This window comes from Edaphobacter bradus, from assembly GCF_025685645.1.
In the GTDB taxonomy this organism is placed as follows: Bacteria; Acidobacteriota; Terriglobia; order Terriglobales; family Acidobacteriaceae; genus Edaphobacter; species Edaphobacter bradus.
In genome coordinates this window covers 744,723-802,393 of the sequence record NZ_JAGSYF010000001.1, presented here as the reverse complement: position 1 = coordinate 802,393, position 57,671 = coordinate 744,723, and the positions used below count along the sequence as shown (strand labels likewise).

47 protein-coding genes (2 of these 47 cut by a window edge) are annotated in these 57,671 nt (G+C 60.6%); 20 read left to right on the top strand and 27 right to left on the bottom strand.

Annotated features, from left to right (window positions below):
* Positions 1 to 1,480, bottom strand: the 5' portion of a protein-coding gene (locus tag OHL16_RS03340) for a TolC family protein (protein WP_263365644.1). The gene continues 44 nt to the left of window position 1, outside the view; 1,480 of the gene's 1,524 nt are visible here — the first part of the coding sequence; its start codon is at positions 1,478 to 1,480; its stop codon lies off the left edge, out of view.
* Positions 1,481 to 1,662: 182 nt separating this feature from the next.
* Between OHL16_RS03340 and xylB the strand changes: the two genes are divergently transcribed.
* Together xylB and OHL16_RS03330 are read left to right on the top strand one after the other, a co-directional pair.
* Complete coding sequence (xylB, locus tag OHL16_RS03335; RefSeq protein WP_263365643.1) at positions 1,663 to 3,135, top strand: xylulokinase; 1,473 nt, start codon at positions 1,663 to 1,665, stop codon at positions 3,133 to 3,135.
* Between the two features lie 6 nt (positions 3,136 to 3,141).
* Positions 3,142 to 4,029 (top strand): CPBP family intramembrane glutamic endopeptidase, encoded by an 888-nt coding sequence (locus OHL16_RS03330; protein ID WP_263365642.1) that lies wholly within the window; start codon positions 3,142 to 3,144, stop codon positions 4,027 to 4,029.
* Here the strand turns inward: OHL16_RS03330 and OHL16_RS03325 are convergent.
* On the bottom strand, positions 4,012 to 4,773 hold the full coding sequence (locus tag OHL16_RS03325) for a CPBP family glutamic-type intramembrane protease (protein WP_263365641.1): 762 nt from the start codon (positions 4,771 to 4,773) through the stop codon (positions 4,012 to 4,014). The two genes, OHL16_RS03330 and OHL16_RS03325, sit on opposite strands and share 18 nt — an antisense overlap.
* A gap of 72 nt (positions 4,774 to 4,845) precedes the next feature.
* On the opposite strand from OHL16_RS03325, the gene OHL16_RS03320 reads away from it, so the two are divergent.
* Positions 4,846 to 5,919 (top strand): Gfo/Idh/MocA family oxidoreductase, encoded by a 1,074-nt coding sequence (locus tag OHL16_RS03320; RefSeq protein ID WP_263365640.1) that lies wholly within the window; start codon positions 4,846 to 4,848, stop codon positions 5,917 to 5,919.
* 66 nt (positions 5,920 to 5,985) lie between these two features.
* Here the strand turns inward: OHL16_RS03320 and OHL16_RS03315 are convergent, their stop codons facing one another.
* Positions 5,986 to 6,687 (bottom strand): L-ribulose-5-phosphate 4-epimerase, encoded by a 702-nt coding sequence (locus tag OHL16_RS03315; RefSeq protein WP_317891038.1) that lies wholly within the window; start codon positions 6,685 to 6,687, stop codon positions 5,986 to 5,988.
* 89 nt (positions 6,688 to 6,776) lie between these two features.
* Here OHL16_RS03315 and argJ point away from each other — a divergent pair, with 89 nt between their 5' ends.
* From argJ to OHL16_RS03295, 4 genes are all read left to right on the top strand, one after another.
* The gene (gene argJ, locus OHL16_RS03310; RefSeq protein ID WP_263365638.1) at positions 6,777 to 8,003 is read left to right on the top strand and encodes a bifunctional glutamate N-acetyltransferase/amino-acid acetyltransferase ArgJ; all 1,227 of its coding nucleotides are present in this window, start codon (positions 6,777 to 6,779) and stop codon (positions 8,001 to 8,003) included.
* A gap of 112 nt (positions 8,004 to 8,115) precedes the next feature.
* The gene (aceE, locus tag OHL16_RS03305) at positions 8,116 to 10,782 is read left to right on the top strand and encodes a pyruvate dehydrogenase (acetyl-transferring), homodimeric type (protein WP_263365637.1); all 2,667 of its coding nucleotides are present in this window, start codon (positions 8,116 to 8,118) and stop codon (positions 10,780 to 10,782) included.
* 92 nt (positions 10,783 to 10,874) lie between these two features.
* A complete protein-coding gene (locus OHL16_RS03300) occupies positions 10,875 to 11,756 on the top strand; it encodes a thiamine pyrophosphate-dependent enzyme (RefSeq protein ID WP_263365636.1) in 882 nt (293 codons plus the stop codon).
* Between the two features lie 111 nt (positions 11,757 to 11,867).
* Complete coding sequence (locus OHL16_RS03295) at positions 11,868 to 13,787, top strand: capsule assembly Wzi family protein (RefSeq protein ID WP_317891025.1); 1,920 nt, start codon at positions 11,868 to 11,870, stop codon at positions 13,785 to 13,787.
* 82 nt (positions 13,788 to 13,869) lie between these two features.
* Here the strand turns inward: OHL16_RS03295 and OHL16_RS03290 are convergent, their stop codons facing one another.
* From OHL16_RS03290 to OHL16_RS03270, 5 genes are all read right to left on the bottom strand, one after another.
* Positions 13,870 to 14,775: a dimethylarginine dimethylaminohydrolase family protein gene (locus OHL16_RS03290; protein WP_263365635.1), complete on the bottom strand. Its 906-nt coding sequence runs from the start codon at positions 14,773 to 14,775 to the stop codon at positions 13,870 to 13,872.
* Positions 14,776 to 15,008: 233 nt separating this feature from the next.
* Positions 15,009 to 15,188, bottom strand: coding sequence for an Rcat domain-containing protein (locus OHL16_RS03285; RefSeq protein ID WP_263365634.1), 180 nt, complete (start codon positions 15,186 to 15,188; stop codon positions 15,009 to 15,011).
* A gap of 194 nt (positions 15,189 to 15,382) precedes the next feature.
* The gene (locus tag OHL16_RS03280) at positions 15,383 to 16,570 is read right to left on the bottom strand and encodes a hypothetical protein (RefSeq protein WP_263365633.1); all 1,188 of its coding nucleotides are present in this window, start codon (positions 16,568 to 16,570) and stop codon (positions 15,383 to 15,385) included.
* 150 nt (positions 16,571 to 16,720) lie between these two features.
* The gene (locus tag OHL16_RS03275; protein ID WP_263365632.1) at positions 16,721 to 17,746 is read right to left on the bottom strand and encodes a CPBP family intramembrane glutamic endopeptidase; all 1,026 of its coding nucleotides are present in this window, start codon (positions 17,744 to 17,746) and stop codon (positions 16,721 to 16,723) included.
* A 28-nt stretch (positions 17,747 to 17,774) separates the two neighbouring features.
* Positions 17,775 to 18,632, bottom strand: a complete 858-nt coding sequence (locus OHL16_RS03270; RefSeq protein WP_263365631.1) for an acetyl-CoA carboxylase carboxyltransferase subunit alpha — start codon at positions 18,630 to 18,632, stop codon at positions 17,775 to 17,777.
* Positions 18,633 to 18,811: 179 nt separating this feature from the next.
* Here OHL16_RS03270 and OHL16_RS03265 point away from each other — a divergent pair, with 179 nt between their 5' ends.
* The gene (locus tag OHL16_RS03265) at positions 18,812 to 20,314 is read left to right on the top strand and encodes an aldehyde dehydrogenase family protein (RefSeq protein WP_263365630.1); all 1,503 of its coding nucleotides are present in this window, start codon (positions 18,812 to 18,814) and stop codon (positions 20,312 to 20,314) included.
* Positions 20,315 to 20,363: 49 nt separating this feature from the next.
* On the opposite strand, the gene dnaE is transcribed toward OHL16_RS03265, so the two are convergent.
* Entirely contained in the window at positions 20,364 to 23,900 is a 3,537-nt protein-coding gene (dnaE, locus tag OHL16_RS03260) for a DNA polymerase III subunit alpha (protein ID WP_263365629.1), read from the bottom strand.
* An 85-nt stretch (positions 23,901 to 23,985) separates the two neighbouring features.
* On the opposite strand from dnaE, the gene OHL16_RS03255 reads away from it, so the two are divergent.
* Positions 23,986 to 24,372: a DUF3592 domain-containing protein gene (locus OHL16_RS03255; RefSeq protein ID WP_263365628.1), complete on the top strand. Its 387-nt coding sequence runs from the start codon at positions 23,986 to 23,988 to the stop codon at positions 24,370 to 24,372.
* Here OHL16_RS03255 and OHL16_RS03250 read toward each other — a convergent pair.
* A complete protein-coding gene (locus OHL16_RS03250; RefSeq protein WP_263365627.1) occupies positions 24,369 to 25,406 on the bottom strand; it encodes a M20/M25/M40 family metallo-hydrolase in 1,038 nt (345 codons plus the stop codon). The two genes, OHL16_RS03255 and OHL16_RS03250, sit on opposite strands and share 4 nt — an antisense overlap.
* A gap of 77 nt (positions 25,407 to 25,483) precedes the next feature.
* Here OHL16_RS03250 and OHL16_RS03245 point away from each other — a divergent pair, with 77 nt between their 5' ends.
* Positions 25,484 to 26,170 carry an alpha/beta hydrolase gene (locus OHL16_RS03245; RefSeq protein ID WP_263365626.1) on the top strand — a complete coding sequence of 229 codons (687 nt, stop codon included), beginning with the start codon at positions 25,484 to 25,486 and terminating at the stop codon, positions 26,168 to 26,170.
* A 28-nt stretch (positions 26,171 to 26,198) separates the two neighbouring features.
* Here OHL16_RS03245 and OHL16_RS03240 read toward each other — a convergent pair whose 3' ends face one another.
* Positions 26,199 to 27,068, bottom strand: a complete 870-nt coding sequence (locus OHL16_RS03240) for an alpha/beta fold hydrolase (protein ID WP_263365625.1) — start codon at positions 27,066 to 27,068, stop codon at positions 26,199 to 26,201.
* A gap of 329 nt (positions 27,069 to 27,397) precedes the next feature.
* Between OHL16_RS03240 and OHL16_RS03235 the strand changes: the two genes are divergently transcribed.
* Positions 27,398 to 30,370 carry an ATP-binding protein gene (locus OHL16_RS03235; protein ID WP_263365624.1) on the top strand — a complete coding sequence of 991 codons (2,973 nt, stop codon included), beginning with the start codon at positions 27,398 to 27,400 and terminating at the stop codon, positions 30,368 to 30,370.
* Complete coding sequence (locus tag OHL16_RS03230) at positions 30,363 to 31,811, top strand: sigma-54-dependent transcriptional regulator (protein WP_263365623.1); 1,449 nt, start codon at positions 30,363 to 30,365, stop codon at positions 31,809 to 31,811. Before OHL16_RS03235 ends, OHL16_RS03230 begins: the two co-directional genes overlap by 8 nt.
* A 167-nt stretch (positions 31,812 to 31,978) precedes the next feature.
* Here OHL16_RS03230 and OHL16_RS03225 read toward each other — a convergent pair whose 3' ends face one another.
* From OHL16_RS03225 to OHL16_RS03180, 10 genes are all read right to left on the bottom strand, one after another.
* Positions 31,979 to 33,085, bottom strand: a complete 1,107-nt coding sequence (locus OHL16_RS03225; protein ID WP_263365622.1) for a zinc-dependent dehydrogenase — start codon at positions 33,083 to 33,085, stop codon at positions 31,979 to 31,981.
* Positions 33,048 to 33,779: a phosphorylase family protein gene (locus OHL16_RS03220; RefSeq protein ID WP_263365621.1), complete on the bottom strand. Its 732-nt coding sequence runs from the start codon at positions 33,777 to 33,779 to the stop codon at positions 33,048 to 33,050. Before OHL16_RS03220 ends, OHL16_RS03225 begins: the two co-directional genes overlap by 38 nt.
* The gene (gene hpnA / locus OHL16_RS03215; RefSeq protein WP_263365620.1) at positions 33,776 to 34,792 is read right to left on the bottom strand and encodes a hopanoid-associated sugar epimerase; all 1,017 of its coding nucleotides are present in this window, start codon (positions 34,790 to 34,792) and stop codon (positions 33,776 to 33,778) included. The genes OHL16_RS03220 and hpnA overlap by 4 nt, the downstream gene beginning before the upstream one ends.
* Before the next feature lie 70 nt (positions 34,793 to 34,862).
* Positions 34,863 to 35,309, bottom strand: a complete 447-nt coding sequence (locus OHL16_RS03210) for a hypothetical protein (RefSeq protein WP_263365619.1) — start codon at positions 35,307 to 35,309, stop codon at positions 34,863 to 34,865.
* A gap of 2 nt (positions 35,310 to 35,311) precedes the next feature.
* Positions 35,312 to 36,442, bottom strand: coding sequence for an adenosyl-hopene transferase HpnH (gene hpnH, locus OHL16_RS03205; protein WP_263365618.1), 1,131 nt, complete (start codon positions 36,440 to 36,442; stop codon positions 35,312 to 35,314).
* Positions 36,443 to 36,493: 51 nt separating this feature from the next.
* Positions 36,494 to 38,524: a squalene--hopene cyclase gene (gene shc, locus OHL16_RS03200; RefSeq protein WP_263365617.1), complete on the bottom strand. Its 2,031-nt coding sequence runs from the start codon at positions 38,522 to 38,524 to the stop codon at positions 36,494 to 36,496.
* Positions 38,525 to 38,555: 31 nt separating this feature from the next.
* Complete coding sequence (locus OHL16_RS03195) at positions 38,556 to 39,566, bottom strand: 4-hydroxy-3-methylbut-2-enyl diphosphate reductase (protein ID WP_263365616.1); 1,011 nt, start codon at positions 39,564 to 39,566, stop codon at positions 38,556 to 38,558.
* Between the two features lie 383 nt (positions 39,567 to 39,949).
* Positions 39,950 to 41,641, bottom strand: coding sequence for a DNA repair protein RecN (gene recN / locus OHL16_RS03190; protein WP_263365615.1), 1,692 nt, complete (start codon positions 41,639 to 41,641; stop codon positions 39,950 to 39,952).
* A 55-nt stretch (positions 41,642 to 41,696) separates the two neighbouring features.
* Positions 41,697 to 42,521, bottom strand: a complete 825-nt coding sequence (locus OHL16_RS03185; protein WP_263365614.1) for a hypothetical protein — start codon at positions 42,519 to 42,521, stop codon at positions 41,697 to 41,699.
* Between the two features lie 56 nt (positions 42,522 to 42,577).
* Complete coding sequence (locus tag OHL16_RS03180; protein ID WP_263365613.1) at positions 42,578 to 43,132, bottom strand: hypothetical protein; 555 nt, start codon at positions 43,130 to 43,132, stop codon at positions 42,578 to 42,580.
* A gap of 198 nt (positions 43,133 to 43,330) precedes the next feature.
* On the opposite strand from OHL16_RS03180, the gene OHL16_RS03175 reads away from it, so the two are divergent.
* The 6 genes from OHL16_RS03175 to OHL16_RS03150 all read left to right on the top strand — a co-directional run bounded on the left by OHL16_RS03175 (position 43,331) and on the right by OHL16_RS03150 (position 48,923).
* Positions 43,331 to 44,131 carry a MotA/TolQ/ExbB proton channel family protein gene (locus tag OHL16_RS03175; protein WP_263365612.1) on the top strand — a complete coding sequence of 267 codons (801 nt, stop codon included), beginning with the start codon at positions 43,331 to 43,333 and terminating at the stop codon, positions 44,129 to 44,131.
* Positions 44,132 to 44,133: 2 nt separating this feature from the next.
* Positions 44,134 to 44,550: an ExbD/TolR family protein gene (locus OHL16_RS03170; RefSeq protein ID WP_263365611.1), complete on the top strand. Its 417-nt coding sequence runs from the start codon at positions 44,134 to 44,136 to the stop codon at positions 44,548 to 44,550.
* A 16-nt stretch (positions 44,551 to 44,566) separates the two neighbouring features.
* Complete coding sequence (locus OHL16_RS03165) at positions 44,567 to 45,364, top strand: TonB family protein (RefSeq protein ID WP_263365610.1); 798 nt, start codon at positions 44,567 to 44,569, stop codon at positions 45,362 to 45,364.
* A 118-nt stretch (positions 45,365 to 45,482) separates the two neighbouring features.
* Positions 45,483 to 46,880 (top strand): translocation protein TolB, encoded by a 1,398-nt coding sequence (locus tag OHL16_RS03160; RefSeq protein WP_263365609.1) that lies wholly within the window; start codon positions 45,483 to 45,485, stop codon positions 46,878 to 46,880.
* Between the two features lie 97 nt (positions 46,881 to 46,977).
* Positions 46,978 to 47,739 (top strand): OmpA family protein, encoded by a 762-nt coding sequence (locus OHL16_RS03155; protein ID WP_263365608.1) that lies wholly within the window; start codon positions 46,978 to 46,980, stop codon positions 47,737 to 47,739.
* Positions 47,740 to 47,936: 197 nt separating this feature from the next.
* Positions 47,937 to 48,923: a tetratricopeptide repeat protein gene (locus OHL16_RS03150; RefSeq protein WP_263365607.1), complete on the top strand. Its 987-nt coding sequence runs from the start codon at positions 47,937 to 47,939 to the stop codon at positions 48,921 to 48,923.
* Positions 48,924 to 49,199: 276 nt separating this feature from the next.
* Here the strand turns inward: OHL16_RS03150 and OHL16_RS03145 are convergent, their stop codons facing one another.
* Both OHL16_RS03145 and OHL16_RS03140 read right to left on the bottom strand, forming a co-directional pair.
* Positions 49,200 to 49,589, bottom strand: coding sequence for a hypothetical protein (locus tag OHL16_RS03145; protein WP_263365606.1), 390 nt, complete (start codon positions 49,587 to 49,589; stop codon positions 49,200 to 49,202).
* Positions 49,590 to 50,146: 557 nt separating this feature from the next.
* Positions 50,147 to 51,193: a dihydrodipicolinate synthase family protein gene (locus OHL16_RS03140; protein WP_263365605.1), complete on the bottom strand. Its 1,047-nt coding sequence runs from the start codon at positions 51,191 to 51,193 to the stop codon at positions 50,147 to 50,149.
* A 138-nt stretch (positions 51,194 to 51,331) separates the two neighbouring features.
* Here OHL16_RS03140 and OHL16_RS03135 point away from each other — a divergent pair, with 138 nt between their 5' ends.
* Complete coding sequence (locus OHL16_RS03135; protein ID WP_263365604.1) at positions 51,332 to 51,820, top strand: hypothetical protein; 489 nt, start codon at positions 51,332 to 51,334, stop codon at positions 51,818 to 51,820.
* Here OHL16_RS03135 and carB read toward each other — a convergent pair.
* The 4 genes from carB to OHL16_RS03115 all read right to left on the bottom strand — a co-directional run bounded on the left by carB (position 51,817) and on the right by OHL16_RS03115 (position 57,021).
* Positions 51,817 to 55,101, bottom strand: a complete 3,285-nt coding sequence (carB, locus tag OHL16_RS03130; protein WP_263365603.1) for a carbamoyl-phosphate synthase large subunit — start codon at positions 55,099 to 55,101, stop codon at positions 51,817 to 51,819. The two genes, OHL16_RS03135 and carB, sit on opposite strands and share 4 nt — an antisense overlap.
* A gap of 92 nt (positions 55,102 to 55,193) precedes the next feature.
* Positions 55,194 to 56,330 (bottom strand): glutamine-hydrolyzing carbamoyl-phosphate synthase small subunit, encoded by a 1,137-nt coding sequence (carA, locus tag OHL16_RS03125; protein WP_263365602.1) that lies wholly within the window; start codon positions 56,328 to 56,330, stop codon positions 55,194 to 55,196.
* A gap of 130 nt (positions 56,331 to 56,460) precedes the next feature.
* On the bottom strand, positions 56,461 to 56,586 hold the full coding sequence (locus tag OHL16_RS03120; RefSeq protein WP_263365601.1) for a hypothetical protein: 126 nt from the start codon (positions 56,584 to 56,586) through the stop codon (positions 56,461 to 56,463).
* Positions 56,587 to 56,640: 54 nt separating this feature from the next.
* A complete protein-coding gene (locus tag OHL16_RS03115) occupies positions 56,641 to 57,021 on the bottom strand; it encodes a Rieske (2Fe-2S) protein (RefSeq protein ID WP_263365600.1) in 381 nt (126 codons plus the stop codon).
* 95 nt (positions 57,022 to 57,116) lie between these two features.
* Between OHL16_RS03115 and OHL16_RS03110 the strand changes: the two genes are divergently transcribed.
* Positions 57,117 to 57,671, top strand: the 5' portion of a protein-coding gene (locus OHL16_RS03110) for an alpha/beta hydrolase (protein WP_263365599.1). It continues 363 nt past the right edge of the window; the window shows 555 of its 918 coding nt (coding positions 1-555); it begins with the start codon at positions 57,117 to 57,119; its stop codon lies beyond the right edge, outside the window.

Genomic DNA, 57,671 nt, shown 5'->3' with positions numbered 1-57,671 from the left:
CCAGGGCCCGCGCCAGCGAAAGCTTCGCGACGTTGTGCTGGTACAGCGCGCTGATGTATTGGTCGTTCGCCTGCTCGGTCTGGGACTGTGCCTGCGAGACCGCGAGATTGTCCGAAACACCCGCCTTAAACCTGTCCTGTGCCTCGCTTAAAGCCTCCTGCGCCAGCTCGACATTCGAGTGGGCAGCCTCCACCAGCTTCGCCGCAGACTGAATATCCAGAATGCTGTCGCGAACGTCCTGATTGACCTGCTGGACCTGGTCGGCGAGCCTGGCCCGGGCCTGCTCATACTGCGCAGTTGCTACCTGCTCTTGCCCCTTCGTCTTGGCGACCTGCAGAACGGGAACTGTAACCTGTCCCGTGGCTGAATAAGTCCCGTGTGAGTGTCCCGGCGTTGTTCCCAGATCGCCATAGTCTCCCGTAATACTCACAACCGGGAGCTGATAAGCCCACGCCGAAGTCTTCTCTGCGCTGGCCGACCTCACCTGCTCCGCTGCGGCCTGCAGGTCCTTCCGCGACTTCAGCGCCTGATCGAACGCCGTCTGCGGATCAACTTCATTGAACGCTGCATACGGCACAAGGTCCGTCAGCCGGAACTCCTGATCGAGCGGCAGACCAATCGCCCGCGCCAGCGCCAGCTTGTCCTTAGCCAGTTGGTTGTTCGACGAGATCAGGGCCTGTTCCTCGTTCTGGTAGTCCACCTGTGCCCGCAGCACGTCTAGCTTTGGACTGGTGCCCGCGTTGTGCGCATCGATCGCCTGATCCAGCGAAACCTTTGCGGTTGCCAGCTCCGCAGTTACTGCCTCGATACGTGCGTTGTCCGCGATGCACAACAGATAAGCATTCCCGACGGTCAGCACCACGAAATCCCGCGCATCCTGGGCGGTCAGCTTCGCGCTCTCGAAGTTATGTTTCGCCGCGATGTAGTTCTGCAGCGCGGAGACATTGAACAGGTTCTGCGTCAGATAAGCCCTGAAGTCCACTACCTGAAACGGCCCGATGATCGGGTTCAGCCCCGGAACCTTCAATCCAAACGCCGCAAGGTTCACCTGCTGCACATTGATGCTCGCCGCACCCGTTACCGTCGGCAGCAACGGCTGCAGCTCTTCAAGCCTCTGGCCGCCCGCATTCCTCTGGTTCGCCCCCTGCAGAATGATTCCAAGGTTATTCCGCAGCCCACGTTGAACCGCATCGTCGAGCGACAGGTCCATCATCGTCCCGGTCGACTTGCCCTCAACGATACTGCCCTTGAAGGTGTCCTGCGAAACCGTCGCGCCGTTCTGTCCAGACGCCGTATAGAGCTGCTGCTGCGCCTCTGCGATCGCCGAGCTGTTCTGCCCGGTGCTTGGACCGGTCGCCGTCGGACGCGGCTGGTTCCCCGAAGGCTGCGTCGTCGGAGTCTGCCCCAAAACAACCCGCAGGCCGAACCCCAGAACAGCGGCGATAACCCACGCTGCACGCGTTTGTTTCCAATCACTCATAGGTTCGAAGTTACCTGTTTTCATCTCGATTCTTTAGCGCACGATTCCCTTACTGCACGGAAATCTAGAACCCACACGCAAGATGTCTTTGCTAAACAGATGCACGGAAACGACCTAAGTCTTCAAAAAGTTTCGGATACACTGCTTCGAGACTAAAAGTCTACTCCCGAACGGGGTCATTCATGTTTCTCGGCATTGACGTAGGCACAGGCGGAACCCGCGCAGTTCTCATCGACCGCGAAGGCCGCGTTCTCGCCTCCGCATCCCGCGACCACGCCCCCATCCACTCAGCCCAAATCGGCTGGGCCGAGCAGGACCCCGACGACTGGTGGCGAGCTGCTCGCGAGGCCATCGACGCGGTCATGACCACCAGCGGCATCACAGGCAGCGAGATCCTCTCCGTCGGCCTCACCGGCCAGATGCACGGCTGCGTCATGCTCGACGCCTCAGGGCATGTCCTCCGACCCGCCCTCATCTGGTGCGACCAGCGCACCCAGCCCCAGTGCGACTGGCTCACCGAAAAAATCGGCTTCGACCGCCTCATCGAGCTCACCTGCAACCCGGCTCTTCCCAACTTCACCCTCACCAAGCTCCTCTGGGTCCGTGAGCGCCAGCCCGAGATCTTCGCACGTATCACCCACGTCCTTTGCCCAAAGGACTACATCCGGTACCGGCTCACCGGCGAGTTCGCCATGGACCTGCAGGAGGCCTCAGGGACCCTCCTGCTCGACGTCGCCCACCGCCGCTGGTCCGCCGAGATCGCCGAAGCCGCCGAAATCCCCATGTCCTGGCTCCCACGCCTCTTCGAGGGCCCCGAGATCTGTGCCCGCATCAGCCACACCGGCGCCGGAGCTACCGGCTTGGCCATCGGAACCCCCATAGCCGCAGGCGCAGGTGACCAAGGCGCCGGAGCCGTCGGTATGGGCATCCTCTCCCCTGGCTCCGTCTCGGCCACCATCGGCACCAGCGGAGTTGTCTTCGCCGCCACCGACTCCCCCGTCAAAGACCGCCTCGGCCGTCTTCACACCTTCTGCCACGCCGCCCCCAACCGTTGGCACGTCATGGGAGTCACCAACGGCGCCGGCCTCAGCTTCCGCTACTTCCGCGACACCTTCGCTTCCGACGCCAGCTACGGCGACCTCACAACCGAAGCTGCAAAAATCCCACCTGGTAGCGACGGCCTCCTCTGGGCACCCTATCTCTTCGGCGAACGCACCCCCCACCTCGACCCCGCCGCCCGCGCCGCCTTCGTCGGCATCACCGCCTCCCACACACGCGGACACTTCGTACGCGCCGTCCTCGAAGGCGTAGCCTTCAGCCTCCGCGACACCCTTACCCTCTTCTCTGAACTAGGTGTCCCCGTCCGAGCCATCCGTCTCGGCGGCGGTGGAGCCCGCGGTTCGCTTTGGCGTCAGATTCAAGCCGACGTCTACAATTACCCAGTCCAGCTCCTCGAAGCAGAAGAAGGCGGGGCCTTCGGCGCGGCCCTCCTCGCCGGAACCGGCGTCGATGCATGGCCCTCCGTCGAAGCCGCCTGCGAAGCCACCATCCGCGTCGCCCAGACCATCCCACCGCAACAGGCCGCCGCCATGGACGACGCCTACAACCACTACCGGAGAATCTACTCAGCCCTCAAACAGATCAGTCACGCCTGATCTCCTATGCCAAGCCACATCGTTACTCCGGCAACCGTCATCGCCGCCCTCCTCACTCTCATACCCTTCCTCTGGGCGATCTTCTTTCCCACCCACCTCACAAATCGCGCCCAGTCCCTACACATCGCAGCGCGACTCCTCTGTCCCGCCGTCCTCTGCACTCCCTACGCTTTAGTCGCGCTCTCCTTCCACATTCTCCACCTGCACTGGCTCGCCCTCTACGCCCTACTCCCGGTAGCCGTCGCAACTCTCCTCTGGAGGGCGAACCTTAGCGACCCCTACCAGAACGGCAACTGGCGCGATTATCTCGTCCTTCTCGTCCTCGGCCTGGCCGTAGACCTTCGCTGGCTCGAACCAGCATGGCCCGCCCACCTCGCCATCTTCAGCAAACTTCTCCTGCTCGACGCCGGACTCTACGGCTTCCTCGCCATTCGCCAGCTCAACGGAGCAGGCATCGACCTCCGTCTGCGCTGGCAAGACCTCCGAACCGGCCTGCGCGAGTTCGCCTTTTACGCGCCAATCGCCGTCGCCCTCGGCCTCTCGCTCGGATTTCTCCACCTTCACCCTGCCTGGCCAAAGCCGCTGCAGTTCGTCGCCGCACCGCTCTTCACGTTCTTCTTCATAGCCGTCCCCGAGGAGGTTTTCTTCCGCGGCTGGCTCCAGAACCTCCTCGAGCGCCGCCTCGGCCGCCACACCGCACTCCTCCTCACCGCAGTCATCTTTGGCTTCACGCACTTCAACAAGCGCGCTCTCCACTTCAACTGGCGCTATGTCCTCCTCGCCACTCTTGCCGGGATCTTCTACGGCCGCGCCTGGCGCAGCCAACGCCGTGTCGCAGCCTCCGCCATCACCCATACCGCCGTAGACGCCGTATGGTCACTCTGGCTGCGATAGCTGCCTGTCGTAGAAACGATGGTGTGCGTGATACGTCACATACCCCAGCCCAACCCGCATATTGTGGACCGAGGCTGCCGGGACCGTAATCGCCACGCAGATCCCCAGTAGAATATGCGCCACTGCCAGCGTGTAAAGATTCCTGTACCGCAGAAACAGCACACAGGCTCCCAACCCCCAGGCCAGCGTCAGCGGCGTCAGGATCGGATTCGGCAGATGCGCGAGCGCAAACATCCCCGCAGCCACAACCACTGCAACTGCTCTCCTCGGCAACAGACGCAGCAGCCGCAGAAGAACAAAATCCTGCAGTAGAAACTGCTGAAAAAACGCCCAGACCCCATACCCCAAAAACGCTCCAAAGAACCTCGCAGCGCTGGGCGGATGATGCAGCGTCCCCATCCTTCCCGCAACGACAACCGCAATCGCAACCCCGACCGCCGCCCCCCCTACTACCCACAACGACCGCCAAAATCCCGAGACTCGAACCCCCATCTCCCGCCAGCCATGGAACGACCGCCACATCACCGCGACGATCCACACAACCGCAGCCACGTACAAATAACGCCGCCACGGCCGCGGAGTCCACAGCACCATCAGGATCAGCCCGTAGCCAACACATAGCTCCAGCAGATCCCGTCCCCGCCGCACCTCATGCGACTGGTCCATCTCCGCAGCGATCGGTCCGGCGCTCTCTACTCGCATCCAGACACCCCACAGATTTCCTGCCGAGCATGATACCGCCACTCCTTCACTCCTCCCACTCAAACTTCCACATGGCACAATGGCAGAAGTTTGGCACCACCTGAGGAGAGTTTCATGGCACCGATCAACACCGCCGTCATCGGCTTCGGCCTCGCAGGACGCGTCTTCCATACCCCCTTCATCAGCGCAGTCCCCGGCCTCCACCTTGAGGCCATCGTCCAGCGCCACGGCGACGCAGCATCCAAGGCCTACCCCAGCGTCCGCATCCTCCGCTCCGTCGAAGAGGCCCTCGCCGACCCCGCCCTCCAACTCATCGTCGTCGCAACCCCCAACGAGACCCACTATCCCCTGGCTAAACAGGCCCTCCTCGCCGGCAAGCACGTCGTCGTCGACAAGCCCTTCGCTGCCACCAGCGCCGAGGCCCGGGAGATCGCCGGCATCGCGCAGCAGCGCAAGCTCGTCCTCGCCCCCTTCCACAACCGCCGCTGGGACGGCGACTTCCTCACCCTCCGCAAGGTCATCGCCGGCGGCCAGCTAGGCCGCCTCATCACCTTCGAGTCGCACTTTGACCGCTTCCGCCCATTGCCCCGTGAGGCCACCTGGAAAGAGTCGGCCAACGAAGCCAACGGCATGCTCTTCGACCTCGGCCCCCACCTCGTCGATCAGACCCTCGTCCTCTTCGGCGCGCCCGAGGCCATCACCGCCACTGTCCGCCGCGATCGCGACACCACCGACATCGAGGACGCCTTCGACATCACCCTCCACTATCCCCGCCTGCTCGCCCACTGCCGCGCGGCGATGCTCGCCGCCAAACCCGCTCCGCGCTTCCTGCTCCACGGCACTCACGGCAGCTTTCGCAAGTACGGAGTAGACCCCCAGGAACCGGCTCTCGTCGCCGGTGCCACCGTCCCGCCCGTAGGCGACAAGCGCTCCTGGCTGCCCGAGCCTTCCTCTGAGTGGGGCACCACAGCCATTGCTCCCAACCTCGCCGACCCCGGCATCCTCGTCCGCACGCAGGTCCCCACCGAGAACGGTGACTACCGCCTCTACTACGCCAACGTCCGCGACGCCATCAACGGCATCGCTCCCCTGGTTGTCACTCCCGACGACGGCTACCGCGTGATCCGTATCCTCGAACTGGCGCGCGAGAGCAGCCGCGAACGCCGCACCCTGCCCGTTACCTTCTGACGTCCCTCTAAAGTGAGACTCCGGCATTCGCACAAAATGCCGGAGTCAAATCGCCGCCGCCAGGTCTTAGTTCTTCTGCCCGTAGGTTGCTTTCGCGCCGTGCTTGCGGAAGTAGTGCCTATCAAGCAATCCCTGCGAGACTCCAGCACAATCGGCCTGCAGCGTCAGCGTGCGATAAGCCATCCGCGCCACCGCCTCCAGTACCACAGCGTTATGCGCCGCATCATGCGCGGTTCTGCCCCAGCAGAAAGGCGCATGGCCCGCCACCAGCACCGCCGGAACCGCCAGCGGATCAATCCCCTGCTCCTTGAAGTGCTTCACGATCGCCAGCCCGGTCTCGTGGACATATCGTCCGCCGATGGCATCATCGGTCAACGGAGCCGTCACCGGAACCGGCCCATGAAAATAATCTGCATGTGTTGTCCCCAGTGCGGGAATCTCCATTCCCGCCTGCGCAAAGCTCGTCGCATACTCCGAGTGCGTATGCACTACCGCCCCTATCTCCGGAAACTCCCGGTAGAGCAGCGTATGCGTATCCAGATCCGAAGACGGCCGAAGCTCCCCTTCGACAATCTTCCCGTTCAAGTCCGTCACCACCATGTGCTCCGGCCGCAGTTCGTCATAGTCGACTCCAGAGGGCTTGATCACCAACAGCCCGCTCTCGCGGTCCACCCCGCTGGCATTCCCGAACGTGTAAAGCACCAGTCCCCGCTTCACCAACTCCAGGTTGGCCTCTAAAACCTCTGCACGCAACTCTTTCAACAACATCGACTCCCCCATTCCGTTCCAGCATATCCGAATCGCTACTTTGACCTGACAAAACGTCCTCAGCCTTACGCTTGATACAGTAGACAACGATGGAAACAGCATCAGAAAAGCAGCCTCAATCCCTCCCCAAGGGCTTCCAGTGGGGAGCTGTAAAAGCCGGTATTAAAGCCAGCGGAAACCTCGACCTCGCCATCGCAGTCGCTCCCGGGTCAGCAACTGCTGCCGCAATGTTCACCAGGAATCAGGTCGTAGCCGCGCCAGTCACCGTAGGCCGACGCCACATCGCCTCGACCGGAGGTCGCGTCAAGGTCGTTCTGGTCAACGCCGGCAACGCCAACTGCGCCACCGGCCAGCCCGGAATCGACGCCTGCCTCCAGACCTGCGTCGCCGCCGCCGAAACCTTTCACTGCATCTTCGACGAGGTCTTTCCGTCCTCCACCGGCATCATCGGTGTACCCTTTCCCGCCGAAAAGATCGTCGACGCCCTGCCCGAAATCTCCAAGACTCTGGGCGACACTCCCGACCACGCCAACCTCTTCTCCCGGGCAATCCTAACCACCGACACCCGCATGAAGACCGCCCGCGCAGTCGTCCAGATCGACGGCTCCGAGATCACCCTCTTCGGCGCGGCCAAAGGCGCCGGCATGATCCATCCGCAACTCGGCCCGCCCCATGCTACCATGCTCGTCTACCTGTTCACCGACGCCGTCGCCACGAGTGAACAGCTCCAGTCCGTGCTGTCTCCTGCGGTAGAGCGGAGTTTCAACTCCATCTCCATCGACGGCGACACATCCACCAACGACACCGTCCTACTCCTCGCAAGCGGAGCCAGTGGAATCAAACTCAACGAGCGTTCTCAGGAAGCCTTCACCAACGCCCTTAACCTCGTCTGCAAGTCCCTGGCGCATCAGATCGTCGACGACGGCGAGGGAGTCGGCCACGTCGTCACGCTGCACATCACCGGCGCTCGCACGCCTGCAGAAGCCAAACAGATCGCCAAATCCATTGCACACTCACCCCTCTGCAAAACCGCCTGGTCCAGCGCCGATCCCAACTGGGGACGCCTTCTTGCCGCCGCAGGCTATAGCGGCGTCGAGTTCGACCCCGGCAAACTCACCGTCCACATCGGCCCACAGCCTGTCTTCGAGTTCGGAGTGCGTTCTCCGCTCTTTAACGAGGCGACCGCCCACGCCATCATGAAACAGCGCGAATACACCATCACCCTGAACCTCGGCCAGGGCGACGCCGAGTGTCAGTTCGTCACCTGTGACCTCACCGAAGAGTACGTCCGCATCAACGCTGACTACTCCACCTGAGCCGCTCCACGCCCCCGCCACCTAGCGGTTATCGCCCGGAAGTGGCGATTATCCCACCGGGGAATTATCTTTAAGAGTACGGGCCTCGCGAATGAGGTCATAAGGATTGTTTATGACGATGAAGCTTGACACTCCCGCACGGATCGATTTTTACGCCGAAGTATCCGAATGGATCGAGGCCTTTGATGAAGTCGTCGCGAGCGACTGGGAGCAGGGAGCCGAACTCCTCGAAGCGCTCCGCAAGCGGGCCCGCGAGGCAGGCGTTCCGGTCGGCAGCGAACTGAACACGCCCTACCACAACACGATCCCGAAGCACGACGAAGTCCCCTATCCCGGCGACCGCACTCTCGAGCGCAAAATCGAAGCCCTGCTTCGTTGGAACGCGATGGCGATGGTTCACGGCCAGAACAAGAAGGATGCAGGTATCGGCGGCCACATCGCAACCTACTCCTCTCTGGCGACGCTTCTCGAAGTCGGCTTCAATCACTTCTTTCATGCCAGGTACGGCGACCAGCCCGGCGACTTCATCTACTTCCAGGGACACGCCTCCCCTGGCGTCTACGCCCGTGCATATCTCGAAGGCCGCTTCGACGACAAGCGCCTTAAGAACTTCCGCCACGAGTTGCGCGGCGAGCCCGCCCTGAGCAGCTATCCTCACCCGTGGCTCATGCCGGACTTCTGGAGCTTCCCGACGGTATCGATGGGTATCGGCCCGCTGAACGCCATCTATCAGGCGCGGTTCATGCGCTACCTCGAAAACCGCGGCCTCATCGAAAAGACCGATCGCAAGATCTGGGCCTTCGTCGGCGACGGTGAGACGGACGAGGTCGACACCCTCGGAGCCATCTCGCTTGGCTCCCGCGAGAACCTCGACAACCTGATCTTCGTCGTCAACTGCAACCTGCAGCGCCTTGACGGCCCCGTTCGCGGCAACAAGCGCATCATCGACGAGCTCGAAGGCATGTTCCGCGGCGCCGGATGGAACGTCATCAAGGTTATCTGGGGTGCAGACTGGGACGAGCTCTTTGAGCGCGACCACAAGGGACTCATCCTCAAGCGAATGGAAGAGTGCGTTGATGGAGACTTCCAGGCCTTCAAGGCCAAGGGAGGCGCATACCTTCGCAAGGAGTTCTTCGGCAAGTACCCGGAGTTGCTCGAACTCGTCGCCGATAAGACCGACGAACAGCTCGCCCGTCTGCATCGTGGCGGACATGACCCGGCAAAGATCTACAACGCCTACAAGCGCGCCCTCGAGCACAAGGGCGGTCCCACGGTCATCCTCGCCAAGACCGTCAAAGGCTACGGCCTCGGATCGACCGAGGCCCGCAACGCCTCCCACCAGGAAAAGAAGCTCACCGACGAAGCCCTGACCGCCTTCATCTCAAGGTTCGAGATCCCGATCCCGGAGAGCGCAGCAAAAGACGGCGCATTCTACCGCCCGGACGAATCCGCCCCTGAGATCAAGTACCTGCACGAGCGTCGCCAGCAGCTCGGAGGCTACCTGCCCAAGCGCGAAGTTCCGAAGCTGGACTTCAAGACCCCCGAGCTCTCCACCCTCGGCGAATGGACAGGCGGCTCGAACAACCGCGCCGTCTCCACCACCATGGGCTTCGTCAGCCTGCTTCGGCATCTGCTGAAAGACCCGGCCATCGGAAAGCTGATCGTCCCCATCGTCCCCGACGAAGGCCGCACCTTCGGCCTCGAGTCTGCGATCCGCCAGGTCGGAATCTACGCTCCCGAGGGGCAGAAGTATCGCCCGCACGACGCGGACATGCTCCTCTACTACCGCGAGAACCGCGACGGTCAGATCCTTGAAGAAGGCATCACCGAAGCTGGATCCATGGCCTCGTTCACTGCTGCCGGCACCGCGTACTCCAACTACAGGGTGCCGCTGGTTCCCTTCTACATGTACTACTCCATGTTCGGCTTCCAGCGCATCGGAGATATGGCATGGGCCTTCGCCGACTCTCGTGGCAAGGGCTTCCTCATGGGAGGCACCGCCGGCCGCACCACCATGCTCGGCGAGGGTCTCCAGCACCAGGACGGTCACAGCATCGTGCTCGCCAGCACCGTGCCCACTTGCCTCACCTACGATCCCGCCTACGTCTACGAACTCGCGGTCATCGTGCAGGACGGCCTCCGTCGCATGTACGAGAACGCCGAGGACGTCTTCTACTACATCACCATGTACAACGAGGACTACGCCATGCCGCCGATGCCCGAAGGCGTCACCGAAGGCATTCTTCGCGGCATATACAAGCTGAAGCCGGCTCCCAATGGTGAGGCCGTCGCGCAACTCTTCGGCAGCGGACCCATCCTGAACGAGGTGCTCCGCGCGCAGGAGATTCTCGCGACCAAGTACAACGTCCAGGCCGATGTATGGAGCGTCACCAGCTACAACGAGCTTCGCCGCGACGCTCTCGCGGTCGAGCGCTGGAACCGCCTCCATCCCGCCGAGCCTGAGCGAAAGAGCTACTTCGCGAAGTCGCTCGAGAAGGCAAGCGGTCCCATCATCGCCGCAAGCGACTACATGAAGGTCGTCCCCGACCAGCTCTCGCCGTGGCTGCCTTCGCGTCTTGTCACCCTCGGTACCGACGGCTTCGGACGCAGCGACAACCGCGAGCATCTGCGCCGCCACTTCGAGGTCAGCGCAGAGGCCATCGTCGGTGCGACGCTCTCAAAACTCTCCCGGGACGGCAAGATCAAGCCCAAGGCGGCACAGAAGGCTCTCGCCGAGCTTGGGCTTGATGTCGAAGCAGTCGACCCGGCACGCGCCTGATCGACTACGCAATTTGCATCTCTGACCGAGAGGGTTCCCACTGGAACCCTCTCCTCATATCTCACCGCATCTCAGTCAAGGACAAGATCAAGATGACCCCAGTAAGTAAAGGGACTGGTGTGAGCAAGTCCGAACCCGACGAAAACCCTCTGATCCCGAATCAGAAACTGCGCCGGATCTACACAGCGATGCTTGAGGCCCGCCAGCTCGACGGCCACATCGCCAAGCTGCAGCGGAAGCTCAAGCCATCCCAGCGGTTCGACTCCACCTTCGGCCAGGAGGCCTGCCGCGTCAGCACCGGACTCGAGCTTCGTGCCAGCGACCTCATCAGCGAGGCGAAGCCAGGCCCGGTCACTGATCTCATCCTTGGTGCCAAAGTCAGCTCTCTCCTCAAGACATTCGCTCGAAAGCGCACAGGCGCCAGACGCTCCACCTCCTCCACCACGCAGCCGGAGGACAGAGCCCAGCAACTCCCAGCCATCGAAGATCCCGAAGAGCGCCTGCGAGTCGTCATAGGTGCCGCTCTCGTTTTGAAGACGCATAAACGTGGCAGCGTCGTCCTCGCCTACGTCCGCCGTCGCGAGTTAGGCAGCAGCACATGGAAGAAGATCCTCACCCTCGCCGCAAAGCTTGAGTTGCCCATGATCTTCGTCGTTCTGCCCGGTTCGCTCGACAAGAAAAGCTCAGCGCAGATGCTGCTGAGCGCCAAGGCAAGCGCATGCGGCGTCCCCGGCATTCCGGTGGACTCCACCGATGCCGTCGCCTTGTATCGTGTCGCACAAGAGGCGCTCGGCAGAACACGCGGAGGCGACGGTCCCGTTCTCATTGAGTGCCTGCCTTATCGTCTCCACGGACAGACAACCGCGCACCACGATCCGCTCATCCAGATAAGTAAGTATCTTCTCGATCGAAGGGTCTGCGATCAGGCCTGGCTCGACAAGGTAGGCAAAGCACTTCAGAAGCAACTGAAGTAAGCGAAGCGTCATTCCCTCTTTGAGGAACCAGCTTCAATACGCCTCTCCAGCGACGGCACTACCAGCCCGAGGCTACACTGGAACAGGCGCAAACTGAATTTTGAGGGACGAGTGCGGACCAGAGCGATTATTTTTCATGCAGCCTGGATAGCGTGTACGGTTTCGGGCCTGGCACAAACAACATCCACGCAGCAGCCTGCTCCCTCCGAGCCGACTCCCTCCGCGATCCCCTCAGCGACACAACCAGCTCGCCCACCCTACAATCCCGACCGCCAGAAAACCCCAACCACTCCTCCCGACCAGACAACCCAGCCTCAGGCCCCACCTCAGGCTCCCGCCACACGCGCGCCGACGCCTGCCCCCAGCGTCCCTTCGCTCGAGGCCTACGCTCCAGTCGAACCAAGCGTCGAGACCGACAGCCTCGGCTCTGCCTATATCAACGTCGACAGCTGGGTGTACCCGGCCATGACGCGTCTCTACTCCATGGGCTTTCTCGATACAGCATTTCTCGGCATGCGTCCGTGGACACGACGAAGCGCCCTTCACATGCTTCTCGCCTCCAAAGAGGACATCCTGAACAGCAGCAATGAAGAGGCCCAGGACATCCTCGCAAAGCTGTTTGACGAACTCAGCGCCGAGGTCCCCGGAGGCACCATCTCGCGCGGCGCAGTCTACGGCATACACTCCGCCTACACACGATTCATGGGCATCGGCGGCCCCATCCTCCGCGACAGCTTCCATCTCGGCCAGACCATCAGCAATGACTATGGCCGGCCCTACGAAACCGGATTCAACAATATCACCGGCTTCTCCACCCTGAATGAAGCAGGCCGTTTCTCCCTCTTCATTCGAGGCGAGTATCAGCACGCTCCCAGTGGCACGGGATACTCAAACGCTCTTGCCACCACCTTGTCCGCCAAGGATGAAATTGAATACGTGCCGCCGAACGCCCCGCAGTCCACAATCCCGGCTGGCCAACTTGCTTCCCAGAACCAGTTCCGTCTCGTCGAAGCCACGCTCTCATTCCATCTCCTCGGTCATGAGATCTCCGGAGGCAAGAGCGACGCGTGGCTTGGTCCCGCCGCAGGCAGCGCAATGGCCTGGTCGAACAACGCGGAAAATATCTACTCATTCCGCATCAACCGGGTTGAGCCCCTGCGCGTTCCTCTCGTCTCGAAAGTCCTCGGTCCGTTGCGTTATGACTTCTTCTACGGCAGCTTGAAGGAGCACTCCTATCCGAACAGCCCCTACGTTCACTCGGAGATGTTTTCCTTCCGCCCCACCGTGAACTTCGAGTTCGGCTTTCAGCGCACGATCATCTTCGGCGGAGCCGGACACGCCCCCGTGACCCTTCACACCTTCCTCAAGGGCTTCTTCAGCGTCAACGACACTACGCCCGACGTAAAGGTATCTCGTGAGGATCCGGGCGCACGCTTCAGCGACTTCAACTTCTCCTACAGGCTTCCCTTCGTTCGCCGCTACATGACGCTCTATGCCGATTCCATCACGCACGACGACGTCACTCCCATCAGCGCTCCCCGCCGTGCCTCCTACCGAACCGGCGTCTATCTCTCCCAGTTTCCCGGGTCGCTTAATAAGCTCGATTTCAGGGTCGAGGCCGTCGTCACCGATCCCGGAACGCGTCGAAGCAACTCTGGCTCCTTCAATTACTGGGAGGTCATCCAGCGTCAGGGCTACACCAACAAGGGCATCATAATGGGCGACTGGATCGGACGCGAAGCCAAGGGAGGTCAGGCTTGGCTCACCTGGCACCTCTCGGGCAACGAGTGGCTCCAGCTCGAGTACCTGCATAAGAAGACCGCTAAAGACTTCGTCCCCGATGGCACCACACAGAACCAGTTCACCGTGAGCCTCGTGAAACGCCTCGGAAGAGACGTCGAACTCAACACCTGGCTCCAGTACGAAGGCTGGAAGGCCCCGGCCTATAAGACCGGCCTCCAGAAGAACGTCGTCGGCGCGGTTCAGATTACCTGGTATCCAAAGCTGAAAACCTTCCCCGAAAGGCCGTAGGTGGATTCGAGAAAAGCAGAGAGATAAGGCCAGGCACCAGGCCCGGCCTCATCTCTTTCAATATCATGCCCTGACTAACGCTTCAGAGCGAGGTCTGAACCGCGTTGGTCACCTTCGTATCGCTGAGCCGCAGCGCCAGCGCCTTGGCTGAGCCACCGCCGCGCAGAAACTCCGTCAGTGCAAGCTCCGTAACCTCATAGCCCAGCCCTCTAAGGCGTTCCGTCAGGCCGTTGCCGGCCCCGCTCATCAGGATGCTGCGGCCTACGTTGATCACGTTGCAGGCAAAGTGCGTCGCCTCAGCCTCGGTCACAGCAATCCGCTTATCGGGACCGTACGCAGCCTCGATCTTCTGCAGCGAAGGTGCATCAAAGGCCGCCGGGAAGTAGAGCAGATGGCCGCCGCTCAGGAGAGCGAAACAGGTGTCCAGGTGGTAGAAGCGGGGATCGATCAGGTGGAGCGAAGTCACCGGCGTATGCCAGGCGTCAGCAACGTGACGATGGCTCTGGCGGCACGTGCGAAGGCCGTGCGCAGCCCAGAGATGATCGCCCGTCGCGTCAAACAAAGCGTCTCCCTCGCCCTCAAAAGCGGTCTCACGAGGTGTCTCCCACACCAGAAAGCCCGCCTGCTCAAACCAGCGGCGCAGAGGAGCCTCCTCGGTCTGGCGCTGCGGGTGAGCGAAGCTGGAGAGCGCCGCGATCCCATACTGAACCAGCGCACCATGGCCAACAAACACCATGTCGGGCGATCCCGGACGGCCGTGAATCAGCCGGATGTCGGCAACACGCTGCAAGTGCCGGTAGAGGTTCTTCCATTGCGCAAAGGCCTCGTCACGCGAGGGCCGATGCAGGTTTCCGGCCATCCATGGATTGATCACATAGTCGACGTCATACCACTCTGGCGGACACATCAAGTAGGTTGGTCGATCGAAGTGAGGGAGGGAAGAAGGGCTCGCGGGCGAAGATGTTGCTACGGGGGAGATGCTTGTCATAAAAACCAGGGTTCCTACTTTCCGCTGTAGAGTCTGCCCTTCCGAAAGGACGATCGTCAAGCGGTGTAACAACCATTTCTTGTACAACTTTGGTTCCGGAGTCCAGCACTCCGGACGGATTGGTGCTTGCCCCTTCTGAAGGCGCAAGACTCAAGCCAAACCACGCGAAGAAGGCCCTTGAGAGGGCCTTCTTCGCGTGGCTATAACTGCTTTGGCTCGCGTTAGTTAGCGACTTAGAGCTTCTCGAAGAACTCGCATGCCGAGCAGGAGATGTACACTCCGCCCGGGGTTCCGCGCTCGCGATCCTTGACGCGTTTCACGATACGGGTGGGCTTGGAGCACTTCGGACAATCGGTGCTCTTGTTGGTATCCATGACCTTCTTACGGTCGCCGGTCTTGGCAATCTTCGCCATTGTGTTTCTCCCTGAAACAGATGTTGTTACGAATATCTGACCCGCGCGCTGGATGAGGTGCCCGCCAGCCCTGGGGGCAGGAGGTCAGGTCATCCGGAACTTCTCGTGTTTGATCGTGCGGGACAGACCGCGACGGAGATCGGAGGAGAAGAACTGCGGTTGTGGCTCCCTACGATTTTACACGAATGAGAGGCTTAGCGGAGGTTCGTAGGGTATGGAGCCGGTCCCGGCAGCCTGCCGCTTGTGATTGAGGGCCGACCAGCCTTGGGGCCATCAGCGGACGGCGACGACGGGTCGCTCGAAGTCCCGACGGATGGATCGGACGAGGAGCCGGGGGGCGGCGGAACCGGACGATTGTCCTTTGGATACTGCACATTACCCTGACTGTTCGCCGGAGCGGCCTCTCCCGGCAGTCGGAGCGACGGAGCCGCCGCAGTTCCCTGGCCGTCGGGCTTCTTGTCTCCCATCGCGATCTCGCGCGTATCCGCCGGATCGCGGGAGCCTCCCATCTCGTCCTTGTCATGAATCTCTACCGGCTTGCCGAGGACTGCGATCTCCACAACGGTCACGCGATCGCCCACAAAGCGAACGAAGCGAACCGTCTGCGGAACGTGGCCATAGATCCACTCTTCATACCGCGCACCGTTCGGGTCGCCGCTTTGCTGCTCGCGCAGCTTGCTGTCCGGAGCGCCAAGCGCGGCCAGAACCATACGGTGGTTCATCCCGACGAGCACCTCATGTGCAGAAATTGCGTCTCGCAGCTTCGACGGAAGCGTATCGGCATAGGCCTGTTCGCTCGACTTCACGCCAAAGTCGATCACAGGTACAAGCAGCGCCTTAACCTCAGGAGCAGAGATCTCTGGGACGAAGCCTGCGAAGACGAGGGTGACCCGCGCTCCAGTCGGCTGTTCCGCCGGGGCTGCGACCACAGGATTGTCGTTCAGTTGAATGTGGCTCAGAAAACGGTGCTTCGCATACGGGCCACCATTCAGATCAAGAATGATGCGGTCGCCCTTGATCTCCATCGCCGTAATGACGACCCGGTCCCCGGGTGCCGCGGCCTCGCCCTTCTGGTACACCATCCTGCGGTACTCTTCCGGGTTGGGTGAGAGCGTCCCGTTCGCATGCAGCGTAACGCCGGAACCTCGGGGCAAGGAGCGGTGCGCGAAGCCCTGCTCCGCCTCAAGATTGCGTACCAACTCACGCCTGCCGCGCTCAGTCATCCGGTCAGTTGGCAGAGAAAGATTGGTAGGGGTGAAGTCGGTGGAGATATCCGCAGTTGCCGTCTTCTCTCCGACGACAAAGACCTGAGCCTGAAGAGGAACTGAGACGAGACCGATACATCCGGCGATGAGAGCCCATCTGTACGTGCGCGTTCTCATGGAAGCACCTCAGACACACACAAGCTTGCGCCTTCTCTTCTTGTTTGACAAGAGAACCGGTCATCTGGTTTGCAACAGAATGACGGGTACAGACAATATTTTTTCAAACGGACGCCAACAAGCCCGGAAACCAGGTCCCGCAAACCCGATTCAGCCCTTCGGCTCGTCTCCGGCAGAACGTCCCTGGGGAGTGGAAGGCAGAATCTGTACGAGAGATGCTGCCTGCGACTGTTGCTCCATCGCGGAATGGGCAGGCGGCGGGGCTACATCCATCGGATAGCCTCCTGCAACAATGGGCGCGTGGGTGTAATGCCAGGCGAAGTCGCGCGTAACCCGCACCAGAACAACAATCGCCGCCGCAAGCGCAACAAGACTGAAAAAGCCTGCCTCCGGCCCGAAGTCGCCGCCGGCAAACCACGTCCGGCCAAAGGCGCTCGACTGAATGACCGTCGAGGTATCCACCGAGCCCGCAACGGGGAGGCCAAAGAGGATGCCAAGACTCGCATTCCAGGCAAAGTGCAGCCCCCACGGCAGCCAGAGGCCATGCGTACGCAGCCAGCCAACCGCCAGCAACACCCCCGCCAGAAATGTAAAGAGGAACGCCCCCGTGGAGCCACCGCCGCCGATCACGTGAACCAGGCTGTACAGCGCAGCCATCACTACGGTCGCGCTCGTCGGGCCGATTGCCTGAATCAGGCACCGGAACGGATACCCACGAAATACCACCTCTTCCGCAAGCGTCGCCGCGGCAACAGTTGCCAGATTCACGAAGATCAGCCCGAAGGCGCGCGGCTCAGTCCAGAACCCTGTCGAGAGCGCCCCGGTAACGGCAAGCGGCAGAACCGCCAGAACAGCCGCTCCCCAACCAATCGCCGCGCCCAGCAGCCACTCCCGCGATGCCGTAGCTCGCCTCGGCAGCCCCAGAAGCTCACGCAACGAGACAGGACGGCGTGAGATGTTCGCCAGCAGCGAGAACCCGATCGCCAATAGAAACAGCAGAAACAACGCGCCGAACAACGGCCGTGCGGAGTCGACATTGAACCGGTTCGTCAGTCCTCTCGCGGACCTTCCCGCCAGCAACAGCGCCGACAGATACCAGGCCATGGCTGTCCCGGCCAGCGCAATCGGCAGCATTCGCGAGGTGCGGTCGGTACGGGTCGAGTCGAACGCGGACAACGTGTTGGCTCCGAGGCGGTGCAGGCTGCTAGGCCGTGGTGTAGAACTGCGCGATATTGCGGAACTTGCGATACCGCTCTTCAAGCAAACGATCGATAGGCTGCGCAAGCAGCTCGCCAAGGTGATACTGCAGCTTCTCGTCGAGCATCGCCACTGCCGCGGCAGGATCGTTCTGCGAGCCGCCTTCCGGCTCCGGCAGAACGTCGTCCACGCATCCCAGCGCGCGGACATCTCCGGCTGTGTACTTGAGCGCGGCGGCCGCCTGCTGCTTTTTGCCGGCGTCCTTCCACATGATGGACGCGCAGCCCTCAGGCGAGATCACCGAGTAGATCGCATTCTCCTGCATCAGCACCCGGTCTGTGACGGCAAGCGCCAGGGCTCCGCCCGAACCGCCTTCGCCCGTGATCGTGGCAATCGTCGGCACGCGCAGGCGCGACATCTCGAGCAGGTTGCGGGCGATCGCCTCGCCCTGACCCCGCTCCTCAGCACCAATCCCCGGATACGCTCCGGCAAGGTCGATAAACGTAAAGACCGGTCTGTTGAACTTCTCCGCGATTTTCATCGCACGAAGCGCCTTGCGGTAGCCCTCTGGATCGGGCGAGCCAAACTTCCTCGCCACGCGGTCCTTGAGCGTCCGTCCCTTGAGGTTGCCGATCGCCATCACTGGCTCGCCATGAAACCAGGCCATCCCGCATGACATGGCCGCGTCGTCGCCGAAGGCGCGGTCGCCGTGAATCTCGCTGAAGTCCGTAAACAGGGCCTGGATATAGTCCATGGGATAGGGGCGCTGCGGGTGCCGGGCTAACTCGGTCTTGCGCCATGCCTCGGGCACGCTCTCGGCCGGAGGATGCATGTGCGCCAGTCTGCCTGCTTCGTGTTCTGCCATCTGCCTCATTGTATCGGAGAGCATCAGGCGAAAGCATCCGCAGAGAGCACCTCGTAAGGCCTTTATCTGCCGCGACGCATAACAGAGAGCTTGCGCCGGTGTTATAGTTCCTCGTTCCAAACTCCGGGAAGAGGGCCTTCGTCTAATGGCGCATCTCTCCCGAAACGAGGGGAGCCCTCATGGCAACACTTGCACTTGATCCTCGTCTCAGTACAGTCACCGCATCGTTCGTAAACGGCAAACACAGCATGCTCATCGACGGGCAGTTCGTCTCCGCCGCCAGCGGAAAGACCTTCCCTGTCTATAACCCAGCCGACGGCGAAGTCATCTGCGAAGTCCCCGAAGCCGAAGCCGCCGACGCTGATCGCGCCGTACGCGCCGCCCGTAAGGCCTTCGACAGCGGCCCCTGGTCAAAAATGACTCCTTCCGAGCGCAGCCGCATGATCTGGAAGCTGGCCGACCTGTTCGAGCAGCACGCAGAAGAGTTCGCCGAGCTGGAATCACTTGACAACGGCAAGCCTGTCTCCGTCGCCCGCGTGGCCGACGTCCCGCTGGCAGTCGACCTCTTCCGCTACATGGGCGGCTGGTCGACGAAGCTGCTGGGCAACACCATTCCCCTCTCCGCGGGCCTCAACTTTCACGCCTACACCATGCGCGAGCCGATCGGCGTCGTCGCGCAAATCATCCCCTGGAACTTCCCACTGCTGATGGCCGCCTGGAAGCTTGGCCCCGCGCTGGCCACCGGTTGCACAGTCGTGCTGAAGCTCGCCGAACAGACGCCGCTCTCCGGACTCCGTCTCGCCGAACTGATTCAGGAGGCGGGCTTCCCCGCCGGAGTAGTCAATATCCTCACCGGCTTTGGCGAAGGCGCAGGTGCTCCTCTCGCGCAGCACGACCTCGTCGACAAGGTCGCCTTCACCGGATCGACCGAGGTGGGCAAGCTGATAGCCAAGGCCGCGACCGGCAACCTCAAGAAAGTCACCCTCGAGCTCGGCGGCAAATCGCCCGCCATCATCTTCCCCGATGCAGACATGGACGTTGCCATCGCCGGCGCGGCCTCTGCGGTCTTTTTCAACCAGGGCCAGTGCTGTTGCGCAGGCTCGCGTCTGCTGGCGCACGACAGCGTCTTCGACCAGGTTGTCGAGGGCGTCTCGAACATCGCAGGCAGGATCAGGATGGGACCGGGACTCGATCCCGCGACCGAACTGGGGCCACTCGTCAGCCAGGAGCAGTTCGAGCGCGTCACCGGCTATATCGACTCCGGTACAAAGCAGGGCGCGAAGATTGCAGCGGGCGGAAAGCGGCACACCGACCGCGGCTACTTTGTACAGCCCACCGTCATCAAGGACGTCAAGCCGGACATGAAGGTCGTCGAAGAAGAGATCTTCGGGCCGGTCGTGACGGCGCAGAGCTTCTCGACCGATGCCGACCTCGAGCGGCTGGCGGCGCAGGCCAACGACACAATCTACGGGCTCGCGGCGAGCGTCTGGACGCGCGACATCTCAACCGCACACAAGATGGCGCGCAAGATCCGCGCAGGCACCGTATGGGTCAACTGCCACAACGTCTTCGACGCCGCACTTCCCTTCGGCGGATACAAGCAGTCCGGCTGGGGGCGCGAGATGGGAGCCGAGGTCCTCAACAACTACACCGAACTGAAGGCTGTCACGATCAAGCTGTAGTTAGTGGGCAGAACACGCAAGGGGGAGCCAAGCGGCTCCCCTTTTATGGTCAATCAATGATCCGCACGCCGCCTCGACCCACCAGCTCTTCCACTCGATCAATAAAGAGCCGGTCCGCTGCGACTGCCACATTCTGCGGCTCCAGCACAGCACAGAACTCTCCCGGCTCCTCCAGATCCAGCAGCAGCTTGCCCTTGCCAGGAGCACCAACAAGAATCGCGTGCAGCTTCTCCAGCAGAGCAGTATCCGGACTGTGCAGCGGAACCTTGATCCGCAGCGCCTCCGGAAGCTTGATCTTCACATCCTCCAGTGCCTGAATGCTCGAGATCGCGAGCTTCGGCGCCGAGTCCTCTTCTCCGCGCAGCACGCCCTTCACCAGCACCGGCACATCGATCTTCAGCTTCTCAGCCAGCTTCTCGTAAGACTGGGGAAAGGCGATCAACTCGATCTTCCCCGTCGTGTCCTCAAGCGCAGCCTGAGCATACAGCTCGCCTGACCGCTTGGACTTTGCCACCTTCAGCCCCGTGATCACGCCGGCAATCGCGATCTCATTCTGCTGCGTCTCATCCCGGCCACGCCGGAAGACCTGCGGCTCAGGCTTCATCTCAATCGCGGTCGCCGTATCGACAACCTTGATGTTGCGCAGCTTCTCCTTGTACTTGTCGAGCGGATGGCCCGAGACAAAGAATCCCAGGACCTCCTTCTCGTTCTGCAGCCGCGTGTGCTCGTCCCATTCAGCAACACTCGGCAGCGCGTCCTCACTCTTCGCTCCCGAGCCAGCATCGGAATCGAAGATCCCGAAGAGCCCATGCTGTCCCGCCGCGGCATCGCGCTGCGACTTCTGCGCCCGCTCCATCGCCTTATCGAGCGCCGCCGTCGTCTGCGCGCGCGCGCCGAAGGCATCCATCGCTCCAGCCTTGATCAACGACTCCAGCACACGTTTGTTGAGCCGGCTCAGATCGACTTTCTCGCAGAACTCCCACAGGCTTGCGAAGCCCTGTTTCCCTTCCTCTCGAAGCGCCGCGCGCGCCGCAATAATCGATTCAATGGCGTTGTGGCCGACGTTCTTGATCGCCGCCAGGCCAAAGCCAATCGCGCTTCCCTTCTCCGTCCTCACCGGAGTAAAGTTCGCGTCCGAAACCTGAACATTCGGCGGCACAACGTCGATGTCCATCTCGCGGCACTCGCCGATGTACTTCACGACGTTCTCAGGCTTGGAGGTTTCGCTCGTCAGCAGAGCAGCCATAAACTCCACCGGATAGTGCGTCTTGAGCCATGCCGTGTGGTAAGCAAGCAGGGCGTAGGCCGCCGAGTGCGACTTATTGAAGCCATACCCCGCGAACTGCTCCATCAGATCGAAGAGTGCCCCGGCCTTGTCTTTGGGGAACTTCCCCGCAACGGCGCCGGCCATAAATGTGTCGCGTTGCTTGGCCATCTCCTCAGGGTTCTTCTTGCCCATGGCTCGCCGGAGAAGGTCGGCGCCGCCGAGCGAGTAGCCACCGATGGCGGAGCTGATCTGCATGACCTGCTCCTGATAAACGATGACGCCGAGGGTCTCCCTGAGAATTGGTTCCAGCTCGGGAAACATGTACTCGACCGCGCGCCGTCCCCACTTGCGCTCGATGAAGTCGTCGATCATGCCGCCCTGGATCGGCCCAGGCCGATAGAGCGCATTGAGAGCCGTGAGGTCTTCGACCGTGTTCGGCTTGTACCGCCGCAACACGTCACGCATTCCGCCGGATTCAAACTGGAAGACGCCCGACGTCAGCGCTCGATGGAAGACCTGCTCATAGGTCTTCTCGTCATCGAGCGGCACCTTCGCCATGTCAATGACCTCGCCCGTCGTCTGCTTGATGAGATTCAGGCAGTCATCGATGACCGTCAGCGTCGTCAGCCCGAGGAAGTCCATCTTGAGCAGGCCCATCTTCTCGACCGCCTTCATGTCATAGGCGGTAACGATGGCCTGCTCCTTGGTATGGGTGACGGGCACAAGCTCCGTGAGCGGCTTCGGCGCAATCACGACACCGGCCGCGTGAACTCCCGCGCCGCGCACAAGCCCCTCGAGCCGCATCGCCGTATCGATCAGTTCCTTGATCTTGGGATCGGCGTCGTAGGCCGTCGCAAGCGGACCCTTGTCCTTCAGCGCCTCATCAATAGTGATCCCAATCGTCGCCGGAATCATCTTGGCGATGCGGTCGACCTCGCCGTAGGGCATCTCGAGCGCGCGGCCCACATCCTTGATCGCGGCCTTCGCTGCCATGGTGTTGAACGTGATGATCTGCGCGACCTGATCGTTGCCATATTTCCGCTTGACGTACTCGATCACCTCGCCGCGCCGGTTCATGCAGAAGTCGATATCGATATCGGGCATCGACACGCGCTCAGGATTCAGGAAGCGCTCAAAGAGCAGCTCGTTCTGCAGCGGATCGACGTCCGTAATCTCCATCACGTACGCGACAAGCGAGCCCGCAGCCGAGCCACGGCCCGGTCCCACAGGAATCCCCTGCTCTTTCGCGTAGCGGATAAAGTCCCAGACAATCATGAAGTAGCCAGGGAACTTCATCTGCTTGATGCAGTCGATCTCGCGGTTCAGTCGCGCCTCGTAATCCGCAATCGACTTGCGCTGCAATCCGCGCTCACGTAGATGCGCAACAGCCGTATCAAGCCGCTTGCGCAGCCCGTCACGGCACACCTGCTCGAAGTAGCTGTCGAGCGTGTGGCCTTCGGGAACCGGAAACTCCGGAAACGGATTATCGACCTTATTGAGCTTCACGTTGCAGCGATCGACGAACTGCATCGTCCGTGTGCAGACCTCGGGATTGTCGGCAAACAGCCGGTGCATCTCCTCGGCCGACTTGATGTAGAACTCCTGCGTGTCGAACTTGAAGCGGTTCGGATCGTTCATGCTGCCCGCGGTCTGCACGCACAGCAGAACCTCGTGGGCGCGGGAGTCATCATCCGCCACATAGTGGCTGTCGTTCGTCGCGATCAGCGGAATCCCAAGCTCGCGCTCCATCCTGTAGAGCGCCTCGCGAACGGGCTTGTCCGGCTCGAGGCCGTGGTCCTGCACCTCGAGGAAGAAGTTGCCCTTGCCGAAGATGTCCTCAAAGCGCCCGGCGGAGCGCTTGGCCTCCTCGTACTTGCCGGCCATCAGGTGCTGGTTCAGCTCGCCTGCAAGACAGCCCGAAAACCCAATCAGCCCCTTCGCATGGCGCGACAGGAACTCCTTCGAGACACGTGGCTTGCGATAGAAGCCATGCAGCGCAGCCTCGCTGGTGAGCCGCACGAGATTACGGTAGCCCTCTTCGTTCTCTGCCAGTACAAGAAAGTGGTTGTAGCCGCCCGAGAGCTCGCGATGATCGCCAGTCTCCGACAGATACAGTTCGCAGCCCAGGATCGGCTTGATGTTCTTCTTCTTCATCGCATCGAAGAAGTGCACCGCGCCGTAGATATTGCCGTGGTCCGTCATGGCCGCGGCTGTCTGGCCAATCTTGCTGAGGTGGCCAGCGAGCTTATCAACATCGCAGGCGCCGTCGAGGAGAGAGTAATCCGTATGCAGGTGAAGATGAGTAAACTCGGCCGCCATACCTCTATCTTAAGCCCGCCGTAGCTGAGGAAAACACGTCCCTAATTGAGGAGGAAATAGGCGCGCGTATTAGAATTTCCAGCAAATGGGCGGCCTACTCCGCTTCGATCGGATTCGCCACTGGCTTCACCGTAGAAGCTTTGAGAAGAAGCTGCGTTCCGCGCGCAGCTGGCCAATGGCCAGCGGTGAGGTCAATCATTGGGCGGTTGTAGACGCCGAAGACGACGCAATGACAACTGCCACCCCCTTCCAGATTGAAGCGAGCTTCCATTTCATCGTCAACGGCGAATACTACGGCGGATACTTCCGCAGCGTCGGCTTAGTACACAGGCAGGCCGAGACGTTGGCCACGGGAAACCCAACTGTCAACGTTCGCTATAACCCCGCAGATCCGGATTCGGCCGTAGTTCTGGCCGAGGATAACGAGAGCAATCTTCCCTTTCGTATCTTCTCGCCATTGCAGGATACTTAGGAGCGCACAAGCTCCTCCGCGAGCTGAAAATACAGATCCACCGCCTCCAGCAGCTCCTTCTTCGCGATCCTTTCATCCGGCGTATGAGCCACATGGATCGACCCGGGCCCCAGCAGGAACGGCTCTCCCCACGCCGTCAGCGAGGGGATGTCCGTGGTGAACTTCGCGACCATCGTGGGCAGGTTGCCGACCTTGCGCATACGCACGAAAGGCAACTCAAGCGAAAAGGTCACGTCGGCACGGTCGCCAACCGTCTTGACGATGTTCTGCTTGGTCTCGTCTGCCGGACCAACGAGACGAATCAGCAGGTGCGCCTCGGCCTTGTCGGCGATAACGTTCGGAGCGCGGCCACCCTCGATCAACCCGATGTTCAGCGTCGATGGCCCGATCTCCGGCTCGGCCGGCAGCGGCATGGCGAGCACGTCGTGCAGCGCCTCGACCAGCTTATCGATGGCCGACTCGCCCAGCTCCGGATAGGCCGAGTGTGCCATCTTCCCCTTGGCGCGCAACTCCACGCGCAGGGCTCCCTTCGAGGCCAGCGCGAGACGATTGTCAGTCGGCTCGCCGTTGATGAGAAACCTCGAGCCCTTGGGATGCTGGTTCGCGACATCCGCCCCCACCGAATCGCGCTCCTCGCCGACGACGAAGAGGAGCCCAACCTTCACCCCGGCCTCGCGGAGACGATCCGCAGCGGCGACCTGCGCGGCGATGATTCCCTTAGCGTCGCAAGCGCCGCGGCCATAGAGAAACTCGTCGTCCTCGCGGCAGCCGAAGTACGGTGGCACCGTGTCCATGTGGGTCGAGAGGACGACGTCAGGCGTCACGCCTGGCAGCGCGGCATAGACATTGAACCGCTCGCCATCGCCTGCTCCAGGCGTAAGCGCTCGCTCGGGCTGTGAAACAGGCATGCGCTCGACCAAATAGCGCTGGGATGACAGAAATTCGTGCAGAAAGGCTCCGGCCAGGCCCTCGTGATACGTGGTGGACTCGATGTTGACGAGGCGCTTCGTGAGCTGAATTGGATCGACGGGCATAGCCTCCAGCATACGATACGGTCGCCGCCGCTCCTGGCCATTCATCCCGCCGCTGGATGCTCGGTAAACTAGGAGAGATGACGCAAACTTCCGCCTCTCACATCCGCTACATCGATGACCTGCAAGGGCCCGCCGGAAAACTCGAATGTGTCCTCAACACGGGCCGCGCCGATGCGCCCTACGCCGCGCTCGTCTGCCATCCGCATCCACTTGGCGGAGGCACCATGCACAACAAGGTCGTCTACCACGCGATGAAGGTCTTCTCCTCACTTGGCCTGCCTGTGCTGCGCTTCAACTTCCGAGGAGTCGGCCTCAGCGAAGGCGACTTTGATCACGGCAACGGCGAGTTCGACGACGCCCGCGCAGCCATTGACTGGCTCGAGGCAAACCAGCATCTCCCCATCCTGCTCGCTGGCTTCTCCTTCGGCTCCTTCGTCGGCCTGCGCGCAGGCTGCGGCGATGCTCGAGTGAAGGGCCTGATCGGGCTCGGCGTTCCCTTCCGCGCCGAAGGCCGAAGCTACACCTACGAGTTTCTCGAAAACTGCACGCAGCCCAAGCTCTTCATCAGCGGAACAGAGGACCAGTTCGGGCCACGCGACGCCGTCGAGCCGATGCTCACCAAAGTCGCCGATCCCAAGCGCCTCGTCTGGATTGAAGGCGCCGAGCACTTCTTTCAGGGAACGCCCTCTTCCCCCGGCCCCAAACTTGATCAGATGCAGGCACAGCTACGCCTTTGGCTGCACGATACCTTCAGTCTGGGATAACGATTTGGGACAACAAATCGCCGGCCGGCTAGACGCCGGATCGCTTCCCCGCTACAGGGGTCGAGAGCCAATCGCGCATCGCGTAATTGCACGCCTCCGGCATCTCCTCGAACGGAATATGCCCGGCTCCTGGTACGACAACAAGACTCGAACGCTTCAACGAGCGTTGCAGCAGCCGTGCTGAAGCCAGACCCACCGCACGGTCTCGATCTCCCCACACCAGCAGCGTCGGCTTCTCCGCAAGCTTAGCCAGTTCTCCGCGCAGCTCTCGCATATCCGCCGACCATCCACGGACGATTCGAAGTATATGGTCGATCGTGCCCGGCACGCCCAGCCCTGCGATGTAGCCGTCCAGCGCGTCGTCCGTCACCCGCGACGGATCGCCGTACATCCGGCTCAGCGCCACAGCCTTCAGCCTCCGAGGCAGAAACGGAATCTGCTTCGCCAACCACATCCCGAACTTCGTTTGGTAGAAAGCGACTAGGCCACGACCCAGGTTGCAGTATGGGTTCGCCGGGGCAAACAGGATGAGGCGTCGCACACGGTCCGGATGCCTCGCCGCAAGCATCATCGCAACGGCTCCGCCATGTGAGTGTCCCGCAACGTCGCCCTCGCTCACTCCGAGAGCATCCATCGCGGCCACGATACGGTCCGCTGTCGCCTCAAGGCTCGGATCAATTCCCGGGACCCGATCAGACTCCCCCATGTTGCAGAGGTCCAGCGCGAAGACATTCGCATGCTGCGCGAGAAAGTGGATGTTCCGGTGCCAGTTGCGCGCCGAACCAACTAGTCCATGAAGCAGCACCAGCGGATATCCTGCGCCGGAACGCTGGTAGTGGATCCGGGCCCCACCCACTGTCACAAAACCCTCTTCCACCCTGCCAACCTTCTGCTTCACGTCAGCGCCTCGCAGCCTGGAACTCTCTTGCCGAAGGACGGTCTCCCGGTCCGCCGATCCGACTCGTCAACCGGATAATGTTACAGCAGGATTAATATTTACTGGTCACAATTTCGACGAAAATCTTCCCGAAGCCCGTCAAGTTCTTGTCCGTGAACCGTCAAAATTGCAAAGAACCAGCTATAGAAGATCTCTAGATTAAAGAATAGGTTATGATTTTCTGTAGAGTGTAACCGCAACAGGTTGCGCAAACTACGCATTCATGTTGATCATCTGTTTGGCAATGTATGTGCTTAACAAATTGATAACAGGCCCCTGACGGTTATCGAATGAAAGACGCTGCCCAAACGCGCATTCTGGCTATCGCACTAGCGATCGCGACCTTGGCGGCCTGCGTCCTGGCGGCAATCAATTTCAAGAGCGAAGGCGGTTTCGACGTCCCGACCGACGGAATCTGGTGGGTCGAATCCACAGGAGGCCTCAAGGCGGAGCGCGTCCCTCCCGGTTCCCCGGGTGAGCGTGCCGGCGTTCGCTCTGGCGACGTTCTGGTAGCAGTCGACGACCATCCCACCGAGCGCCTCGCGCCCTTCGTTCGTGAAATCTTCCACCGCGGCATCTGGGCCAACGCAACCTACTCCATCCTTCGCCCCATGCCCCACGCGAGCGACCTCAAGGACGCTCCCCGGCTCGACATCCAGGTCATCCTCGAGCCCACGGACCGCTCAATCAACCAGGGCCTGCGGTTCATCGCCCTCGTCTACCTCTGCATTGGCATCTACGTCCTCTTCCGGCGATGGACAGCCCCGAAGTCGACGCACTTCTACGTCTTCTGCCTCGTCTCGTTTGTCATGTACTCCTTCAAGTACACGACCGAGCTCGACCTGTTCGACACCATCATCTACTGGGGCAACATCGCCGCGGTTGCCATTCAGCCTGCGCTGTTCTTGCACTTTGCCGTCAGCTTCGTCGGCGACCTCAAGGAGACAGGAGCCGGCCGTCTCAGGCGGCGTCTGCTAAGCGTCGCCCTCTATGTTCCAGGCATTCTGCTCATCGGCCTGCAGCTCTGGGCCCAGCACTTCTGGTCAGCGACTGAGATACTTCGTCACCGCCTCGACCAGATCTCGGTCGGCTACCTTGCGCTCTACTACGTCATCGCCGCCGTGGTCTTCCGCTACCGCTACCGTCGCGCCGAATCCGCCCTCGAGCGGCAGCAGCTCAAGTGGCTCACGCGCGGAACCCTGCTGGCCGTCACACCCTTTACGCTGCTCTACGTTATTCCCTATCTGTCTGACTGGACGGTTCCGAGCCTGCTCACCAAACTGGCTGGCCTCTCGCTCGTCTTCCTTCCGCTGACGTTCAGCTGGGCCATCGTGCGTTACCGCCTGATGGACGTCGACCTCATCTTCAAGCGCGGCGTCACCTACACGCTGGCCACCGCTGCCATCGTCGGCGTCTACTTCGGCCTCGTCGCGCTAACAGCCGAGATCGTCCACACCCGAGCGCCCTTCCTGGGCACATGGGGCCTGTTGGCCGCAATCATGATTACGGGCCTCGTCTTCGACCCGTTGAAGCGCGCCATCCATGCATGGGTTGATCGCATCTTCGATCAGAAGCGCGTCGACTACCGCGAGACGCTGGTTGAGTTCGGCCGTGGCCTTAACTCGCAGACCGACCTCCGCGCTCTCCTCGACTCCATCGTCGAGCGGCTCCCCCAGACGCTCCTCGTCACCCGCGTCGCCGTCTTCCTCGCCACAGAAGGAGATCCTCGCACCGGCGAGCGCCACTTTGAGTTGGCCGCCTCTCACGGCCTCACCAACATCGGAGCCGCGGACCTCGCAGCCCTAGATGTCCGTTTCCTCGACTTCGACCGCCCCGGCGCGAACAACCACATCTTCCTTGAGAACCCGCAGCAGGTGCTTCGCCTCTCCGAAACCCAGCGCCACAGTGCCTCCCGCCTCGACCTCAATTACTACCTGCCCTGCCGCGCAGCCAACCGCGAGGATTCCGGCACCCGCACCGTCGCCGTCATCGGACTCGGCCGCACCGGAGAAGGCGACTTCCTCTCCAGCGAAGATATGCGCCTCCTCGAATCGCTCGCCAGCTACATCGGCATCGCCATCCAGAACGCGCAGCTCTACCAGAAGCTCGAACAGAAGATCACCGACTTCGAGCGACTCAAGGATTTCAACGAGAACATCGTCGAATCCATCAATATCGGCATCTTCGCGGTCGATCTGGACGACCGCATCGAAAGCTGGAACACCCAGATGGAGGTTATGTTCGCCCGCTCCCGCGCTGAGGCCCTCCGCCAGCCCATCTCGGCACTCTTCCCATCGGACTTCGTCTCCCGCTTCAACAGCGTGCGCGAAGAGCAGGGCACGCACACGCTCTACAAGTTCCGTCTTGAGCTGCCCTCCGGCGAGACGCGCATCGCCAACATCGCCATCGCGCCTCTCGTCACGCGCAACTTCGTCACCATCGGCCGCATCATCCTCGTCGACGACATCACCGACCGCATTCAGCTGGAGGCGCAGCTCACGCAGTCCGAGAAGCTCTCTTCCATCGGCCTTCTCGCCGCCGGAGTCGCGCACGAGGTCAACACCCCGCTGGCCGTCATCTCCAGCTACGCGCAGATGCTCACCAAGCACATGCGTGATGACGCCCGTCTGGCCCCGGTGCTCGAAAAGATCACCCAGCAGACCTTCCGAGCCTCCGAGATCGTTAACGGCCTACTCAGCTTCTCGCGCACCAGCGGCAGCGAATTCACCAGCGTCGACCTCAACGATCTGCTGCGCGACACGCTCGTGCTGCTCGAACATCCGATGAAGACCGCTCAGATTCACGTCGAGACCAACCTCGACCCGCAGTTGCCCCGCATCCACGGCAACCGCGGCAAGCTCCAGCAGGTCATCCTCAACCTCATCCTCAACGCCCGCGACGCAATGCATGGCTCGCCGGCCGCCACCTTACGCATCGCAACCTTCGCGGGAGCAGGCCGCGTGCTCGTTCGAATCCAGGACTCCGGCTCCGGTATCGAGCGCGAGCATCTGCACCGCATCTACGACCCATTTTTCACCACCAAGACCAAACCCGCCGAAGGCGGACACAAAGGCACCGGCCTTGGTCTTGCCGTCAGCTATGGAATCATTCAGGAGCACGCCGGCAAGATTCATGTCGAGAGTGAAGTCGGAGTAGGAACGGCATTCCAACTCGAATTCCCCGCCTCAGAGGCGAGACCATTGACTCCGGCGGCCCATGCCAGCGGTCAACAGGAGACGGAGAGAAAGACGCTTCATGTCTGAAACCACCGAGATTGTCGCCGCGACCCTTCCAGTTCAGGGCGCCGAACCCGTACCAACCAACAGCGCACGGATCCTCATCATCGACGACGAGGCTGCGATCCGCGAGTCGCTCGAGACCATGCTGACCCTCGAAGGCTTCTCCGTCGACCTGGCAGTCGATGGCGCCTCAGGAATGGACTTCCTCGCGCGCAACCACTACGATCTTCTGCTGCTCGACCTCGCCCTGCCCGGCGAGAGTGGCCTGGACCTGCTGCCGCGCATCGTCGAGATGCACCCCGAACTTCCGGTCATCATGATCACCGCCTTCGGCACTATGGGCAACGTCGTCGACGCCATCCGCGCCGGCGCGGAAAACTTTGTGCAGAAGCCCTGGGACAACGAGAAGCTCCTCGCCGACATCCGCACTGCCATCGCGCGGCACAAAGCCGAAGAGGAGAACGTACAGCTCAAGCGCACGCTCAAGCAGCGCTATAACTTCTCGAACATCGTCGGCAAGAGCGAGCCGATGCTTCGCCTCTTCGATCTCATCGCCCAGGTTGCCCCCAGCCGATCCACGGTGCTGCTGCAGGGCGAGAGCGGCACCGGCAAAGAACTCTTCGCCAAGGCCATCCACGCCAACTCGCCACGCCGTGACCATCCCTTCGTCCCGGTCAACACCGGAGCCGTGCCATCCGAGCTTCTCGAATCCACGCTCTTCGGCCACGTTAAAGGCGCATTCACCTCAGCCATCGCCTCCAAGAAGGGCCTCTTCGAAGTCGCCAACGGAGGCACGCTCTTCCTCGACGAGATTGGCACCATGACCATGGACATGCAGGCAAAGATACTCCGCGTCCTGCAGGACCGCCGCTTCATGCACGTCGGCGGAGTCCACGAGATTCAGGTTGACGTCCGCATCATCGCTGCCACCAACGTCAATCTCCAGGACGCCGTTCGCGCCGGCCGCTTCCGTGAAGACCTGTTCTACCGGCTCAACGTCATCAACCTCGAGTTGCCTCCGCTGCGCTCGCGCCGCGAAGACATTCCTCTACTGGCATCCCACTTCCTCAAGCTCTATGCCACTGAAAACGCCATGGAAGAGCGCATCCTCTCCCCCGATGCCCTGCGCATCCTGCTGGACTACGAGTGGCCCGGCAACGTTCGCGAGCTCGAAAACGCCATGGAACGCGGTGTAGTCCTCTCCACCTCGAAGACCATCACGCCCGAGCTGCTTCCCGCGCAGCTCACCGGAAACACCTACACCGCCGCCCTGCTTGATCGGCAGCCCGACGCATCACTCTTTGACCTCATGGAAGACATCGAGCGCCGCATCATCGCCGATCGCCTCGAGCGCTGCCACTGGAACCAGACCGAGGCCGCCGAGTACTTCCGCATCCCACTCTCCACCCTGAACCAGAAGATCAAGCGGCTCAACGTAGAAATCAGGAAACGTCCCCGCGACTAGGTCGTATCGAGATATAAATACTGTGGAAGAAGTTGACTCTTACCTGAAGGTGTCATGCTGAGCGGAGCCTCTCGCAGCTTCATCGCGAGAGGCACACTCGAAGGATCTGCGGTTTGACTGTGGAGCCCCAGATTTCAACGCCTATCCGCGCAGATCCGCGGTCGCCCTCAAGGCTGGATCACAATCTTCATCGAGTCCGCCTGCGGATGCGACGCCATGTCAATCGCTGCAACTGCATCCTCCAGCGGGAACCTATGCGAGATGAGCGGCGTCAGGTCGAAGCCATTGCCATACCCTTCGAGCACCAGTCGCGCAACCTCATCATTGATCGCCACCGACGAGCTGTACGACCCCATCAGCGTCTTCTCATCCATACACACCGCCGCCGGATCAAACGGAGCCTCACCATGCTGCGTCGCGGCAAACAGCATCACGCGTCCGCCCGGCCGAATCGCATCCATCGCAACCCTGATCAGCGCATCTCCGCCAACCGCAAGTAGAGCAACATCGGCCCCCCTGCCCCCCGTAGCCGCCTTCGCCGCGGCCACAACATCGCCCCTCGCATCGAGCGGCCTGTCCAAGCCAAACTTCGCCGCAATCGCATGACGTTCGGCATACAAGTCGCTCGTCAAAACCGTCGCGCCCGTCCTCTGCGCCAGCGCAGCCAGCAGAATCCCAATTGGCCCCTGCCCGATCACCAGCACCGTCTCATCGTTCTGCAGTCCGAGCAACTCAATCGCCTTGTAGCAAGTGTTTACCGGTTCAATAAACGCCGCCTGCTCGAACGGAACGCCGTCAGGAATCTTCACCAGTCCTTTCTGCACGATCCAATCCATCACGCGGATGTACTCTGCAAAGCCGCCGCCCGAAGGCGCAAATCCCGCCGTGCAGCCTACTTTCTTGTACGTCTCACACTGCGCGAACGTCCGCTTGCGGCAATAGAAGCACTCCCCGCAAGGAATATGGTGATACGCCATCACGCGATCACCCACCACAAAGTCGCTCACACCCTCGCCGACCTTCACGACCGTGCCAGCCATCTCGTGCCCGAAGACCCGCGGAGCCGAGTGCGATCCCGTATGAATTTTTTTGAGGTCCGTCCCACAGATCCCACACGTATGGATCTTCACCAGCACCTCGCCCGCCCCGATCTCAGGCACTGGAATCGTCTCAACGCGAACATCATTCACGCCGCGATACACCGCCGCCCGCATCGTCGCCGGAACCACTAAAGTCTCAGTCAACTCCACCGGTTCTGTCTGCTCTTTCAGCATCTTTCCCTTCCATGAATGCATTAATCGTATCGCGCATGGCCTTTGCCCCAGCCGCGCTATGGCTTCCCAGTCGCATCAGCGGACCCCAGAATCCCGGCCGCACCGCAACATAAACAAGAAACGGCAGCATCCGCATCCGTCCATCTCGATCGACAAAGCGGTTCAAATCAGGCAGCCGCGCATCCCTGCCATCCGAGATCGCTTTGATACAAACCAGCGGGATCTTCCGCATCTCCGCTAGCCGCGCTACCGTGGCCGCCTCCATATCGACGGCAACCGCGCCATAGCTCTCCCAAAGGCGCGCCTTCTCCTTCGCATCGGCGACGCGCGCCGTCGTTACCAGGCGCAAGGCTCCATCAACTGTTGTGGAAATCACAAAGCTCTCCCCCGTCTGCGCATCAATCACCACCGAAGGAACGACGACAGCCTCAGGCTGAATCGTCTCGCTCAGCGCCCCAGCCCAACCCACCGAGAGCACCACCTCGAGCGCACCATCGCACTCTGCCTCTGCAAATGCCCTCCGCGCAGCCTCAGCGCCCATCCCGGCGCACACGGCAATCCACTCATCTGCGTTATCCTCGCCGCGCCGCAACACCCACTTTCTGGCCTTTGGCGTAGAAGCCTTCACCCGCTTCCAGCCTTTCACCAGTGGCTTAAGCTCCCCCGGCAGAGCCGCGATGATCCCTACTCTCATGCCTGAGCCGCTTTCCCATCAAATGCCGGAGCATACCCATTCGCCACAAACCACTCAATCGCCGAGCGCAGCGCGTTATAGATGGGCAATACCTTGAATCCAAGCTCCTGCTCGGCCTTCGCAGACGACGCAAACATCATCTTCTTTCCCATCCGCACGGCCTCCACGGTCGCGCGTGGTTCTTTGCCAAGCAGTCTGCCGGTGATGTTTTCGTCAAAGAACGCAAACCCCATCGCCACCGCATGCGGAACCTTCCGCGTCGGCGATGGCAGCCCCGTAATCGCCGACATGCGGTCAAGGATCTGCTTCAGAGTAAGGTTTTCCCCGCCCAGAATGTACCGTTCCCCCGGCCTGCCACGATCCAGCGCGACCACATGCATTCGCGCTACCTCATCCACATCGACCAGATTCAGCCCCGTATCCACATAGGCAGGAAACTTCCGGTTCAAAAAATCCACGATAATGCGGCCCGTCGGTGTAGGCTTCCAGTCGCCCGGCCCAATCGGCGTCGTCGGATTCAGGATCATCACATGCTGGCCATCACGCGCCGCCTTGATGGCCTCCTGCTCGCCGAGAAACTTCGACCGCTTGTAGTGCCCGATCATGTCGTCGATCGACACCGGCGTATCTTCATTCACAATCGTGCCGTCGGTCTTGAACCCCATCGTCGCCACACTCGACGTATAGACGACGCGCTGCACGCCCGTCTCCCGCGCCAGACGCAACAGTTCGCGCGTACCCTCGACGTTGGCGGCATACATCTCCTCGGGATCACGCACCCAGAGCCGGTAATCTGCGGCGACATGCACCAGTGTATCGCAGCCGGTCAACGCGGTTCGCAGCCCCTCAGGCTCGCGCAGATCGCCCGTGACCACGTCGGCGTTCAACCCCGCCAGGCCATCCAGCTTGCTCGTTTTCCGGGTCAGCAGCCGCAGGCTGGCGCCCTCGGACGCGTACCTCCGCGCCACATGGGCCCCCACGAAGCCTGTCGCTCCCGTAATAAATACGCGCACGTGCGTCTATCCCTGGTCTATCGGGCGAAGCTTATGATGCTGAACCGATTGCTAAAAAACTCTTCCCAGATCAGTCCAGCTTCTCCGGCTCAATCTGAATGTTCTTCTCGCCGGCAGCCTTCTTCTCCCAGTACTTCTTCACCCATGCTTCAAAGGTCTTGCCCGCAGCCGTGTCGCGGCCGCTGAAGGCCAGCGCGGCGATGTCGGAGTATGCCACATTCACCTTCTCTGGCGAGTTGGTCGGAATGACCCGGGCATAAGAGCTCTCCAGCGTCGCGCCCGACCGCCGGTCGAAGAGATACCCCTCAACCTTCGTGCCATCCTTCCGCGTGATCGTGATATCTCCGCGATAGTCGAAGGCCTTCTCCAGAGCCTCACGAGTCTCAGCCTCGCTTGCCAGCGAAGGAATCCAGCCCTCAAGCTGCTCCTTCTCGCGACCCGCTGCGACTTCGATCTCGTCGGGATTGGCGTGGGCCAGTTGCTCGATCTTTGCTGCTTCCTGCGCCTCGGTCGCCATACTTAGTCTCCTGACACTCCCTGAAGCTCGTTGCTCTGCTGCGCTGCGGCGATCTGTACCAGCGGTCCATGTTGCGCGGGCTTCCACTCGTTCAGCAGCTTCATCGCGCCATTGTCCTTATAGCTTCCGAAGAACATCGCCCTGGCCGTCTCCAGCATTCCCTTCAGCGAGCCGAACGTGTAGTTCACGCCCGAAGCCTCATAGCCCGAGTGCACCATGCAGTTCGCGCAGCGCGGATTGCCGCTCTCCGTCCCATAGTTCGACCACTCCACCGTCTCCATCAGCTCCCGGAACGTATCCGCGTAGCCGTCCTGCAGCAGGTAGCAGGGCTTCTGCCAGCCGAAGATCGAAAACGTCGGCATTCCCCACGGCGTGCACTTCAGGTCCTTCTTGCCCATCAGAAACTCCATAAACATGGGCGAAGCATTGAACTGCCAGCTCTTCTTCCGGTTCGAAAGTATCGCGCGAAAGAGCTTCTTCGATCGCGCCCGGCCGAGAAAGTGCTTCTGGTCCGGTGCCTTGTCATACGTGTAGCCCGGCGAGACCATCATGCTCTCCACGCCCGCGGACATCAGCTCGTCGAAGTGACGGCGCACGCTGTTCGGATCAGCGCCATCGAACAGCGTCGTATTCGTCGTTACGCGGAAGCCCGCGGCGACTGCAGCGCGAACGCCCTCCATCGCGATATCGTGACCGCCCTCGCGGCACACCGCGAAGTCGTGGTGCTCCTTCTGCCCATCCACGTGCACCGAAAACGACAGGTACTTCGATGGCTTGAACAGGTGCAGCTTCTCCTTCAGCAGAAGCGCATTCGTGCACATGTACACATACTTCTTGCGCGCTACGAGCCCTGCGACGATCTCCGGCATCTTCGGGTGCAACAACGGTTCGCCGCCCGGGATCGCGACCATCGGCGTCCCGCACTCTTCCACCGCCTTGAAGCACTCCTCGGGCGTCAACTCCGCCTTCAGGATATGCGCCGGATACTGGATCTTACCGCAGCCCGCACACGCGAGATTGCAGCGGAACAAAGGCTCCAGCATCAGCACCAGGGGATACCTCTTGCGACCCTTGAGCTTCTGCTTCAAAACATACGATGCAACCGTCCAGGCTTGCGAGACTGGAACTGCCATCCGTTGTCTCCTCTAAAAACTCTTCAAAATCCGAACTCTTCAAATCCGTGGCTACGCTGCTTCTTCCTCGCCCCGCTCCATAGCGCGCCGGTACGTCGTCAGCGCTAGCAGCGGGAAGTACTGCTTGTACAGGTGATACCCAAGATAAAAGACGCGCGGGAACCCCGTTCCGGTGTAATAACTCTCACCGTTGCGTCCCGGAACCAGTTCATCCCAGCTCCCATCCTCATGCTGCCGCTCGATTAGCCAGCGAACTCCCTTTGCCACCGAATCCGACCGCGTATCGCCAGCCGCCAGCAGCCCAAGTACTGCCCATGCTGTCTGCGAAGGTGTGCTCGGCCCGATGCCACGCTGGTTGGGATCGTCGTACGTCCCGCACGTCTCACCCCAGCCGCCATCGGCGTTCTGCACCATGCGAATCCACTCCGCTGCCTGCTGCACTGCCGGCTCGTGGTTCCAGAAGCCCATCGCCTCCAGCCCACGCAGCACCAGGAATGTGCCGTAGAGGTAGTTCACACCCCAGCGCCCGAACCAGCTGCCGTCCGGCTCCTGCTCCTTCAGGATGAACTGGATCGCCTTTTCGACTCGCGGATCGCTCCGCGTAACCCCATACAGCGCCAGCATCTCCAGCATCCGGCCTGTGATGTCCACCGTCGGCGGATCAAGCATCGCGTTGTGGTCGGCAAACGGGATGTACTGGAAGATCATCTTCGTATTGTCTTTATCGAAGCTCGCCCAGCCGCCGTTCTTGCACTGCATCGCCCATATCCAGTTGATAGCGCGCTGGCAGACCTCGTATTGGTAGCGCTCGCGCGGATTTTCCACAGCGTTCAGCGCCATCAGAACCTGCCCGGTATCATCAACATCCGGGTAAAACTCATTGTTGAACTCGAAGTACCATCCTCCAGGCTCAACATTCTTGACCTTCTCGGCCCAGTCACCCCTCTGCCGGACCTCCTTCGACAGGATCCAGTCCGCGGCCTTCAGCATCCGCGGATCGTCCCGGCTCACGCCAGCTTCGCCCAGCGCATACATCGCCTGTGCCGTGTCCCACACCGGCGGAAAGCACGGCTGCATCCGGAACGTCGGCACAGGGTAGTCCTCGGTACCCTCCGGGCAGTCGATTCCCAGCTTCTCAAACTCATCCATCGCCCGGATCATCTGCGGGTCGTCAAGCGAGTAGTCAAGGCACCGCAGCGCGACGATCGAGTTCAGCATCGCCGGGTAGATCGCACCCAGGCCATCGGACTTCTCAAACCGCTCCAGCATCCATTCCTTCGCCTTCCGAATAGCAATCTTGCGCAGCGGACGAATATGTACCCGCTCGAACAAGTGCGTCATCCGATCGAAGAAGAGGAAGAAGTTCCGCCAGCTGATCAGGCTCTTCCTGTCCCACCGCAGATGCAGATTCGAGTTCTTGCGCCCCCCGACAAACAGCTCCTCGATCCCCTGCTCCGGAGCCAGCTTTTTAAACGGCTTCTTGGCATAGATGATCGACAGCGGCACCAGAATCCCGCGCGACCACGAAGATATCTCGTAGATGTTGAAGTAAAACCAGTTCGGAAACAGAACGATCTCCGGCGGAATCGCAGGCACCGCGTCGTAGTCGTACTGGCCCATTGCGCAGAGATAGATCTTCGTGAAGGTATTGCACTCCACCACGCCACCCTGAGCAAGCACACACTCGCGCGCCTTCACCATCAGCGGATGGTTCTTCGACCAGCCCATCAGCTTCAGCGCCAGGTACGCCTTCACGCCGTAGTTGACATTCGATGGCCCACCCGGATACAGGCTCCACCCTCCGTCCTCATTCTGATGACGGAGAATCTCATTCATGGCGCGCTGCATCCTGCCCGGCTCACCGGTTCCCAGGAGCGTGTGCATGAAGATGTAATCGGCCTCGAGCATCACGTCGGCCTCGAGCTCGCCGCACCAGTACCCGTCTGGATGTTGCTGATCGAACAGCCACGATTTCGCCCGCTCCAAACCGTCGATCACACGGTCCAGACCGAGATCCAAGCGCCCAAAGCGCGGCTGCGCGGGCTCAGTGGCTCTCAGCGGATTCTTAAAAGATTGACTCATTTACAGCTAACTCTCTCGATCGCCGCGCTGCCTACCGGGCCACCGGAGGAGCGGACGCAATGGCTTGGACGATCTCCGGCGGAAGGCCGAAGCGTACGTTTTCGGGCATCACTTCTACTTCATCAACAGAGTCGTAACCCTTGGCCTGCAAATACGCGACGACATCCTGCACCAGAACCTCCGGCGCGGACGCACCAGCCGTCACCGCTACCGTATCGGCCCCATTCAGCCACAGGGGCTGAATGTCCTCCGCCTTGTCGATCAAAAACGAGTTCGTCCCGAGGTTTTGGGAAACCTCAACCAATCGGTTCGAGTTCGAGCTGTTCCGCGAACCCACCACCAGTACAACATCAGCGCCATGCGCCACATTCTTCACCGCCGTCTGGCGGTTCTCCGTCGCATAGCAGATGTCCTGCGCGTGCGGACCCACAATATTGGGAAACTTCTTTTTCAGCGCATTGATCATGTACTTCGCTTCATCCAGCGAAAGCGTCGTCTGCGTCAGGTACGCCACCTTGTTCGGGTCCGGCACCACCAACGCCTCGACCTCAGCCACAGTCGAAACCACCTGCGTCACATCCGGGGCCTCACCCTGCGTTCCCTCGACCTCTTCGTGATCGCGATGCCCCACCAGCACCAGCGAATACCCTTGCTTGGCGAACTTGATCGCCTCCACGTGGACCTTTGTCACCAGCGGGCAGGTCGCATCCACCACCTTCAGACCGCGTTCCTTCGCGCGCTCACGCACCGCCGGCGAGACGCCATGCGCCGAGTAGATAACCCGCGCTCCCTCAGGAACTTCATCCAACTCATTGACGAAGATTGCGCCCTTCTTCGACAAGTCATTGACCACATAACTGTTATGCACAATCTCCTTGCGCACATAGATCGGCGCGCCAAATGTCTCCAGCGCAATACGCACGATATCGATTGCACGCACCACACCGGCGCAGAAGCCACGGGGCTTGAGAAGAAGAACTCGTTTTGTCTTGGAAGAGGTGTTCGCGCCGGTTACGGCTGCCTGGTCAAGAGTCGTCGTCACCTGTTTAGTATACAGCGTTTACGGTTTCATTAACCCAAAAACGGAACCATCCATGGTGCGTCCTTCCAGACAGCATTATCTCCCTAAGTAGCTGAACCTAAACGCAGAATCGCTACGCGCCCTGATGGCACAGGAAATACCTGCCATCGCCCACAACTTCATCTTCACTCCGCTTTAGTGGGCACAATCCGCATGGCCACACTGGCAACGCAGCGTCATAAACTTCTTCGAATCCTCACACTGGATTGAGCAGTACTTGCTGCCCGGCGCTGCCATGCAGTTACAGCCGTCCTTGGCGCACTTCTGAGGAACCGCAGCCATAGCGTTGGACCTCCCATAGCCCTGCACAGTCGGATGCCTCCCAATCGTGCAAAGATGTGCGGTCAGCGGCTGCTTTCGATCAACTGCTCCGCGTGCCTAAGACTTGTCTCTGTCAGCTTCGCCCCGCTCAGCATCCGGGCAATCTCCTGCGTCCGCTCGGCCTCTTCCATCACCCGGACATCCGTCTGCGTCCGCCCGCGCTTCTCAGTCTTCTCAATCAGCAGATGCTGGTCGCCAAACGCAGCAATCTGCGGCAGATGCGTAATGCACAACACCTGCTGTCCCTTCGAAAGCGTCTTCAGCTTTCTCCCCACGGCCTCAGCCGCTCGCCCACCAATCCCAATATCGATCTCATCAAACACCAGCGTCCGCGGCAGCGGAGTCTTCTTCTTCCTCCCACCCCCAGCGACGCCTTCCTCCACCGTCACCTTCAGCGCCAGCATCACCCGCGACATCTCGCCGCCCGAGGCAATCTCATGCAGCGGCTTCACCGGCTCCCCCGCATTCGTCGCAATCAGGCACTCCACCTCGTCCCATCCATGCGCCGCCCAGCGCTCGAGTGCCTTTTCCGCCTTCACTCGCACATGAAACTTCACATTCATGGCCAGATCATTGATCTGCGCAACGGCCAGCTTCTCCAGCCGCTTGGCTGCGTCAGCACGCGCGGCCGTCAACGCCGCCGCTGCCGTCTCATACGCCGCTGCGTCCTTCTCTTGCTTCGCCTTCAGTTCAACCAGCAGCGCATCGCGGTTCTCCACCTCGGCCAGCTTCTGCGAAGCCTCCGTGCCAAACGCCATCACCTCCGCCAACGTCTGCCCATACTTTCGCTTCAGTCGATCCAGCGTTGCCAACCGGTCCTCGATCTCCTCCAGTCTCCCCGGAGAGGCGTTGATCGTGTCCGCGAAGTCCCTGACTCCCGCGTCGACATCCTCCACAATCGCCTTGGCCGCGGCCAACTGCTGCGCCGGCTCCGCAAACCGCGCGTCGAACCGCGCCAACTCCTCCACATGCTTCAGCGCCGCCCCCAGCGTCGTCTCGGCTGAGCTTTCGCTCTCATACAGCAGCTCATGCGCACTCATCGCCGCCGTAAAGAGCCTCTCCGAGTTGCCGAGCACGCGCTTCTCGGCCTCAAGCTGCACGTCCTCGTCTTCGGAGCTCAACCCGGCCTGCTCGATCTCCCTGCTCTGAAACCGCCACAGGTCAGCCATCCGCAGCCGGTCCTGCTCAGCCGACTGCAACTCCTCCAGCCTGTCCGTCGTCGCGCGCCAGGCGGCAAACGCCGCCGCAACTGCATCCGTCGCAATCGCACCGAACCGGTCCAACAACCCTCTCTGCTGCGCCTGGTCGAACGAGCTCAGCGTCTCGCTCTGCGCATGCACCAGCGCCAGCTCCGGAGCCAGTTGCCGCAGCACTCCCACCGTCGCCGGCTGATTGTTCACAAACACCCGTCCCTTGCCGTTGGCCAGAATTTCGCGCCGCAGCAAAACCTGCTCTTCCTCAACGTCGATTCCATTCGCCTCAAGGATCTCCCCCGCGCCCGGCGTCATCTCGAAGACACACCCCACAACCGCCTTCTCCGCGCCATGCCGCACGACATCAGAAGAGGCCTTCCCTCCCAGCAGGAGCACCAGCGCATCGATCAGGATCGACTTCCCCGCGCCCGTCTCGCCCGTCAGAAGATTCAGTCCAGTCCCAAACGAAGCGACCGCACGATCGATCACAGCATAGTTTTCCGCGCGCAACTCCAGCAGCATCTTCAGGCCTCAGGCAACGATGTACCGCGAGAATAGCAAACCTGATGGATGTGAATCATTCTGAGGGATGTTGAGTGAATGGTTTGAAGCTGGCAGCCCACTCGTCCAGCGATGGCTCAGACAGATAGTCGATAGATTTGGAAGTCACCTCGAAGAGTGTGACTTTGTGCCGCATCCAGCCATCCCCGATTCTGCTGCCGCTGCTTGCAATAATTACAGGCTTTGAATCGTCGCTCTGGACCAGGCGGATATCAAATCCCCCAGCCATTCCAGGTACAGGAAACCAGATCTTTGACTCTTTATGCTTCGCCATGGCTACCAAGTCGGGGAGCTTAAGTCCAGGGTCAGCATTGAACTCAATCATGCGTACCCGGATTAATCCGTGCAGCATTGCCTCTACAGCACGCAACGTGGCCCAGTTCTGATTCGATTCGTAATTTGGCACTGAATTCGATTTCGCTTCCACCAGCTCTTGAAGTATCGCTTTATTCTGTCCCCAGAATTGCACAAGCCGATTTACAGCATCAAATGCCGCAAAAATATTTTCCTTGTTCTGTTCTGTACTCCCAAAGTCCGAAATCAGTGGAACAGAAAGGCGAATTGAAGCGCTTTTGCTGGTTTGTACTGGTTCTAATCCTTCAGGGTTCGTACATCGAGCAAGCGCCCGCTCTAATTCTTCTTTTCTAGTATTGCTAAATGCGAAATCTACAGCAGCAAACCTGGGCTTGTGAACAATTACAACTCCCTTTGGCAGTTCTCTACTTCGAAAACAGAACCAGCTATCGTTGTACCAAGCATCTCGTGCGGCCTCCCACGTCAAAGCAGTTTTTGCGAAATAGCGTGCAGCCTCTTCCGCATAAAAATGGCGAAAGGCTGTCATCGTTGAATCGACATTCTGTACTCCGCTTGCCGCGAAGTGATCGAGTGCACGCCGGATTACATCACCCTTAAACTTGGATCTTTGGTCTTCTCGCCCTTTGAAAAATTTATCAATACTTTCCAAGGAAACACGTGCATCGAAGCCAGATGAAGAAGAGCTGTACTTCTCCGGCGCAACGAGGCAAGTCCAGAATTCATCCCAGTCTTTGCCACGCCCGTCTTCGCCCGGTCCCTGTAACGTTTTGCCTGCTCTCGTTGAAATCCTGCTTTGATCTTGTCTTCAATCAAAATTGCGACTCTACAAGGAGTAGGGTCTGAGGACCTGTAAATAACGAGAACATCGGATTCGCCGGCTGATGTCGTAACTGAGCGAGCAGAACGGCAGCCCCACTGCTCATTCGAAGCGGGAATAAGGAATTTTTCTCCTTTTTCATTAATGGCAACATTCGCAGAAGCAGTGCTGAGAAAGAACGTGAGGAATTCAGGGTTGCTCGCAAATTCTTCTTCGAGAAGAAAGTCGATGTGAGCTTCCTGTATTGGCGAATGTGCATTGAGTGTCGTCCCTGGGGTGCCAATATCTTCAATGAAAACTTCGGTCTGTGGCTCGTCCATCCGAAATCCTTTCGATTTTCGCGGAAAGGTTAGCACACACCCTTCCCCTTACCACATTTGTTTTCGTAAGCCTTCACTAACTGCTTGGGGGGGCGATTTTTGGGAATAAATACGTCCCCAGCATCAAGCCGGATGCTGCCTCCTTGTTTAGCTGCACCGCCCGAACGATTTACACTATCTGCAGGTGGATTAACAACTATGGTTTCTATCCTCGCCCTTGCACTGGCCTTCTTTCAGGACGACACAGCCGCAGCCCCTCCCCCGGCTCCCAGCAGCAGTGCTCTGGCTGAGATGATTCACAACAGCGGCCCCGTCGCCTTCACGGTGCTCGTCATCCTTCTCCTCTGCAGCATCTTCTCCTGGGCCATCATGTTCTCCAAGTGGTCCAGCTTCTCGAGGGCGCACACTCAGGGCCTGCGCTTCATCCGCGCCTTCCGAAAATCCAGCCGCCTGAGCGAGATTGCCGCCGTCGCCGATCAGTTCAAGCCCAGTCCGCTCGTCGCTGTCTTCAACGAGATCCACGACGAGTACCAGCGCCAGAACAGTGGCCGCGGACTCCCGCGCAACCCCGTCGCCCTCGAGCGCGCCGCCCAGACCGCAGCCTCCGAAGCCCTCACCGCCATGGAGAGCCGCATGACCTGGCTCGCCACCATTGCTGCCATCGCTCCCTTTATCGGCCTATTCGGAACCGTCATGGGAATCATCGACGCCTTCCACGGCCTCGGCCAGGCAGGCTCCGCCACGCTACGCGCCGTCGCCCCCGGAATCTCCGAAGCCCTCATCACCACCGCCGCCGGCCTCGCCGTCGCCATCCCCGCCGTCGTCGGCTACAACCAGCTCACCGCCCGCCTCCGCGAATTCGCCGCGCGCATGGACGACTTCGGCCGCGAGCTCCTCAACGCCATCGAGAACGCCGCCATGCTGACCCCGCCGCAACAGCCTCAGCCGCCCGCGGCCACTTACGCTCCCATTGAAGAACCCCGCCGGAGGAGCTTCTAGCGATGGCCTTCTCCTCCAAAGGACACACCCAGACCACGCTCGCCGAGATCAACATCACACCTCTCGTCGACGTCGTCCTCGTGCTCCTGCTCATCTTCATGCTGACGGCTCCTGTCCTGCAGTCCGGCATCGACGTCGCCATTCCCAAGACGCGGTCCGTCAATCAAGTCACCGAAGAGCGCATGGTCGTCACCATCGACAAGGAGCAGAACGTCTTTCTCCAGGACAAACCTGTCAACGTGAACCAGCTCCCCAGCATCCTCAAAAGCACTGGCAAAGGCGACCCCGCCAAACGCGTCATCTATCTCCGCGCCGACGAGCGCGTTCCCTTCGGGGCCTTCGCCTCCGTCATGGACGCCGTCAAGCTGGCCGGCATCACCAACATCAGCATCGTCACCCGGCCCATCGAGAATAAGTAGCGAAATCCTCTGAACCATGGCCTCCTCGCTCAAACTCAGCCCCCACGGCGACTCCTACGACGACCACTTCGGCGGCTCGTTCGCCGGCAGCCTCATCCTCCACGCTGCCGTCACCGGAGCCATCATCGGCCTCGCCTGGTTTCACCTCCGCGGCGCCCAGTGGGGCGAGCAGGCCTCCACCGCCGGAGCCATCCAGGCCACCATGGTCGCCTCCATTCCGCTGCCTCCGAAGCAGCGTGATCTCGACACAGGAGTTCTCACCTCCGAAGCCCCGAGCCCCGCGCCCATCACGGCCAAAGAGAAGACCGAGCCGCCACCCAAGCCCGACGAAGTCCCCATCCCCGAAAAAATCACCAAACCCATCAAGCCGGCTGAGAAGCCCACGCCAGCGCCACCCAAGCACCCGCAGCCAGCGCCTGAGCAGCCCACCAAGGCCACCACCGGCGAGACCGCAGGCATCCGCATCCCGCAGGCCACTATGGAGCTCAAAAACGGCACCGCCAGTGTAGCCGTGCAGGACCGCGCCTTCGGCTCGCGCTTCGCCTACTACGTCAACATCGTCAACCGCGCCGTCGCTCAGAACTGGTACACCCAGGAGGCCGACCCCCGCGCCTCAGCCGGCAAGAGCGTCACCGTCCTCTTCGACATCAACCGCGACGGCACGCCCTCCAACCCGCGCATCGAGACTCGCAGCGGCTCACCCTCGCTCGACCAGTCCGCCCTCCGCGCCGTACAGCGCGTCGAAGGCTTCGGCCCTCTGCCCGCTGGCAGCCAGATCACCGTCGAATACACCTTCCACTACACACAACCGTAGGCGCAATCAAACACGCCATCCTCTGGGCGATAACCGGCAACCTCGTATCACTCTTGATTCTCAAGGAGCCTGCTTTCGAGTAACCTCTGGCACGCACTTTGCGTCTACCATGTAAGAGATGACATTTCATCCGCTTCGACCTCACACTGCTTCTCCAGTACGGCAACCAAGTCTATTGCTCGCAGCGCTGACCATCCTGTTTGTCGCAAGCACGGCTCTCCATGCGCAGGACTGGTTCAAGACTGAGACCTCCACCGGCGTAGCCAACATTCGCATCGCCGTCGCAGACTTCAAAGCGACCCTCGCTGACCCGCAGACCACCCCGCTCAAGCGCACCTTCGACACCACCCTCTACAACGACCTCGCCACCGCAGGCATCTTCGACATCGTCTCCAAGAGCCTCCTCCCGCAATTGACGCCAGGTGCACCCGCTGAGATTAACCTCACGCAGTGGTCTAACGCGCCGGCCTCTGCCGCCATGGTTGCCTTCGGTGCCTTCAGCGTTCAGAACAATCGCGCCGTCGTCAGCGGCTTCCTCTTCGACGCCAAGAACACCCAGTACCCCCAGGTCCTCGCCAAGCAGTACAACGAGGACGCCACCGAAGACTCCGCCCGCCAGATCGCCCACCGCTTCGCCGACGAGATCATCTTCCGCCTCGGCGGTGGCATCCCCGGCATCGCCGAGACCAAGATCTACTACGTCAAAATCGTGGGCAACGGCGACAAGGAGATCTGGGAGATGGATTACGACGGCGCCAACCAGCATCCCGTCACCCACCTCGGAACCGTCTCCATCTCACCCCGCGTCTCGCCCGACAACACACGTCTCGCCTTCTCCTCCCTCGGCCGCGACGGATTCCAGATCCGCATGTACTCACTGGTCCTCAGCCGCATGGTCGCCTTCCCCTCGGTTGGCGGGACCAATCTCTCCCCAGCCTGGTCGCCTGACGGCCGCAACCTGGCCTTCTCCTCCTCACGTAGCGGAGACCCCGAGATATGGATCGGCGACGCCAACGGCGGCGGCTCCCATCGCGTCACCAGCTTTCGTGGCCCTGACGTCTCGCCCGTCTTCAATCCCAAGACCGGCGCGCAACTCGCCTGGATCAGCGGCCGCTCCGGTCTTCCTCAGCTCTACATGATGGACACCGACGGCTCTGCCGTAAGCCGGCTCACCGACACCGGCTACGCCACCTCGCCCTCATGGTCGCCCAACGGCCAGTTCATCACCTTCGCCTGGGACCGCAAATACGGTCCCGGAGCCCCCGGCGGGCAGGACATCTACGTCATCGAAGTCGCGGCCGGCTCCAGCGGCGCCCACCGCTGGATTCAGATAACCCACGACTCCGGCCGCTGCGACTTCCCGTCATGGTCCCCCGATGGCCGCCACATCGTCTACGCAAACTCAGCCGACGGCAAAGCCGCCCACACCCGCATCTGGACAATGCTTGCCGATGGCACACAGCGCCGTCCGCTCACGAGTCCCGGAGCCGATATGCCAAACTGGAGTTGGAAGTAATCTTTGCTCTTTGTCGTATTGTCCTGCTGCGATAATCAACGCAGTTCCACCTTGGTCAATTTGGAAGTCCCACAGCCCCTAGGAGAGAGAAGTTTCAATGAGCGCAATACAGATCACGTTCCGCAGAGTCCTTACGTTGGCAGCAACCGCAATCATGATCAGTGCTGTCGTTGGTTGTCACAAGAAGGCAAGCGGAGTTAACCCCAACAGCCTTGGTCCGGCGCCCACCCCTGCTCCCGCTCCTACGGCAACCATCACGGCTGACCCCGCGGCCATCGACCTCGGCCAGTCTGTAGTTCTCAACTGGCGCACCGACAACGCAACCGTCGTCACCATCGACGGCATCGGCGAAGTTCCCGCCAACGGAACCCAGACAGTAACCCCGTCCAACTCGACCAACTTCCATCTCACCGCCAAAGGCGACAGCGGAACCACCGAGGCCAACGTCCGTGTCACCGTCCGCGTCCCTGTCGCGCCCACTCCGCCGCCGGCCAACGACGACATGGGCAGCGAGGCCGCTTTCCAGCAGAACGTGAAAGATATCTTCTACGACTACGACAGCTACGACCTGCGCCCCGAAGCTCACACCTCCGTCTCGCAAGCCGCTTCGTACCTCAATGCGCACCAGGCTATTAAGGTCGTGATCGGCGGCTACTGCGACGATCGCGGCTCGGCCGAGTACAACCTCGCCCTCGGCGAAAACCGCGCCAACTCGGCCCGTACCGCCCTGGTCAACGCCGGCGTCGCGGCCAGCCGCCTGCGCGTTATCTCCTACGGCAAGGAAAAGCAGTTCTGCACCGACGAGAATGAGAGCTGCTGGCAGAAGAACCGTCGTGCGCAGTTCTCGCTCGACCGCTAAGCTGCAGTAGCACTTGGCGCCTGTATTCTTTCACCAGCCCTCGCGTGGACCACTCGCGCGAGGGCTGAAGCATAATTAATCCGAAGGTCAATTGATCCGCAGATCATTCGCAAGACCATTCGCAAGATCACACCAACGACTCGGCCAAATACTCGGCAAACTACTCGGCCAAAATATCGAAAGACGAGCGCATCACCATGAGCCCTCACACATCCCGCTTCCTCCCGGCTGCTCCCATCCGCCTTGCCACTCTCGCTCTCGCGTCTGTGCTGCTCGCGCCTGCCACCGCAGCCCACGCCGTCAGCAAGGACATGGTCCAGCTCCAGACGCAGGTCCAGCAGCTTCAGGACGCCGTCGCGCGCCTCCAGCAGTCCAACGACGAGCGCATGGGCGTGCTCAAGGATCTCGTTCAGCAGAACGCTGACTCCGTGAACAAGATGTCCACTGCCGTCGGCGCTATCCAGAAGCAGCTCCAGGTCCAGCAGGACGCCCAGGGTACCAAGATCGACCAGATCGCGGGCCAGGTCCAGTCCCTCAACGACTCCCTCGACGAGATCAAGGCCCGCCTCAGCCGTCTCGAGAAGGTCATGCAGGAAATCCAGAACCAGCAGCAGAACATGCCCGCTCCGTCAGCCTCAGGCGCGGCTCCTGCTGACACCAGCGCGCCTCCTGCCGCAGCACCGGCACCCGCACCAGCCATGCCGCCCTCACGCAAGGGCAAGCCCTCGGCAGGCTCCCCCGTAGCCTCCAACGACGCCTCCACCCTGCCCCCCGCAGCCAACACCGCTCCCCCCGCAGACGATCTCTACAAGACCGCCCTCGGCGACTATATGGCTGCCAAGTACACCCTCGCCTCCTCAGAGTTCGGCGACGTCATCCGCTACTACCCTGACAATCCGCTAGCCGGCAACGCCTCCTACTACCAGGGCGAGATCGAGTATCGCAACGGCAAGTACGCGGCAGCCATCAAGAACTACGACATTGTTCTCGACCAATATCCGCAGAGCAACAAGGTTCCCGTCTCTCACCTCCACAAGGGCCAGGCCCTGCTCCAGCTCAAGCAGAACGACGCCGGCGTTCGAGAGCTCCGCACCCTCATCCAGCGCTTTCCAACCTCCCCTGAAGCCATGCAGGCCCGCAGCAAGCTGAACGGCATGGGCGTCCCCATCACCCCACACCACTAGTCACATCTAATGCAGCACAGATATTCGGGTGCCCCATCCTTCGCAGCCTCATCGCGGAGGGGGGAATGTACAGAATCAGACCGTAGAGAACGCTTTTAGCCTGTTCAAACGTGGGATCGTCGGCAACTATCACTAACTGAGCGCCGAGCATTTGGACAGGTATCTCGGGGAGTTTTGCTGGCGGTACAACCGCAGACGGATGCAGCCTTGGATGTTCGAGATGGTGCTAACGAATCTTGCTTCTAAAAAGCCTTTACCTTACAAAGACTTGACGTTCTAAGTGAAAATCCACTCGTTCGCAAATTCTGCTCTCTTTGCTCGACCTTCTGCCGTGAGCATATTGATAGCCGCATGAAGCCTCAATGCGTAAGGTTCGCCCATCGCACACCACAGGTCGTCAAAATCAAACGCGAGGTTTTGTGTGCCTGCTTCAACCTTGCGCCTGTCTGTCATTATCAAAACCATTTGGGCAACAGCTTTAGTTTCGATGTTCAGTCGGGCTTGTTCTAGTTCTAAAGTCAGTTTGTCGATCTGGACTTGTGACAGTTTGATATCGGTTTTTGACTTCCACAAACCCATCCCATACCCCACGAGTCCGCCGCTTACGGTACAGACAGATACGATGATTCCCCAATGAACGGTGAGAAACGTCCAGATTGCCAGCATGGACGTGGATTATAGCGTTCGGTCGGCTCTTGTCCATTCGTCTGGACAAAGTTCTTACCCCAGCAATCCCGGTGCTGACTTCTGTTTCTTCGGCTTTGGATTGGATTGCCTGATCCCGCTCAACTCGCGCAACTGTCGCGCTCTGAAGGATCTTCAATCGCGTGTAAATCGGATTGAACGGCAGACCAACTAAACCACTCAGAAGCGGTCGCGGGAATTGACGATACTGTGCATTGTCTGGGCACAATACGGGGGTTTCCTTTCCTAATTCAAAGGGATAATCATTGAAAACTCTGTCAAGCCCCCAAAGCACTTAACTCCAACAAAGTAAACAATATCCCCATGGCAGAGTAGTTCCTCTCAATTCGCTAAAATAGAACCAGACACAAAGAGAAGAGCCCCGGGGCAACCGGGGCTCTTCTCTTTGTGTCCATAAACCATTTACAAAGAATACTTTGCAGGCAGGACACCAATAACAACAATACTTTTCAAAACAAGTCCAGACTTAAACCATTATGATCGAAGACTTTGCACAAAAACGACCACGGCGGGGATGCTCAGTTCCGTATCCCGCCCATCAGCCGCTCCACAGCCTGACGCTCCGCTCCCGTCAGAGGCAGCAGCGGCAGACGCGGAGCGCCGCCGAAGTACCCATTCAGGTCCGAAGCATACCGGATCCCAGGAACGCCCAGCGCCTCCTCAATTCCGGCGACCGCTGCAGCCAGATGCTGCTGCTTCTCTTCGGCGAGCGGAAGGTCGCCATCCTTCCACGCCGCATAGACCTCGTAGCACGCCTGGGGAGCCGCCGCAGCGAACGCTGGCATTACTCCCGAGGCCCCAGCCTTGAGGCCGGCAAGCATCGCCGCCGTATTCGCTGCAAGAACCTGAAATCCGACTGTCTTCGAACGTGTCTTGATCGCGGGTTTCGGAGGAGCCACCGCAACCGCAGCCCTTCCCTCAGTCAGGGTCTCCGCCGAGACGAAGGTCGCAGCCCCCGCCTCAGCCTTCGCAACCTGCATCCGCCCCGTCACGGCAGTAAACACATGCGTCACAGTCACCTCGCGCTTCACGCCAGAGGTCGCCTTCACGATGGCTGCAACACGGCTCGCGTCGGCAGCCTCATCCATCAACCCAAGAACCTGAGGATGCCCCGCCAGCTCGGCCACCAACTCCACTGCCAGCGGACCACACTTCGTCGAATAGAGCACCACCGGAGCAGCCGCGCGATCGGCCACGGTCCTGAAGTATGTCAGCGTCTCGCTCGCTGCCTCAGCCGTCAGAATCGAAGGCCGCTTCACCAGAACGGCGTCGTACCCAAGACCGGCCGCCACGTCCGCCAACTCAAGCGTCGCAACAACGCTGGACCGCGAGACGCCCGCAAGCATCACCTTGGTCTCCACCGCCACTGCAATAGCAGCGCTCAGCGCCTCCTTGGTCTCTTCATCGGAGAGCATCGCAGCCTCTCCCGGCTCGCTCAGCACCACCAGCCCGGCGACCGGAGTCTTCGATGCGCGGTCAACATTGTGTTCCAGTTTGCGAAGATTCAGGCGGCCGTCTGGATAAAACGGCGTCGTAAGGGGGAGAAAGAGTCCTTCAAGCAGCATGCCTTCATTCTAAAAGCTTCGCCCCTCCTTTGACGCAGCAGAACCCAGGTCACTAAGAAGTGAACAGCATGACCCAAAAGACGTAACCCAGACTCTCGCGTAACGCAGCTCGATTCAGGTAACCTCGGCAGTAGAGCCATGAACCCGCAGCAAGACATCACGCAGGGCAAATCTCTCGGAGACCTCGGCCGCGAGGCCTTCTGGTTTCTCACCCACACGTTTCTGGCCGTCTTCTTCCTCGCCATCGTCGCGATAGGCGGCATGATGACGCACGTGGATTCCGACGCAGTCCAGCCGAAGCTGATCGGGACCGCGCTAGCCTTCCTCGTTCCGTTCATCGGAGGCTACCTCGTCGCGCGGATGCAGCAGAACATCGTCGCCCGCTACGTCTGGATCTCCGGCCTGGTAGTCTTCTCGATCGTCTGCGTCTGGGTGCTCGACCTGCCCACAGGCAACGGCCTCTGCGAGAACTGCGGCGCACTCGAGAAGCTCTGGCGCACTTTCTTCGACATCCAGCACGGCAGCGGACTGATGGCAGGTGACGGCCTGCTGGCCGGCACCTGGATCCCCCTCTGCATGATCAGCTACGCCATCGGAGCTTCCCTGGCGTTGGGCTCAGACAACTAGTCCTCAACCGCAACAGTTCGCGCCGCGTGCAACTCCTGCAGTGACAAGACGCTCAGGCTTCCCTGCTGCAGCGCTGAGATGCCCTCCGCCGCCGCCCGTGCCGCCGCCAGCGTCGTAATCGTAGGTATACGAGCCTGTACCGCCGCCCTTCGGATCGCCTTCTCATCGAAGAAAGTATCCTGCCCGTGCGGCGTGTTGACGATCAACTGAATCCGGTCGCCCTTGATCAGGTCCACGACGTTCGGTCGGCCTTCCTTCACCTTGTAGACGCGCTCCGGTTGCAGCCCCGCCTGCTCAAGCACCGCTGCCGTCCCATGGGTCGCCACGAGATGGAAGCCCATCTCGACGAACTGCCGGGCCAGCGAGACAGCGCCATCTTTGTCGTGATCGTTGACGCTCAGGAACATCGTTCCCTTCAGCGGAAGCACCTGCCCGGCCGCAAGTTGAGCCTTGGCAAAGGCTTCGCCAAAGTTGTCCGCCACGCCCATGACCTCGCCGGTCGATCGCATCTCCGGCCCAAGTACCGGGTCTACCCCCTGGAACTTGCCCCATGGGAAGACCGGCGATTTGACGAAGAAGTGCGTGCCTGTATCGAGGTCCGCACCAGAAGCGACCTGCGCGGGCAGCAGTTCCTTCAGCTTGCGACCCACCATGATCCGCGAGGCGATCTTGGCCAGAGGAATCCCGGTGGCCTTCGAGACATACGGAACCGTACGCGAGGCGCGCGGATTCACCTCAATGACGTACACCTTGCCGTGCTGGATGGCGAACTGGATATTCACCAACCCTCGCACATCGAGCGCCATGGCCAGCTTGCGCGTGTAGTCTCGGATCCTATCGAGCACATCCTTGCTCAGATCGACCGCAGGCAGCACGCACGACGAATCGCCCGAGTGGATGCCGGCTTCCTCGATGTGCTCCATGATGCCCGCGATAACGACATCATCGCCGTCGCACAACGCATCGACGTCCACCTCGGTCGCGTCTTCGAGAAAGTGGTCTATCAGTACCGGCCGCTCCTGCGAGTACTCGATCGCGGTGCTCATGTAACGGACAACTGCCTCGTCGTCATATGCAATCACCATGGCCCGGCCACCGAGCACGTACGAAGGCCGCACCAATACTGGATATCCAACACGATTGGCCCCTGCAACAGCCTCCTCGACGCTAGTCGCCATCGCGCCCTCAGGCTGCGGGATCTTGAGGTCCTCGATGAGCTTGCCGAAGCGTTTGCGGTCTTCGGCCAGGTCGATCGACTCCGGCGATGTCCCGATGATTGGCACGCCCGCCTTCTTCAGCGGCAGCGACAGATTCAGCGGAGTCTGGCCACCGAACTGCACAATCATCCCGATCTCAGCGCCCGAGGAGGCCTCGTGCTCATAGACCGCAAGCACATCTTCGAGCGTCAGCGGCTCAAAGTACAGCCGGTCGCTGGTGTCGTAGTCGGTCGAGACAGTCTCAGGATTGCAGTTGATCATGACGGTCTCGTAGCCATCTTCACGCAACGCAAAGGCCGCGTGGCAGCAGCAATAGTCGAACTCGATTCCCTGCCCGATGCGGTTAGGACCGCTGCCGAGAATCAGAACCTTCTTCTTCCCCGTCGGAGTGGCTTCATCCTCTTCCTCGTAGCAGCTGTAGAGGTAAGGCGTGAAGCTCTCAAACTCAGCTGCGCAGGTATCGACGAGCTTGTAGACCGGCTTGACGCCAAGCTTCATACGAAGCGCTCGAACGGCAGCTGTGCCCTCGGAGCCGGACAGGCCCCAGCTTGCTGCCAGTCGCTCGTCAGAGATTCCCATCCGCTTGGCACTCCGCAACTGGTCCGCGGTCACCGCTTCCATGTTCGTTGCGCCCACCGCCTTGATCTCGTCGGTAATCTGCTTGATCTGGTGCAGGAACCACGGGTCCATCGAGGTCAGACGTGCGATCTCGCGCACAGACATGCCGCGCTCAAAGGCGTAGCGGACATATGTCAGGCGATCCGGATGAGGAGTTACGAGGCGCTGCGTCAGTCTGCGTGGCTCGATGTCATCTGCAGTGGCCTTCTTCCCGGTCTCGAGCGAGCGAACTGCCTTCATCATCGATTCCTTGAAGGTGCGGCCAATCGCCATCACCTCGCCGACCGACTTCATCTGCGGCCCGAGCGTCTCGTCGGCGCCAGGGAACTTCTCAAACTGCCACTTGGGAATTTTGACGACGACGTAATCGATCGTCGGCTCGAAGCAGGCTGGCGTGGCCTTCGTGATGTCGTTCTGAATCTCATCCAGGGTGTAGCCGACAGCGAGACGGGCGGCGATCTTTGCGATGGGAAAGCCAGTTGCCTTCGAAGCCAGAGCGCTCGAACGCGAGACGCGCGGGTTCATCTCGATCACGGTCATGCGCCCGGTGATCGGGTTCACGGCGAACTGCACGTTGCTGCCACCGGTCTCGACGCCGATCTCGCGGATCACATTGATTGCGGCGTCGCGCATCACCTGGTACTCGCGGTCGGTCAGGGTCTGGGCCGGGGCTACGGTGATCGAGTCGCCCGTATGCACGCCCATCGGGTCGAAGTTCTCAATTGAGCAGATGATGATGACGTTGTCTTTGAGATCGCGCATCACCTCGAGCTCGTACTCCTTCCAGCCGAGCACGCTCTCCTCAATCAGGCACTCGTGCACTGGGCTGAGGTCCAGTCCACGCGACAGAATCTCTGTCATTTCCTCGCGGTTGTAAGCGATGCCGCCGCCCGAGCCACCTAGCGTGAAGCTCGGCCGAATCACCGCGGGAAAACCAATCTTTCCGGCGAACTCTAGCCCGGCGCTCACGTTGTTGACGAGCTGCGACTTCGGCATGTCGAGGCCGATCTTGTTCATCGCATCCTTAAACAGCAGACGGTCCTCGGCCTTCTTGATCGCCTCAAGCTTTGCGCCGATCAGTTCAACACCGTGCTTCTCAAGGAAGCCCGAGTCGGCAAGATCGACCGCGAGATTCAACGCTGTCTGTCCGCCCACCGTAGGAAGCAGCGCAAACTTGCCTGATCCCGCCGGCATCATCTCGGCCTCCAGCCGGATGATCTCTTCGAGATAGGCCGCGTTCAGCGGCTCGATGTAGGTACGGTCGGCCACCTCGGGATCGGTCATGATCGAAGCAGGGTTCGAGTTGACCAGAACAACCTCATAGCCCTCGGCCTGCAGCGCTTTGCACGCCTGCGTGCCGGAGTAGTCGAACTCCGCCGACTGCCCAATCACAATCGGCCCAGAGCCGATCACCAGAATCTTCTGAATGTCATTCCTGCGTGGCATGTTTCGTCTTTCTCGTTTTACAAACTCGCCGGCGTTTCAAAGGGCGCTCTACCGCCGCGCCCTTTGTACCTCGTGTCGAACTTAAGTCCCGCTTATTTCTTCCACTCTTCCATCATCTTGCGGAAGTCTTTGAAGAGATAGTGCGAGTCGTGTGGCCCAGGGCTCGCCTCCGGGTGGTACTGCACGCTGAACATTGGGTCTGTCTTATGCTTCAGCCCTGCCAGCGTCTGATCGTTCAGGTTAGTGTGTGTCTTCTCAACCGTCTTCTCATCCAGCGTCTCTGGATCGACGGCAAAGTTGTGGTTCTGTGCGGTGATCTCTACCTTGCCGGTCTGATGGTTCATGATCGGATGGTTGCCGCCGTGATGACCGAACTTCAGCTTGTAGGTCTTGCCACCGAGGGCGAGGCCGAAGATCTGATGCCCAAGGCAGATGCCGAACATCGGAGCCTTGCCCTGCAGCTTCTGAACGTTCTCAATCGCGTAGTCCAGCGGCTCAGGATCCCCGGGCCCATTCGAGAAGAACACTCCATCCGGATTTAACGCCAGGACCTCTTCAGCGGAAGTCCTTGCTGGAACGACGGTGACACGGCAGTTCTCGCGCGCCAGCATCCGCAGGATGTTCTCCTTGATGCCGAAGTCGTAGGCCACTACATGCAACTCTGCCTTGTCCTCCGCGGGCTTCAGCAGCAGGTCACCTGTCTGGTTCTTCGGCTCATTGGCGTCCCACTTGTACACCTCCTTGGTGCTTACGACGCTGGCGAGGTCGGTGCCCTCCATCTTCTTGATGGAGCGCGCCCGGGCGACCAGCGCATCGACGTCAAGGTTGTCGCCGCTGGCGATCACACCGCGCATCACGCCATTCGCGCGCAGATGCCGCACGATGGCACGAGTATCAACCTCGGCGATCACTGGGACGTTATACCGCTCGAGGTATTCGTCTGCCACCTGAGTCGAGCGCCAGTTGGAACTCACCGGCGAGAACTCACGAGTTACCAGTCCTTCGATATAGGGCCGCTTCGCCTCAGCGTCATGAGGAGTCGTGCCGTAGTTGCCAATGTGAGGGTTCGTAAGAACGACGATCTGTCCCGCGTACGAGGGATCGGTAAAGATCTCCTGGTAGCCGGTTAGAGAAGTGTTGAAGACCACTTCGCCAGAGCTCTCCGCTCTTGCGCCAAAGCTCTTGCCGCGAAAGATGCGCCCGTCTTCGAGCGCGAGTATTGCATGCATTGCCTCTCCGAGGAGTGGATTTAATAGATTCTATCAGCATCTGTTCTGCAACAGATTTCACTCCGGATTTGTACGCAACGAAAAGACCCGGCCAGAAGCCGGGTCTAACTGCAACAGAAAAAACTCTGGTCTACCGTGTGTGGTGGTGATGGGGGCGGTGGTGGTGGTGCCGGTGCTGTGCGGCGTTCGCTGGGACGGCGGAAACGGCCAGAACAGCAAGGGCGACAGTGGCAAGCAGGATTGTGCGAACCTTCATTGGATTCAAGCTCCTGAGACCAGCTCTTGTGACTTCAAATGCTTGTCTCGTAGATCAGATTACTGGCTTTCCATCGGCATCTTTGAAGGATTTCTCCTCGGGAACCTCCGCAGATGCTCCATGCTGCTCGATCTCGATCAACACATCAGCGCCGTCAACCCGGAGAGGAAAGACTCCGACCTGCTCATTGGGGGGATATTCCGCGATTCCGGTCTTTGCATTGAACATCCAGGAGTGCCAGGGACATACCACGGCTTCGCCCTCGATCCATCCCTGCCCCAGCGGTCCTCCGCGATGGGGACAGTGATTATCCAGCGCCGACAGGCTCCCATTCAGATTCGCGAGGCAGACAGCGACTCCCTCAACCTCTGCCTCGCTTACCATCCCTGGCTCTGGAGCTTCACTCAATCCACACAACCTAACCCAACGTGCCACACTCGCCCCTCGTATTCTTTTCTTTTAGGATACCGGCTGGCAGACTACCTCTCAGTGCAACCCCTGCCGGTGCTAAAGTTTCTACAGAATCTCTCATGCCTCGCCCCACCTCGAAGCTACCTGCTGCCCTCTCGCAGACCGAAGCCGTCAACCCTCTCTGGCTTCTTAGGGCCCTTGGGCTGGTCCTTGTTGCCGCCCTCCTCTGCAGCTATCTGGCGCTCTGCCTTCTCTTCCTCCAGGGCCAGTGGCAGATCGTGCTGCACCCTATCCACAGCGACGCCAAGCCCCCTGCTACACCCGAAGCCGTCCACTTTGGCCCGGATGAGTCAGCGATCCCACAATTGCTCGGGGTCTGGATGCCCGTAGCATCAGGAGCACGCTACGCCACTACGACGATTCTCTTTCTTCCGGGCGGAGATGGCTCACGTTCCGACTTCACCCCGACCCTTGAGGCTCTCCACCAGCTTGGGCTCAACGTCTTCGCCTTCGACTACCGCGGTTATGGCTTCAGCGCGAAGACCCACCCTAGCCAGAAGAAGATGTCCGAGGACGCCGAGTCGGCCTGGCGCTACCTCACCCTCTCACGCGCCATCCCCGCGGGCCAGATTGTTCCCTACGGTGCAGGCGTAGGCGCCTCCCTGGCGGCGCAA

Coding starts and splice junctions, on each gene's coding strand:
- xylB (WP_263365643.1), top strand. CDS start 1,663: ATGTTTCTCGGCATTGACGTAGGCACAGGCGGAACCCGCGCAGTTCTC.
- OHL16_RS03330 (WP_263365642.1), top strand. CDS start 3,142: ATGCCAAGCCACATCGTTACTCCGGCAACCGTCATCGCCGCCCTCCTC.
- OHL16_RS03320 (WP_263365640.1), top strand. CDS start 4,846: ATGGCACCGATCAACACCGCCGTCATCGGCTTCGGCCTCGCAGGACGC.
- OHL16_RS03315 (WP_317891038.1), bottom strand. CDS start 6,687: ATGTTGTTGAAAGAGTTGCGTGCAGAGGTTTTAGAGGCCAACCTGGAG.
- argJ (WP_263365638.1), top strand. CDS start 6,777: ATGGAAACAGCATCAGAAAAGCAGCCTCAATCCCTCCCCAAGGGCTTC.
- aceE (WP_263365637.1), top strand. CDS start 8,116: ATGACGATGAAGCTTGACACTCCCGCACGGATCGATTTTTACGCCGAA.
- OHL16_RS03300 (WP_263365636.1), top strand. CDS start 10,875: ATGACCCCAGTAAGTAAAGGGACTGGTGTGAGCAAGTCCGAACCCGAC.
- OHL16_RS03290 (WP_263365635.1), bottom strand. CDS start 14,775: ATGACAAGCATCTCCCCCGTAGCAACATCTTCGCCCGCGAGCCCTTCT.
- OHL16_RS03285 (WP_263365634.1), bottom strand. CDS start 15,188: ATGGCGAAGATTGCCAAGACCGGCGACCGTAAGAAGGTCATGGATACC.
- OHL16_RS03280 (WP_263365633.1), bottom strand. CDS start 16,570: ATGAGAACGCGCACGTACAGATGGGCTCTCATCGCCGGATGTATCGGT.
- OHL16_RS03270 (WP_263365631.1), bottom strand. CDS start 18,632: ATGGCAGAACACGAAGCAGGCAGACTGGCGCACATGCATCCTCCGGCC.
- OHL16_RS03265 (WP_263365630.1), top strand. CDS start 18,812: ATGGCAACACTTGCACTTGATCCTCGTCTCAGTACAGTCACCGCATCG.
- dnaE (WP_263365629.1), bottom strand. CDS start 23,900: ATGGCGGCCGAGTTTACTCATCTTCACCTGCATACGGATTACTCTCTC.
- OHL16_RS03255 (WP_263365628.1), top strand. CDS start 23,986: ATGGGCGGCCTACTCCGCTTCGATCGGATTCGCCACTGGCTTCACCGT.
- OHL16_RS03250 (WP_263365627.1), bottom strand. CDS start 25,406: ATGCCCGTCGATCCAATTCAGCTCACGAAGCGCCTCGTCAACATCGAG.
- OHL16_RS03245 (WP_263365626.1), top strand. CDS start 25,484: ATGACGCAAACTTCCGCCTCTCACATCCGCTACATCGATGACCTGCAA.
- OHL16_RS03235 (WP_263365624.1), top strand. CDS start 27,398: ATGAAAGACGCTGCCCAAACGCGCATTCTGGCTATCGCACTAGCGATC.
- OHL16_RS03230 (WP_263365623.1), top strand. CDS start 30,363: ATGTCTGAAACCACCGAGATTGTCGCCGCGACCCTTCCAGTTCAGGGC.
- OHL16_RS03225 (WP_263365622.1), bottom strand. CDS start 33,085: ATGCTGAAAGAGCAGACAGAACCGGTGGAGTTGACTGAGACTTTAGTG.
- OHL16_RS03220 (WP_263365621.1), bottom strand. CDS start 33,779: ATGAGAGTAGGGATCATCGCGGCTCTGCCGGGGGAGCTTAAGCCACTG.
- OHL16_RS03210 (WP_263365619.1), bottom strand. CDS start 35,309: ATGGCGACCGAGGCGCAGGAAGCAGCAAAGATCGAGCAACTGGCCCAC.
- hpnH (WP_263365618.1), bottom strand. CDS start 36,442: ATGGCAGTTCCAGTCTCGCAAGCCTGGACGGTTGCATCGTATGTTTTG.
- shc (WP_263365617.1), bottom strand. CDS start 38,524: ATGAGTCAATCTTTTAAGAATCCGCTGAGAGCCACTGAGCCCGCGCAG.
- recN (WP_263365615.1), bottom strand. CDS start 41,641: ATGCTGCTGGAGTTGCGCGCGGAAAACTATGCTGTGATCGATCGTGCG.
- OHL16_RS03185 (WP_263365614.1), bottom strand. CDS start 42,521: ATGACAGCCTTTCGCCATTTTTATGCGGAAGAGGCTGCACGCTATTTC.
- OHL16_RS03180 (WP_263365613.1), bottom strand. CDS start 43,132: ATGGACGAGCCACAGACCGAAGTTTTCATTGAAGATATTGGCACCCCA.
- OHL16_RS03175 (WP_263365612.1), top strand. CDS start 43,331: ATGGTTTCTATCCTCGCCCTTGCACTGGCCTTCTTTCAGGACGACACA.
- OHL16_RS03170 (WP_263365611.1), top strand. CDS start 44,134: ATGGCCTTCTCCTCCAAAGGACACACCCAGACCACGCTCGCCGAGATC.
- OHL16_RS03165 (WP_263365610.1), top strand. CDS start 44,567: ATGGCCTCCTCGCTCAAACTCAGCCCCCACGGCGACTCCTACGACGAC.
- OHL16_RS03160 (WP_263365609.1), top strand. CDS start 45,483: ATGACATTTCATCCGCTTCGACCTCACACTGCTTCTCCAGTACGGCAA.
- OHL16_RS03155 (WP_263365608.1), top strand. CDS start 46,978: ATGAGCGCAATACAGATCACGTTCCGCAGAGTCCTTACGTTGGCAGCA.
- OHL16_RS03150 (WP_263365607.1), top strand. CDS start 47,937: ATGAGCCCTCACACATCCCGCTTCCTCCCGGCTGCTCCCATCCGCCTT.
- OHL16_RS03145 (WP_263365606.1), bottom strand. CDS start 49,589: ATGCTGGCAATCTGGACGTTTCTCACCGTTCATTGGGGAATCATCGTA.
- OHL16_RS03140 (WP_263365605.1), bottom strand. CDS start 51,193: ATGCTGCTTGAAGGACTCTTTCTCCCCCTTACGACGCCGTTTTATCCA.
- OHL16_RS03135 (WP_263365604.1), top strand. CDS start 51,332: ATGAACCCGCAGCAAGACATCACGCAGGGCAAATCTCTCGGAGACCTC.
- carB (WP_263365603.1), bottom strand. CDS start 55,101: ATGCCACGCAGGAATGACATTCAGAAGATTCTGGTGATCGGCTCTGGG.
- carA (WP_263365602.1), bottom strand. CDS start 56,330: ATGCATGCAATACTCGCGCTCGAAGACGGGCGCATCTTTCGCGGCAAG.
- OHL16_RS03120 (WP_263365601.1), bottom strand. CDS start 56,586: ATGAAGGTTCGCACAATCCTGCTTGCCACTGTCGCCCTTGCTGTTCTG.